At 44.1% G+C, this 57,671-nt stretch carries 50 protein-coding genes (1 of these 50 cut by a window edge); 33 read left to right on the top strand and 17 right to left on the bottom strand.

Features of this window, described 5'->3' with window-relative positions:
- Positions 1 to 82 precede the first annotated feature (82 nt).
- On the top strand, positions 83 to 1,030 hold the full coding sequence (locus R7P36_RS13375; protein WP_213899697.1) for a glutathione S-transferase family protein: 948 nt from the start codon (positions 83 to 85) through the stop codon (positions 1,028 to 1,030).
- 114 nt (positions 1,031 to 1,144) lie between these two features.
- Here R7P36_RS13375 and R7P36_RS13370 read toward each other — a convergent pair whose 3' ends face one another.
- The 3 genes from R7P36_RS13370 to R7P36_RS13360 form a co-directional block, all read right to left on the bottom strand.
- The gene (locus R7P36_RS13370) at positions 1,145 to 1,567 is read right to left on the bottom strand and encodes a hypothetical protein (RefSeq protein ID WP_213899696.1); all 423 of its coding nucleotides are present in this window, start codon (positions 1,565 to 1,567) and stop codon (positions 1,145 to 1,147) included.
- A 342-nt stretch (positions 1,568 to 1,909) separates the two neighbouring features.
- Positions 1,910 to 4,054 carry a phosphate acetyltransferase gene (pta, locus tag R7P36_RS13365; RefSeq protein WP_005380805.1) on the bottom strand — a complete coding sequence of 715 codons (2,145 nt, stop codon included), beginning with the start codon at positions 4,052 to 4,054 and terminating at the stop codon, positions 1,910 to 1,912.
- Positions 4,055 to 4,189: 135 nt separating this feature from the next.
- Positions 4,190 to 5,386 (bottom strand): acetate kinase, encoded by a 1,197-nt coding sequence (locus R7P36_RS13360; RefSeq protein WP_005380807.1) that lies wholly within the window; start codon positions 5,384 to 5,386, stop codon positions 4,190 to 4,192.
- Between the two features lie 346 nt (positions 5,387 to 5,732).
- Between R7P36_RS13360 and yfbV the strand changes: the two genes are divergently transcribed.
- The 6 genes from yfbV (at position 5,733) to R7P36_RS13330 (ending at position 12,985) form a co-directional block, all read left to right on the top strand.
- A complete protein-coding gene (yfbV, locus tag R7P36_RS13355; protein ID WP_005380809.1) occupies positions 5,733 to 6,185 on the top strand; it encodes a terminus macrodomain insulation protein YfbV in 453 nt (150 codons plus the stop codon).
- 330 nt (positions 6,186 to 6,515) lie between these two features.
- Complete coding sequence (locus tag R7P36_RS13350; RefSeq protein WP_005380811.1) at positions 6,516 to 7,481, top strand: ABC transporter substrate-binding protein; 966 nt, start codon at positions 6,516 to 6,518, stop codon at positions 7,479 to 7,481.
- A 174-nt stretch (positions 7,482 to 7,655) separates the two neighbouring features.
- Entirely contained in the window at positions 7,656 to 8,591 is a 936-nt protein-coding gene (locus R7P36_RS13345; RefSeq protein WP_005380812.1) for an ABC transporter permease, read from the top strand.
- Complete coding sequence (locus R7P36_RS13340; RefSeq protein ID WP_005380813.1) at positions 8,588 to 9,382, top strand: ABC transporter ATP-binding protein; 795 nt, start codon at positions 8,588 to 8,590, stop codon at positions 9,380 to 9,382. The genes R7P36_RS13345 and R7P36_RS13340 overlap by 4 nt, the downstream gene beginning before the upstream one ends.
- 141 nt (positions 9,383 to 9,523) lie before the next feature.
- Entirely contained in the window at positions 9,524 to 11,350 is a 1,827-nt protein-coding gene (gene malZ / locus R7P36_RS13335; protein WP_213899695.1) for a maltodextrin glucosidase, read from the top strand.
- A 174-nt stretch (positions 11,351 to 11,524) separates the two neighbouring features.
- Positions 11,525 to 12,985, top strand: coding sequence for a sensor domain-containing diguanylate cyclase (locus tag R7P36_RS13330; protein WP_213899694.1), 1,461 nt, complete (start codon positions 11,525 to 11,527; stop codon positions 12,983 to 12,985).
- Between the two features lie 50 nt (positions 12,986 to 13,035).
- Here the strand turns inward: R7P36_RS13330 and dusC are convergent, their stop codons facing one another.
- The gene (dusC, locus tag R7P36_RS13325; RefSeq protein ID WP_017633856.1) at positions 13,036 to 13,995 is read right to left on the bottom strand and encodes a tRNA dihydrouridine(16) synthase DusC; all 960 of its coding nucleotides are present in this window, start codon (positions 13,993 to 13,995) and stop codon (positions 13,036 to 13,038) included.
- Positions 13,996 to 14,165: 170 nt separating this feature from the next.
- Here dusC and R7P36_RS13320 point away from each other — a divergent pair, with 170 nt between their 5' ends.
- Positions 14,166 to 14,783 carry a YecA family protein gene (locus tag R7P36_RS13320; RefSeq protein WP_005380818.1) on the top strand — a complete coding sequence of 206 codons (618 nt, stop codon included), beginning with the start codon at positions 14,166 to 14,168 and terminating at the stop codon, positions 14,781 to 14,783.
- A 79-nt stretch (positions 14,784 to 14,862) separates the two neighbouring features.
- Here R7P36_RS13320 and dsbB read toward each other — a convergent pair whose 3' ends face one another.
- Positions 14,863 to 15,399, bottom strand: coding sequence for a disulfide bond formation protein DsbB (gene dsbB / locus R7P36_RS13315; RefSeq protein ID WP_017821379.1), 537 nt, complete (start codon positions 15,397 to 15,399; stop codon positions 14,863 to 14,865).
- A gap of 83 nt (positions 15,400 to 15,482) precedes the next feature.
- Positions 15,483 to 17,069, bottom strand: coding sequence for a Na(+)/H(+) antiporter NhaB (gene nhaB, locus R7P36_RS13310; protein WP_005380822.1), 1,587 nt, complete (start codon positions 17,067 to 17,069; stop codon positions 15,483 to 15,485).
- A gap of 639 nt (positions 17,070 to 17,708) precedes the next feature.
- On the opposite strand from nhaB, the gene fadR reads away from it, so the two are divergent.
- Positions 17,709 to 18,548 carry a fatty acid metabolism transcriptional regulator FadR gene (fadR, locus tag R7P36_RS13305; protein WP_054576221.1) on the top strand — a complete coding sequence of 280 codons (840 nt, stop codon included), beginning with the start codon at positions 17,709 to 17,711 and terminating at the stop codon, positions 18,546 to 18,548.
- A 110-nt stretch (positions 18,549 to 18,658) separates the two neighbouring features.
- On the opposite strand, the gene R7P36_RS13300 is transcribed toward fadR, so the two are convergent.
- The gene (locus R7P36_RS13300; RefSeq protein WP_017821380.1) at positions 18,659 to 19,468 is read right to left on the bottom strand and encodes a hypothetical protein; all 810 of its coding nucleotides are present in this window, start codon (positions 19,466 to 19,468) and stop codon (positions 18,659 to 18,661) included.
- A 210-nt stretch (positions 19,469 to 19,678) separates the two neighbouring features.
- Entirely contained in the window at positions 19,679 to 21,754 is a 2,076-nt protein-coding gene (gene metG / locus R7P36_RS13295) for a methionine--tRNA ligase (protein WP_062730503.1), read from the bottom strand.
- A 162-nt stretch (positions 21,755 to 21,916) separates the two neighbouring features.
- On the opposite strand from metG, the gene apbC reads away from it, so the two are divergent.
- The 3 genes from apbC to R7P36_RS13280 all read left to right on the top strand — a co-directional run bounded on the left by apbC (position 21,917) and on the right by R7P36_RS13280 (position 26,091).
- Positions 21,917 to 22,993, top strand: coding sequence for an iron-sulfur cluster carrier protein ApbC (apbC, locus tag R7P36_RS13290; RefSeq protein WP_213899693.1), 1,077 nt, complete (start codon positions 21,917 to 21,919; stop codon positions 22,991 to 22,993).
- 180 nt (positions 22,994 to 23,173) lie between these two features.
- Complete coding sequence (udk, locus tag R7P36_RS13285) at positions 23,174 to 23,815, top strand: uridine kinase (RefSeq protein WP_005380833.1); 642 nt, start codon at positions 23,174 to 23,176, stop codon at positions 23,813 to 23,815.
- 188 nt (positions 23,816 to 24,003) lie between these two features.
- Positions 24,004 to 26,091, top strand: coding sequence for an AsmA family protein (locus tag R7P36_RS13280; protein ID WP_213899692.1), 2,088 nt, complete (start codon positions 24,004 to 24,006; stop codon positions 26,089 to 26,091).
- A gap of 62 nt (positions 26,092 to 26,153) precedes the next feature.
- Here R7P36_RS13280 and cobO read toward each other — a convergent pair whose 3' ends face one another.
- A complete protein-coding gene (cobO, locus tag R7P36_RS13275) occupies positions 26,154 to 26,759 on the bottom strand; it encodes a cob(I)yrinic acid a,c-diamide adenosyltransferase (RefSeq protein WP_062730506.1) in 606 nt (201 codons plus the stop codon).
- Between the two features lie 117 nt (positions 26,760 to 26,876).
- Between cobO and R7P36_RS13270 the strand changes: the two genes are divergently transcribed.
- Positions 26,877 to 27,326 (top strand): low molecular weight protein-tyrosine-phosphatase, encoded by a 450-nt coding sequence (locus R7P36_RS13270; RefSeq protein ID WP_031781115.1) that lies wholly within the window; start codon positions 26,877 to 26,879, stop codon positions 27,324 to 27,326.
- Between the two features lie 60 nt (positions 27,327 to 27,386).
- On the opposite strand, the gene R7P36_RS13265 is transcribed toward R7P36_RS13270, so the two are convergent.
- Positions 27,387 to 28,946 (bottom strand): SulP family inorganic anion transporter, encoded by a 1,560-nt coding sequence (locus R7P36_RS13265; protein WP_005380840.1) that lies wholly within the window; start codon positions 28,944 to 28,946, stop codon positions 27,387 to 27,389.
- 332 nt (positions 28,947 to 29,278) lie between these two features.
- A complete protein-coding gene (gene rne, locus R7P36_RS13260; RefSeq protein WP_318122178.1) occupies positions 29,279 to 32,344 on the bottom strand; it encodes a ribonuclease E in 3,066 nt (1,021 codons plus the stop codon).
- A gap of 639 nt (positions 32,345 to 32,983) precedes the next feature.
- Here rne and rluC point away from each other — a divergent pair.
- Positions 32,984 to 33,928, top strand: coding sequence for a 23S rRNA pseudouridine(955/2504/2580) synthase RluC (gene rluC, locus R7P36_RS13255; protein WP_021033985.1), 945 nt, complete (start codon positions 32,984 to 32,986; stop codon positions 33,926 to 33,928).
- 58 nt (positions 33,929 to 33,986) lie between these two features.
- Here the strand turns inward: rluC and R7P36_RS13250 are convergent, their stop codons facing one another.
- Entirely contained in the window at positions 33,987 to 34,568 is a 582-nt protein-coding gene (locus tag R7P36_RS13250) for a Maf family protein (protein WP_054729223.1), read from the bottom strand.
- Between the two features lie 149 nt (positions 34,569 to 34,717).
- Here R7P36_RS13250 and yceD point away from each other — a divergent pair, with 149 nt between their 5' ends.
- From yceD to R7P36_RS13175, 15 genes are all read left to right on the top strand, one after another.
- Positions 34,718 to 35,242 carry a 23S rRNA accumulation protein YceD gene (gene yceD, locus R7P36_RS13245; RefSeq protein ID WP_005387307.1) on the top strand — a complete coding sequence of 175 codons (525 nt, stop codon included), beginning with the start codon at positions 34,718 to 34,720 and terminating at the stop codon, positions 35,240 to 35,242.
- A 59-nt stretch (positions 35,243 to 35,301) separates the two neighbouring features.
- On the top strand, positions 35,302 to 35,472 hold the full coding sequence (gene rpmF / locus R7P36_RS13240) for a 50S ribosomal protein L32 (protein WP_005396978.1): 171 nt from the start codon (positions 35,302 to 35,304) through the stop codon (positions 35,470 to 35,472).
- 10 nt (positions 35,473 to 35,482) lie between these two features.
- The gene (plsX, locus tag R7P36_RS13235) at positions 35,483 to 36,508 is read left to right on the top strand and encodes a phosphate acyltransferase PlsX (RefSeq protein ID WP_017633846.1); all 1,026 of its coding nucleotides are present in this window, start codon (positions 35,483 to 35,485) and stop codon (positions 36,506 to 36,508) included.
- Between the two features lie 5 nt (positions 36,509 to 36,513).
- Complete coding sequence (locus R7P36_RS13230; RefSeq protein ID WP_017821385.1) at positions 36,514 to 37,464, top strand: beta-ketoacyl-ACP synthase III; 951 nt, start codon at positions 36,514 to 36,516, stop codon at positions 37,462 to 37,464.
- A 75-nt stretch (positions 37,465 to 37,539) separates the two neighbouring features.
- Positions 37,540 to 38,463 carry an ACP S-malonyltransferase gene (gene fabD / locus R7P36_RS13225; RefSeq protein ID WP_005387313.1) on the top strand — a complete coding sequence of 308 codons (924 nt, stop codon included), beginning with the start codon at positions 37,540 to 37,542 and terminating at the stop codon, positions 38,461 to 38,463.
- A 45-nt stretch (positions 38,464 to 38,508) separates the two neighbouring features.
- Positions 38,509 to 39,243: a 3-oxoacyl-ACP reductase FabG gene (gene fabG, locus R7P36_RS13220; RefSeq protein WP_025767222.1), complete on the top strand. Its 735-nt coding sequence runs from the start codon at positions 38,509 to 38,511 to the stop codon at positions 39,241 to 39,243.
- Between the two features lie 246 nt (positions 39,244 to 39,489).
- Positions 39,490 to 39,723: an acyl carrier protein gene (acpP, locus tag R7P36_RS13215; protein WP_004406112.1), complete on the top strand. Its 234-nt coding sequence runs from the start codon at positions 39,490 to 39,492 to the stop codon at positions 39,721 to 39,723.
- 93 nt (positions 39,724 to 39,816) lie between these two features.
- Positions 39,817 to 41,067: a beta-ketoacyl-ACP synthase II gene (fabF, locus tag R7P36_RS13210; protein ID WP_033905745.1), complete on the top strand. Its 1,251-nt coding sequence runs from the start codon at positions 39,817 to 39,819 to the stop codon at positions 41,065 to 41,067.
- Positions 41,068 to 41,174: 107 nt separating this feature from the next.
- Positions 41,175 to 41,990 (top strand): aminodeoxychorismate lyase, encoded by an 816-nt coding sequence (gene pabC, locus R7P36_RS13205; protein WP_042523095.1) that lies wholly within the window; start codon positions 41,175 to 41,177, stop codon positions 41,988 to 41,990.
- On the top strand, positions 41,987 to 43,003 hold the full coding sequence (gene mltG, locus R7P36_RS13200; protein WP_213899690.1) for an endolytic transglycosylase MltG: 1,017 nt from the start codon (positions 41,987 to 41,989) through the stop codon (positions 43,001 to 43,003). Before pabC ends, mltG begins: the two co-directional genes overlap by 4 nt.
- Positions 43,000 to 43,632, top strand: coding sequence for a dTMP kinase (gene tmk / locus R7P36_RS13195; RefSeq protein WP_044129475.1), 633 nt, complete (start codon positions 43,000 to 43,002; stop codon positions 43,630 to 43,632). The genes mltG and tmk overlap by 4 nt, the downstream gene beginning before the upstream one ends.
- A gap of 24 nt (positions 43,633 to 43,656) precedes the next feature.
- A complete protein-coding gene (locus tag R7P36_RS13190) occupies positions 43,657 to 44,619 on the top strand; it encodes a DNA polymerase III subunit delta' (RefSeq protein ID WP_054729226.1) in 963 nt (320 codons plus the stop codon).
- On the top strand, positions 44,610 to 45,377 hold the full coding sequence (locus R7P36_RS13185; RefSeq protein ID WP_005372957.1) for a TatD family hydrolase: 768 nt from the start codon (positions 44,610 to 44,612) through the stop codon (positions 45,375 to 45,377). Before R7P36_RS13190 ends, R7P36_RS13185 begins: the two co-directional genes overlap by 10 nt.
- A 444-nt stretch (positions 45,378 to 45,821) precedes the next feature.
- Positions 45,822 to 47,252 carry a PTS glucose transporter subunit IIBC gene (ptsG, locus tag R7P36_RS13180; protein WP_005372959.1) on the top strand — a complete coding sequence of 477 codons (1,431 nt, stop codon included), beginning with the start codon at positions 45,822 to 45,824 and terminating at the stop codon, positions 47,250 to 47,252.
- 212 nt (positions 47,253 to 47,464) lie between these two features.
- Entirely contained in the window at positions 47,465 to 47,866 is a 402-nt protein-coding gene (locus tag R7P36_RS13175; protein ID WP_005372960.1) for a hypothetical protein, read from the top strand.
- Between the two features lie 68 nt (positions 47,867 to 47,934).
- Here the strand turns inward: R7P36_RS13175 and R7P36_RS13170 are convergent, their stop codons facing one another.
- From R7P36_RS13170 to R7P36_RS13160, 3 genes are all read right to left on the bottom strand, one after another.
- Entirely contained in the window at positions 47,935 to 48,030 is a 96-nt protein-coding gene (locus R7P36_RS13170) for a MetS family NSS transporter small subunit (RefSeq protein WP_005372963.1), read from the bottom strand.
- Positions 48,027 to 49,493 (bottom strand): sodium-dependent transporter, encoded by a 1,467-nt coding sequence (locus R7P36_RS13165; protein WP_005372966.1) that lies wholly within the window; start codon positions 49,491 to 49,493, stop codon positions 48,027 to 48,029. Before R7P36_RS13165 ends, R7P36_RS13170 begins: the two co-directional genes overlap by 4 nt.
- A gap of 569 nt (positions 49,494 to 50,062) precedes the next feature.
- A complete protein-coding gene (locus R7P36_RS13160) occupies positions 50,063 to 50,653 on the bottom strand; it encodes an outer membrane beta-barrel protein (RefSeq protein WP_213899689.1) in 591 nt (196 codons plus the stop codon).
- Positions 50,654 to 50,780: 127 nt separating this feature from the next.
- Here R7P36_RS13160 and R7P36_RS13155 point away from each other — a divergent pair, with 127 nt between their 5' ends.
- The gene (locus R7P36_RS13155; RefSeq protein WP_005372970.1) at positions 50,781 to 50,873 is read left to right on the top strand and encodes a YnhF family membrane protein; all 93 of its coding nucleotides are present in this window, start codon (positions 50,781 to 50,783) and stop codon (positions 50,871 to 50,873) included.
- A gap of 44 nt (positions 50,874 to 50,917) precedes the next feature.
- Positions 50,918 to 52,069, top strand: a complete 1,152-nt coding sequence (locus tag R7P36_RS13150) for a patatin family protein (RefSeq protein WP_005372971.1) — start codon at positions 50,918 to 50,920, stop codon at positions 52,067 to 52,069.
- A gap of 108 nt (positions 52,070 to 52,177) precedes the next feature.
- Here R7P36_RS13150 and pyk read toward each other — a convergent pair whose 3' ends face one another.
- Positions 52,178 to 53,620 (bottom strand): pyruvate kinase, encoded by a 1,443-nt coding sequence (gene pyk, locus R7P36_RS13145; RefSeq protein WP_025767228.1) that lies wholly within the window; start codon positions 53,618 to 53,620, stop codon positions 52,178 to 52,180.
- 410 nt (positions 53,621 to 54,030) lie between these two features.
- Between pyk and R7P36_RS13140 the strand changes: the two genes are divergently transcribed.
- The gene (locus R7P36_RS13140; protein ID WP_005372973.1) at positions 54,031 to 55,248 is read left to right on the top strand and encodes an ROK family protein; all 1,218 of its coding nucleotides are present in this window, start codon (positions 54,031 to 54,033) and stop codon (positions 55,246 to 55,248) included.
- A 363-nt stretch (positions 55,249 to 55,611) separates the two neighbouring features.
- Positions 55,612 to 56,565 carry a chemotaxis protein CheV gene (locus R7P36_RS13135; protein WP_005372976.1) on the top strand — a complete coding sequence of 318 codons (954 nt, stop codon included), beginning with the start codon at positions 55,612 to 55,614 and terminating at the stop codon, positions 56,563 to 56,565.
- 72 nt (positions 56,566 to 56,637) lie between these two features.
- Here the strand turns inward: R7P36_RS13135 and R7P36_RS13130 are convergent, their stop codons facing one another.
- Positions 56,638 to 57,671, bottom strand: the final stretch of a protein-coding gene (locus R7P36_RS13130; RefSeq protein WP_213899688.1) for an error-prone DNA polymerase. It continues 2,041 nt past the right edge of the window; only the last 1,034 of its 3,075 coding nucleotides appear in the window; its start codon lies off the right edge, out of view; it ends in the stop codon at positions 56,638 to 56,640.

Here is a 57,671-nt window from a genome sequence, read left to right as displayed (position 1 = left end):
AACATGATGTCCTAAGTTCGATGATTCTCTGTTTGATAGGAAACGCTAATATAGACACAAACAGAACGAGAGGAGAGCAATCATGGGTAAGTTGGTTGAAGGTGTTTGGCAAGATGTCTGGTATGACACAAAATCAAATGGTGGCAAATTTGTGCGCGAAGATGCCGGATTCCGTAACTGGGTTAAAAACGACCCTGATGCGGAGTTTACGCCAGAGCCCGGTCGATACCATTTGTATGTCTCTCTTGCTTGTCCTTGGGCACATCGAACCCTCATTTTCCGCAAGCTGAAAGGTTTAGAACCACATATTGATGTCACGGTCGTTTGCCCTGATATGCTCAGCCAAGGTTGGCAAATGGGGCTTCCTGAGCCATTGTTTGGTCACACGCGCATGTATCAAATTTACACGCAGGCCAAACCCGATTACACGGGCCGCGTAACCGTGCCTGTACTTTGGGATAAAAAGACCAATACTATTGTGTCAAACGAGTCGTCAGAGATCATTCGCATGTTCAATTCGGAATTCAATGCGTTAACAGGGAATCACGACGACTACTATCCAGATCATCTAAAACACGTTATTGATGAGTGGAACGATTTTGTTTATCCGAATGTCAACAACGGAGTGTATCGTTGTGGCTTCGCGACTACACAAGAGGCGTATGAAGAAGCGTTTGATTCTTTGTTTAATGCGTTAGATAAAATCGATGCTCACTTAGCGACGCATCGTTACTTAGCAGGGAACACAATTACTGAGGCTGATTGGCGTTTGTTTACGACTCTTATTCGTTTTGATGCGGTGTATGTGGGGCATTTCAAGTGTAACAAGCAGCGCATCGCAGACTACGAAAATATACAAGGCTACTTAAAAGAGTTATATCAAGTCGAAGGCGTCGAAGAAACGACGGATTTCTATCACATTAAACGCCACTACTACTTCAGCCACACTGGGATTAATCCGACGCAAGTTGTACCCAAAGGGCCTGATTTAGACCTAAATACTCCTCATGGAAGAGAAAGGATTGGCTAGTTTGCTGCTTCCATCGCAAATGAAAAAGTACTTAACGGTTAGCAATGCCGTTAAGTACTTTTGTGTCATCTAAATACCGGGAGTAGGAAGTTTACTTTTTCATTCATCGCCACCTTAGTTAGCGCGTACGATGTCCATCACTAGCTTTCCGTCCACTTTTACAGGACCGTCCTCTTTAGCGCCGAGCGTATACTCAAACACACCAGTCTTCATGCCACCTTTCTCTCCGTGGACCATTAACATCAGCATATCGCCTGATTCTACTGGTTCCATCAAAATTGCATTTACGTTTTCATTCTTTCCCATTTTTAACGGAGCGTAGCCGATAACAGGACCAGGCTTCATTGATTCGTCTGTTCGGTGGACAACCATCCACCCATTGTCATCAGCATGAGCCATTTCAGCGGTCACCGTTCCTCCGGACATATCTTGATCGACGCCTTTAATACTCGGGGCGGAAAAGCTGAATGAAGAAAAACTAATCAGAAACGCAGCTAAACCAAACTTTATCAGTGATGTATTGATGAAATCCTTCATATATATTCCTTAGCAGTCAATGAGTTTGTGCATTGCAGTAGCTTTTACGTATTTCCTAGCAAAAAAGTTTAGCTAAAACGTAAATAATGTCGATAAATTGAACAGGGACCGTGCTGCTTTGGAGCCAATGCATTTTGGGGAGTGGGTCAATCGGTGTAAGAACAAGCACGAGCAATGTCGATTAGGTATGGAGGGCGATAGGGAGAAAAGCTTTGTGCACCAGTAATTATAGGTTGTGCAGTGATTGGTATAAAAAATAAATAAGTGTTCTGGCCAGCAATAGAAAAAGCCCTCGACGAATCGAGGGCTTTGTATCTATATCCAACTAGATGTAAGAAGCTATTATTTAGCTTCTTGGTCTGCTTGGATAGCTGTTAGAGCGATGGTGTACACGATGTCGTCTACTAGCGCGCCACGAGACAAGTCGTTTACAGGCTTACGCATACCTTGCAGCATTGGACCGATAGATACTAGGTCAGCTGAACGTTGTACCGCTTTGTAAGTTGTGTTACCCGTGTTTAGGTCTGGGAATACAAATACTGTCGCTTTACCTGCAACTGGAGAGTTTGGTGCTTTAGAAGCAGCAACGTTTTCCATAATAGCAGCGTCGTACTGTAGAGGACCGTCAATGATAAGATCAGGACGTTTCTCTTGAGCCAGTTTTGTTGCTTCACGTACTTTATCAACGTCTGCACCCTTACCAGATTCACCAGTAGAGTAAGAGATCATTGCAACGCGTGGTTCGATACCGAATGCTGCTGCAGAGTCGGCAGATTGGATAGCGATTTCAGCAAGCTGTTCAGCAGTTGGATCTGGGTTGATTGCACAGTCACCGTAAACCAGTACTTGATCAGGCAGAAGCATGAAGAATACTGAAGATACGATAGACGCATTTGGTGCCGTCTTGATGATTTGGAACGGAGGAACGATAGTGTTCGCCGTAGTGTGAACAGCACCAGAAACTAGGCCGTCAACTTCGTCGTTCTCAAGCATCATTGTGCCTAGGAATACTGAATCTTGTAGCTTCTCACGAGCCACAACTTCAGTCATGCCTTTCGCACCGCGCAACTCAACTAGGCGAGCAACGTAGTTTTCACGAACAGCATCTGCATCGATGATGGTTACACCAGTACCTAGCTCAACGCCTTGTTGAGCCGCTACGCGACGGATTTCATCTGGGTTACCTAGAAGTACACAGTCTGCAATGCCGCGTTCAGCACAGATTGCCGCTGCTTTAACTGTGCGTGGTTCGTCACCTTCTGGAAGAACGATACGCTTACCTGCTTTACGAGCAAGTTCAGTTAGCTGGTAACGGAACGCTGGTGGGCTTAGACGACGAGACTTCTGAGTGCCTTCAGTCATAGACTCGATCCAGTTACCGTCGATGTGGCCAGCAACGTGTTCGTTGATGAACTCGATACGCTCTTTATCGTCTGCAGGCACTTCGATGCTGAAGCTCTGTAGGTTTAGAGACGTTTGCCAAGTGTTACCTTGTGCTTTGAAGATAGGTAGACCAGTGTCGAATGCTGGTTTACATAGGCCTTCGATTTCGCTAGGGATATCGTAACCGCCAGTTAGCAGTACTGCACCAATATCCACACCGTTCATTGCAGCAAGAGAAGCAGCAACGATAACATCAGGACGGTCTGCAGAAGTAACAAGTAGAGAGCCCGGTTTGAAGTGCTCAATCATGTTTGGCAGAGAACGTGCACAGAAAGTGATGCTCTTGATGCGACGAGTGTTGATGTCACCTTCGTTGATGATATCTGCTTTCAGGTGTTTAGCCATGTCGATTGCACGAGTCGCAATCAGATCAATGCTCCATGGCACACAACCTAGAACACGAATTGGAGAAGTGTTGAAAATTTCCATCACTTTCAATTCGTTTTGTTTCGCGCTGTCTGCATCGTCAAAGATTTCAGATAGGTCAGGGCGAGTACGGCCAGCTTCGTCAACAGGAGCGTTTAGCTTGTTGATGATAACACCAGAGATGTTTTTGTTTTTAGTGCCGCCGAAGTTAGAACATGCTACTTCGATACGCTCTTTCAGTTGCGCAGGGTTATCAGTACCTGGAGTCGCAACTAGCACGATTTCTGCACCAAGTGTTGCCGCGATTTCCGCGTTTACTTGGTTTGCAAATGGGTGCTTACGAGTAGGTACAAGACCTTCGATTAGCGTAACGTCTGCGTCTTTGTTGATTTGGTTGTAACGTTCAACAACGGTTTCTAGCAGCTCGTCCATGTTGTCGTTACCGATTAGGCTTTCAGCAACAGACATCGCCATTGGTTCACCGATCTTCATATCGCTGTTACGACCAACGATAGTTGAAGTCAGATCTGGCTGATCACCACCTGAACGTGGCTGACAGATTGGCTTATAGAAAGAAACTTTAACGCCTTTACGCTCCATAGCGCGAAGAACACCCATGCTAACGCTTGTTAGGCCAACGCCTGCGCTAGTAGGGATAAGCATAATAGTACGAGACATTCGTAGAGTACCTTTAGCTATTTGGGGGATAAAAGCTCAACTCTTATTCCATGAAGCTCGAAGAATAGGAGTTGAGCCCCTAAGAAATTCGTTTGAATGAAAACTGGCTAGCCGAGTGGCTAGCCAGGAATTCAATTAAAGACCTGTCAGGCGAGCAGTGTCTTCAGCGATGACTAGCTCTTCGTTAGTAGAGATAACCATTGCAGGGATACGGCTGTTTTCAGTCGTGATAACGCCTTCGCCGCCGAAGCGAGCTTTAAGGTTAGCTTCGCTATCTACTTCGATACCGAAGATGCCAAGACGGTTTAGAACCATTTCACGGATAGGGCCAGAGTTCTCGCCGATACCGCCAGTGAAAGTGATTGCGTCTAGACGGCCTTCCATTGAAGCAGTGTAGCCAGCAACGTATTTAGCTAGACGGTGGCAGAACACGTCCATTGCGCGTGTTGCTTCTTCTTTTTGACCGTAGTTGTCTTCAACGAAACGACAGTCAGAAGTCACTTCAGTTAGACCTTGAAGACCAGATTCTTTAGTTAGCATCGTGTTGATTTGATCAACAGAGTAACCTAGAGCGTCGTGTAGGTGGAAGACGATAGCAGGGTCGATGTCGCCACAGCGAGTACCCATTACCAGACCTTCAAGTGGAGTAAGACCCATAGAAGTGTCTACAGATTGACCGTTCTTGATCGCACATACAGATGCGCCGTTACCTAGGTGACAGTTGATGATGTTTACTTCTTCAACTGGTTTGTTTAGTAGGCCTGCAACTTCACGAGTGATGAACAAGTGAGAAGTACCGTGCATGCCGTAACGACGGATACCGTGTTCTTTGTATAGGTTGTATGGAAGAGCGTATAGGTAAGACTCTTCAGGCATAGTTTGGTGGAACGCAGTGTCAAATACAGCAACGTTTTTCAGCTCTGGGAAGTTTTTCTTAGCCGCTTCGATACCGATGATGTGAGCAGGGTTATGAAGAGGTGCAAATGTTGCAGCGTCTTGAATACCTTTTAGAACTTCATCAGTAATTAGTGCAGATTGAGTGAACTGCTCGCCGCCGTGAACGATACGGTGACCGATTGCGCCTAGGTTAGCTTTAAGCTCTGGCTTAGAAGCAAGAATAGTTTCTACCATAAACGCTAGTGCTTCTTCGTGAGCTGCACCATTGCCTAGTTGAGCTTCGTGCTTGCCATCAAGTTTCCACTTGATGCGAGCTTCAGGAAGGTGAAGACACTCAGCAAGACCTGACAAGTGCTCGTCGCCGTTCTCGGCATCAACAACGGCAAATTTAAGAGAAGAACTACCGCAGTTTAAAACTAAAACTAGCTTAGACATGTATGACTACCTGTTATTCGTCTGATAAAAAATCAGTTAAAGAATGAAAAATTAATCACAAGAATAGCCGATACCCAGAAGGCTGCGTACTAATCCTGGTCAAAAATTGTTCTAATTCCATATAAAGAAATAGTGATGAACCCTTCCATCACTATGATGCGATCCGTGCAGATAGATATCTCGGAGTTGCTTAAATTGTAAATAACAGCAACAATGAGATTGAGGGTCTGCAAAGGATAGCGATAATAAGCAATGATAACAAAAAAAATTTGAAAGAATATTAACTTTCATCAATTTTTTGTACCTTCAGTTGAAATGTTCAACTATTTTTTAGTGAGAGAGCGGTATGAGTAATAAAGTCGGATTGATCCATAGCCTGAAAGATGGCCAGAATTACATGGAGATCTGGCCAGTTCGTAAAGAGCTAAGCGCCATATTTCCGGAACAGCGTATCATTAAGGCGACTCGCTTTGGCATTAAAGTCATGCCGGCCGTTGCTGCGATCAGCGTACTCACTCAAATGGCATTCAACAATTACCACGCGTTACCTCAATCCATTGTTGTTGCCTTGTTTGCGATTAGCTTGCCACTTCAAGGCATTTGGTGGCTTGGTGCTCGATCCAACACGAAATTGCCGCCTTCTTTGGCCTCTTGGTATCGGGAGTTGCATCAAAAAATTGTGGAAACAGGTTTTGCATTAGAGCCTGTCAAAGCTCGCCCTCGTTACAAAGAGCTTGCGATAATACTGAACCGAGCGTTTCGCCAGCTCGATAAATCGTCATTAGAGCGTTGGTTCTAATTTAAATTGTTTGAAATGGAGTGTGCACTGGCCGCTCCATTTTTGATCCTGCCTCTATTACCTACTTTGACGGTCGTTGATGAAGCGAGCGAAGCTTTGTTTACCAAAGATTCTTTCCGGATGAAGAAGTCCCCCCGATCACAAATGTTGCTTTAGTGTTAAATCTTTCTTTTCTTTACTAAGACTTAGTAGTAATAATAAAAACAAGATGCGCAAGAAGTGCACAGTTATATGAACACAACAATACCGCCTTCAAACATTTGAATTCACGAGTCGATACACATATTGAAAGCTCGTGAAACAAGGACGAAGTCACATCAAGGAGTTATGATGAAAACGAAACGTTTATTAGCCACTGCCGTTCTATCAGCTACTGCTATTTTCTCTTCTACCAATGTACTGGCCGCCACTGCAACTGTCGCAGTTTCACAGATTGTCGAACACCCGGCGTTAGACGCGACGCGCCAAGGATTGCTTGATGGTTTGAAAGCGAAAGGCTACGAAGAAGGCAAAAATCTAGAATTTGATTATAAGACCGCACAGGGTAATCCAGCGATTGCGGTGCAAATTGCCCGTCAGTACGTCGGCGAAAATCCTGATGTGTTAGTTGGCATCGCGACACCTTCGGCACAAGCCTTGGTGTCGGCTACTCGCTCTATTCCTGTTGTCTTTACTGCGGTAACAGATCCGGTTGGTGCGAAATTGGTTAAGTCGATGGAACAACCAGGCAAAAACGTAACTGGCCTGTCTGATCTTTCACCCGTTGCTCAGCATGTCGATCTCATCCAAGAAATTCTTCCTCAGGTGAAAAGCATCGGGGTTGTATTTAATCCCGGTGAAGCTAATGCCGTGACTTTAGTTGAATTACTAAAAGAAAGCGCAAAAGCAAAAGGCATACAAGTGGTTGAAGCGACCGCACTAAAAAGTGCTGATGTTCAGTCTGCGACTCAAGCGATTGCAGCGAAATCAGACATTCTTTACGCCCCAACAGACAATACAGTTGCAAGTGCGATTGAAGGGATGATTGTTGCAGCGAATCAAGCGAAGAAACCTGTATTTGGTGGCGCGACGTCGTATGTCGAAAAGGGTGCAATTGCAGGCTTAGGTTTTGACTACTATCAGGTTGGTGTACAAACCGCGGATTACGTGGCGGCGATTCTTGATGGTCAAGAACCAGGCAAGCTGGATGTAAAAGTCGCGACGGGCTCTGACCTTGTAATTAATGAAAGCGCAGCATCTAAGCTCGGTATCAAGCTGCCAAGTTCTGTGATTGAACGTGCGACAAGCATGCAATAAGTAACGCTTTTTGGGGTTAAGCCTGTCACGTTGGTTGATAGAGGCTTGCCCCAAAACTGATACTCTCCAGATTTCTCGTGTAAAGCATTCTGCTAGAGAAGAAGGGGAGTATACGTTAGAAGTCTTAAGTTCAGGTTGGTATTAGCCAGCCTGAGCATGCAGAAAGGAGCAGTTATGTCTGCATTTGCTTTTTTTGGTGCACTCGAAATTGGCTTGATTTATGGCCTAGTCGCTCTGGGTGTGTATCTTACGTTCCGTGTTCTCGATTTCCCCGATTTGAGTGTGGATGGCAGCTTTCCAATGGGAGCGGCGGTGGCTGCAACGGCGATTGTCGCAGGTATTAATCCTTGGCTTGCGACAATAATGGCGATGATAGCTGGTAGTATGACGGGGTGGGTAACCGCTTTTCTGGCTGTTCGGTGTGGTATTTTACACCTGTTAGCTTCCATTCTTACCATGATCGCTGCATTTTCAATTAATATTCGTATTATGGGCAAACCTAATATGGCGTTGCTTGGAGAGGATACGATTCTCACTCCGTTTGAAGCATTGGGCGATGCGATGTTTATTCGCCCTCTGGTTGTTGGGGCCTTAGTTCTTCTGTCCGCTTTCTTTGTCATTCGCCTGCTGAACAGCGACTTTGGTCTTGGTTTACGAGCCACGGGTGTGAATGCGCGTATGGTTTCTGCGCAAGGGGCGAGCACTGGCTTTTATACCTACTTTGGCTTGGCTTTATCCAACGGGTTTGTGGGATTCGCAGGCGCGTTGTTTGCACAAACGAACAGCTTTGCGGATGTGACCTCTGGCGTGGGCACCATTGTCGTTGGTTTGGCTGCTGTGATTTTGGGGCAGACCCTTATTCCCGGGCGCAAGATTTGGGTTGCGGTGTTTGCGGTCATCATCGGTTCGGTACTTTATCGCCTTGCAGTAGCTTTCGCTTTGAGTTCTGGCATGTTTGGTTTACAAGCTTCAGACCTCAACCTTGTTACCGCAGTATTGGTGGCTGTGGCGCTTATTGCTCCAAAGCTAAAACAGAGCATGAGAGCGAAACAACGCGTTACTGATGCTAAACAAGCGGCATCAAAAAATGGTTCTGGGGAGGCATTATGATCGAACTAAATAATATTCAGGTCACGTTCAACCCTGGGACGATTTTGGAAAATCGTGCATTGAAAGGCGTCTCTTTAGAGGTTCCAGATCATCAATTTCTTACCGTGATTGGTTCTAATGGCGCAGGAAAATCGACGTTGCTTGGTGCGGTGACAGGTGAGACGCCGATGATAGGTGGTCAGGTTATCATTGACGGCAAAGACGTCACCAAGCAGACGGTTGCCCAACGTGCGACGCAATGCGCCCGAGTGTTTCAAGATCCATTGGCCGGGACTTGTGGTGAACTTACGATAGAAGAGAACATGGCTCTAGCGCACATGCGTGGTAAAAAACGCAGCTGGGGGTTGGCGCTCTCTACTAAACGTCGCAAGCTGTTCCAAGAGCGAATTAGCATCCTCGGTCTTGGTTTAGAAGACCGCTTGGGCGATAGCATTGGGTTGCTGTCTGGTGGACAACGACAAGCCGTTAGCCTTGTGATGGCGACGTTATCGGAGAGTAAGCTGTTATTGCTTGATGAACACACGGCTGCGCTTGATCCTCGTATGGCGGCGTTTGTTATCGACTTAACTAAACGTATTGTCGATGAGTTCGATTTAACAGTGATGATGGTGACGCATTCGATGAAAGACGCATTAGCATGTGGCGATAGGACCGTAATGCTTCACCAAGGTGAAATTGTGCTTGATGTGGCTGGAGAGCAGCGCGCTAACATGCAAGTACCAGACTTGTTGGATATGTTCTCCAAAGTGCGTGGTGAAGAGCTGGCAGATGACAGTCTCTTGTTGAACTAAGCGGTATCCGACAAGTCACTACGCCTACTAAGTGTGATCCTCCTTGGGAAAATTGGCTGATATGTCAACTCGCAAGGAGGATTTCTTGTCTCTAATTCTTCAATAACATAGTGGCATATCCGATGACGAGGAGTGCCCATAATGAACCTGCCATTTATTTTTCATAGTCAAACTATTGATGGTTTAGCTTTTAATGACGAGCAAGTTACAGTCAGACTGAAAACCGAGACATTGGATTTTGATTCCGTCTATGTGCGTATTGAGCCGGACAATGAAGAATATCTGGTCGATATGGCTCAAGTAGGAACAGCTGGTGAATTATTACTATGGGAGGCATCGTTTCGACCAAATCAAGATCGAGATGTCACACATTATGTGTTTAAGCTCCTCAAAGACGGACAACAATACTGGCTCGATGCACGAGGCGTACAAAAGCGTATTCCACCCAAAGAGTTCCACTTTAAGTTGAATGTAGAGCATCAACCACCAAGCTGGGTCCAAGAGCAAGTTTTCTATCAAATCTTTCCTGACCGTTTTTCTGCTAGTAAAAGTGAGTCTGATATTCGCCACGCTTATGCTCAGTATGATTCTGCATCGATCGTCAAGGCGTGGGGAGATGCGGTAGGCTCTCACCAAAATACCGGGGCACGTGAATTCTTTGGCGGCGACCTCAAAGGTGTGGAGCAAAAGTTGGACTATCTTGAACAGCTCGGCGTTACTGCGCTTTATTTTAATCCGATCTTTTCTTCACCAAGTAATCATAAATACGACACCACTGATTACTTCACTGTTGACCCTATGTTCGGCACCAACGATCAGTTTGCTGAACTGTGTGAGAAAATCCGTGGTAAGAATATGAAGATTGTCTTAGACGCGGTGTTTAACCACACGTCAGTGCATCATCCTTGGTTTGATATCCAACAAAAAGGAGAAGGAGCATATGGCAATCCGCAGTCAAAGCTCCGTGATTACTACTTTTTCGAAGGCGAAACCAATCACTACATTGGTTGGAAAGGCATTGGTAACTTACCGGTTCTGAACTTCGAAAATGAACAGGTGCGCGACTACATCTACCAAAGTGAAGATTCTGTCATCAAGTATTGGCTGAAGCCACCGTACTTGGTTGATGGCTGGCGGTTTGATGTAATCCATATGCTTGGCGAAGGGGACGGCGCGAAAAACAATGCTCATTATGTGGCAGCGTTTCGTCATGCAACTAAGTCAGTAAACCCGAATGCTTATGTGTTAGGTGAGCACTTTTTTGAAGCAACGCAGTGGTTGCAAGGTGATCAAGAGGATGGGGCGATGAACTACTACGGTTTTGCTCATCCAGTCCGAGTTTTTATCGCACGACAAGACATTATGTACGATCCAATCAACATTGATGGTTTGGAGTTTAAAGTATGGTTGGACGAAGCCAGAGCAAAAATCCCATTTTCGAATCAGCTATCGCAGCTAAATCAACTCGATAGTCACGATACTGCTCGGTTTATCACATTGGTTGATGGTGATAAGCGTAAAATGAACATCGCGCTAGCAATGCTTATGACTTACGTTGGCACGCCTTGTATTTACTATGGGAGTGAAGTCGGTCTAGAAGGAGGGCTAGACCCGGATAATCGTCGTTGTTTTCCTTGGAATGAAATTGAAAGTTCACAATGGCTATCGCTTTACCAACAATGGATCAAGATACGTAAACAATGTAAGCCTTTACAGTCGGGCTGTATTCAATGGCTGCATTGCACTAACAACCAGTTGGCGTACGCACGTGTACTGGGTCGTGAAGCAGTCGTTGTTATGATTAATCTCAGTGGTAATGAATGTTCAATCGATTTACCTATGTGGCAACTGGGCTTGGAGGTTAGCCAAGTTATATCGTTGTTAGATGACACAGAACAGGTTGATTATAAAGGTCATATCTCTGTCAATATGTCGGCACAGAGCTGCAAATTATGGCGACTAAAGTGACACCACACTCTATATTGATTAAACTCCTTTAATATATAAACGGTCTCAAACAGCGCGCACACATTTGTTTGGTCTCTTGTTATCTGGTGCTGCATTGCATGCGTCACCAGATAACGAGTATCAATTTAATAGCAGTCATAAGAGACTATTGACCTTTCATATGCATGGTACTCAATGGTAAACCAAAGGCGATTTAGCCTCTCATTTGTCATCTTTTTTCCTCTGGCGTTATTTGTAGTGGTTTTACTCGTGACAACGAAAAATTACTATGATGCGGTTAACCGCTATATCGATTCTGAGTATTCGCGTATCGAGCGTGCAATGTCTCGCGGTATTAAAGTACTCACGGCTTTAGATTACAGCTTCACCAACTATACCAATTACGCTAACCCACTGTTTGAAGAACATAATTCTTTAGTCAAAGAAGGGCTTTGTTATCTTTGGCCTATAGATGTGTTATTACTCGAAAGTGTTTATAGTGAAGGGTTACCTGCGGTTGACCTTGATTATATGATCGTAGGGGACGAAAGCTTATGTCAGCAAGGTTCAACGATTAACCAGTTAGCTGAACAAAAGGCGGGTTTTGCGCCGTCATTGTCATTTCTGCACGATATTGAATCGCACATTGTTGGAATCCATTACATTGACAAGCGCGGTTACGTTATCTCCTCACCCGATACCTACGCAAAAAATTTCACAAGAGAGCTTTTGTCAACGCTAAAAGCCCGACCTTTTTGGCAAAAAACCGCGCAAGATAAAGTGAACATTACCTTGGCTGGACCAGGGCCTGTGTTGGACTCGATGGAAGGTCAAGTCATTAGTATGACGGTACCCGTCTATGAGAAAGGAGAACATCAAGGTGTTTTGTCTATTGATTTTGACATCAATACGCTCATGGCTTCGTCGCTAGGTCTTGTTGGTCAGCTTCATTTGGTTTCCAATTTACAATCCATTCCTTCAAACAGTACACGAATCAAACCAGTCGAATTAGAGCGATTGAGTGCGAATCACAGCATGTACTACGAGTACAACCTTTGGGATGAAGCTAAGAACCTAGCGGTTTTTGAAAAATACAGCCTTATTGTCGCACTATTTATTTACGTGCTGAGTACCGTCGTCTTGTTCTATGTGAATATGCATAGCGAGCGACGTTACTTTAAAGAACTGGCAGCAAGAGACCCAATGACCAGCTTATTGAATCGTCGAGGTATGCAAACCGTGTGGCGTAATAAGATGACAAAAAAACAGGTTGCTTTGGCAGTGTTCGATATTGATAACTTCAAGAAGATCAACGACACCTATGGTCATGATGTCGGTGATTCTGCAATTCAGCTTGTTGCAAAATGTATACGTGAAAATATTCGCCATACCGATGTTGCCTCAAGGTTTGGTGGCGAAGAGTTCGTTTTAGCTATTTATGACGAAGATTCAGAAGGCATTAAACTCATTTTAGACAGAGTAAAAAAAGCCATAGATGAGCGCTCGATACGCGTAACGAAAGAAGGCTTTACGATCTCTGGCGGTGTGGTGTTTAGTAAAGAGAGCCGAGTAGAAAACTTTGATGAATTGTTTAAAGCGGCGGATGAAAAGTTATATCAAGCCAAAAGTACCGGCAAAAATAAGATCTGTTACTAGGATTTAGGTACAAAAAAGGACGAGATATTCGTCCTTTTTGTGTTCGGGAATTATGCAACCTGAGAGTTTAAGTCATCGCGGTAGCGTTGAATATGCTCAACAATTGGTGCGGCTTTGTTGAACGTTCTGATTTCTCTAAATAGGTCTTTTGCTTCAGGATAAGCTTGACGTAAGTAAGAGAACCATTGTTTTACGCGGTTTGGGTAATACAAGCCTTTATCGCCTTTCATCTCAAACTTGGAGTAATAGATGAGCAACTCAACCACCTCGGGCCATGACATTGGCTGGTGGTTATGTTTTACCATATTGCCTAAGTTAGGGATATTGAAAGCGCCTCGGCACACCATCAAAGAGTTAACGCCAGTCGTTTCAATGCAACGTTGACCGTCTTCATAATTCCAAATTTCACCATTCGCTATCAGTGGGATATCAAAACGTTCGCGAATTTGGTTGATGTAATCCCATTTTATCTCAGAAGCTTTATAACCACCTTGTTTAGTACGTGCGTGTACGGTCAATTCATTTGCGCCAGCAGACTGAATGGCATCGACAATTTCAAAGCAATCTTCAGGGTTCTCCCAGCCAAGACGAATTTTTGCAGTTACGGGAATGGCTTCTGGAACGGCTTCTCGACAAGCTTTCACAACACGGTGAATGAGCTCTGGATGTTGGAGTAGCGCTGCTCCACCTTTACTTTTGTTGACCATTTTGGCTGGGCAACCAAAGTTTATATCAATACCTCTGGCGCCAAGATTTGCCGCTTTAATTGCGTTCTCAGCCATCCAGTTTGGTTCTTGTCCCAACAATTGCACATGTACTGGCACACCAGATGCAGTCTGAGAACCTTGCAACAGCTCCGGGCATAAACGGTGAAATACATGATCGGGTAATAGCTGGTCGATTACGCGAACAAACTCCGTAACACACAGGTCATAGTCGTTTATCTCGGTCAGGATTTGGCGCATCAAATGATCTAAAACGCCTTCCATTGGGCCTAGTACAACTCGCATAGCTTGCCTAATACAGTTTGGTGGTAAAAAGGAGGGCGATTGTAGCGATGTAAGTTAAGTTTGTCATTAAAAGAGTCGAAGCGCCCAGTGCTGTCAAACACACAACGTTAGGTTACGTGCTTTTGAGCTCTGAGGTATAATGCCGCCAAATTTATGGGAAACCAGATGTCATGCAATACACATTGATTGAAAAAGGTGAAGTTCACGTCGATGAATCTTGCCTATTTATCGAAGGCGCAGTGTTAGCTGCGAATCTGACGACAAAACCACTCGCTCCTGAAAAGTGGTTAGAGCCGCTATTAGGTGAGGGATTCAAAGCGATTCAACCAGCTGTGGAAGAGCAAATTCACAAGCAGCATAACCGAATTCAACGAAACGAATATTCCGTGCTAGAGCTAACAGGCAAAGAACCTGAACAACTTGCTGATTTTGCCGAAGGCTTTATGTCTGTTTGGCCAATGATTGAAGAACAGTGGCAGGACGTTGAGCTCAATGATGGATTACAGCGTATGCTGCAAGCATTACTGACCACTTTGATGCTGGCTATTGATGAGCCAGCAACGCAGCAACAGATGCGCGACGCAGGTATTGAAACGCCACCGGCCCTGACAGATTTAGTCGACCAGCTTGATTTAATGGTCGGTGAAGTCGCGCTGGGCGCGGATGAGTTGATGGTAGGAAATAAAGCTCAAAGCCTAAACCCATTCAAAGGTATCGGGCGCAATGATCCCTGTCCTTGTGAGAGCGGAAAAAAATTCAAGCAGTGCTGTGGTCAATCACGCGGCTAAAGCGAATCGCCGCGCTATCCACTTAACAAAAAGCCGACCAGATGGTCGGCTTTTTGTTAATTTTTACGCGTCAGTAGGATTAACGAATTGGATTAACGCGTTTTGCAGGGAAGAATTGTGCAATTACAATTAATGCCAAAGCGATTAAATTGCCTGCAAAAATTACGACTAACCATTGTGGCATTGATAAATCAAGGAACTGCCATACAACCTTAGAGCAATCACCATATGCTTCAAACATCCAAGGAACCCACTGATTGAGCGGAGCCCAGCTAGGGAATGTGACGAATAAATCGCAAGTCGCGAATGGTGATGGATTAAACTGGTAGTCAACGTGCTGCATCGCAAGTAACAAACCCTTGTAAGCACTTAATCCCCAGCCTATCAAACCTAGCCAGCGGAAAATTGGGTTCTTGGGTGCCAATATACCAACCATTGCAGCGACGCCCACTCCCATCATCGCGACTCTTTCATAAATACACATGACACATGGTGCAAGCATCATGACGTGCTGAAAATAGAGGGCACATGCTTCAAAGAAAACGACGAATAGCAGAAGCAGTAGCCACGATAAACGTCCCTTTGAAAACTGGTTAAGTGAATTTAAAATAGTCACGTTTTTGTTCCTGTCTGAAATAGAAAAAGCTCTGAATACTCAGAGCTTTTTATCGTGGATAAGTTTCCTAATCAACTCAAATTTTAGTGACCACCGGATACTACGGGAGTCAGATCACCACTATGAGGTAAAATCCAACCAGCTTCGTAGAAAGAAGCTGTTGCAGGCTCTAGGAAGAACATGATTCCCATCAGACCGACAATCGCAAGAACGACGGTGTAAGGCAGCGCCATGATAACCATTCGACCGTAAGACAGACGAATTAATGGAGCGAGAGCCGATGTGAGTAAGAATAGGAATGCCGCTTGACCGTTTGGCGTTGCAACAGAAGGCAGGTTAGTACCAGTATTGATTGCCACCGCCAGTAAGTCGAACTGATCACGAGTAATGAGGCCCTCAATGAGTGCAGTTTTTACTTCATTGATGTAAACCGTACCAACGAACACGTTATCCGACACCATAGATAATAAGCCATTCGCCACATAGAACAGAGCTAGCTGAGTACCTTTATCTTCAACGGCAAGCACCGCATCGATGACTGGTTTAAACAGCTCTTGGTCAATGATTACAGCAACGATCGAGAAAAATACTGCAAGCAGTGCAGTGAAGGGCAGGGCCTCTTCAAACGCTTTCCCCATGGAGTGCTCTTCAATGACACCAGTAAATGCGGTCGCTAAAATGATCACAGAAAGGCCAATTAAGCCGACAGCAGCTAAGTGCAAAGCGAGTGCAACGATCAACCAAACCGCAATAAGACCTTGAACCCAGAGTTTTGCGACATCTTGATTTGTTCGCGTTTTACGCTCTTCACGGTCAAAATCGACGAGGATCTGACGAACGTTATTAGGAAGCTTCGCGCCGTAGCCAAACACTTTAAGCTTTTCAACTAAAGCACAAGTGATGAGACCACAGAAAAATACAGGTAGTGTCACTGGAGACATACGGATTAGGAATTCACCAAATAACCAACCCGCTTGGTCTGCAATAATTAAGTTTTGAGGTTCACCAACCATCGTGGTTACGCCACCTAAGGCAGTACCTACACCAGCATGCATCAACAAAGAGCGCAAAAAGGCACGATAGTTTTCTAAGTCATCACGCGTTAGTTCAGTGATCGTGTCATCTTGTGTATGGTCATGGTCACCGATAGGGTTACCAGACGCTACTTTGTGATAGATAGAGTAAAAGCCGATCGCCACGCTGATAACAACGGCGATAACCGTCAAGGCATCCAAAAATGCAGACAAAAATGCCGCAGCAAAGCAGAACGCGAGTGATAGTAGGGTTTTAGAGCGAATGCCAAGTAAAATTTTGGTAAAAATGAACAGCAATAGCTGCTTCATGAAGTAGATGCCCGCAACCATAAATACCAGAAGTAGCAGTACTTCGATATTTGCTACTAATTCGTGCTTAACTTGCGCAGGGCTAGTCATGCCGATAGCAATGGCTTCAATAGCAAGTAAACCGCCAGGTTGTAATGGGTAGCATTTTAATGCCATTGCTAGCGTGAAAATAAATTCAGCGACCAACAACCATCCAGCTACAAATGGGTTTATTAGGAAGAATACAATCGGGTTAATTATTAAGAAGGCTATAATGGCAACTTTGTACCAATCAGGCGCTTTACCAAGGAAGTTCTTGATAAAAGCGTTTCCGAGCGATATCGGCATGATAATTCTCTTTATAACAAAATTATGAATAGACACTACAATAGTGCTTAAGTATCTGTTTGTTAGACTTATTAACTAGTCTTTAAAAACAATAACTTAGTAAAACAACAATCCTTTGTTTATTGTAGTCTTGCCAAGTTACTTCCCCTGAACTCAAGCACCGCTCACTTTCGACCGCAAACTCTACACTCAGGCATTTATTAGTCAATAACAAAACGTGATGCTACCGACTAAAATGACTTTTTAAATGTAATAACGCGATCAAAACGGCGTTACTATACCATGAAAGTCTTAAAAAAATCCTCTTGGATTTTAAATGACGGTCAGTGACGAGAAAAGGCAAATTAAGAAAGAATATTAACTGTGATATACAAAGTAATTTTTCATATTTTGAATATAAAAATGTGACACGGTTGTCTTTATTTCTCCGAGATTTGTGAGCTGTTTAATTAAATGAAAATTCATATTTTACTGCTTTCGCTCGCATGTTAGAGCCTCTTAAATTGACACAACATATAGAGTATTAACTCTATGTTATGGAGTCATTTCCACTATTGATCGTAAATTTTCTCAAACCGCTAAGTAGTGGTATGATGAGTAGTATCGACCCTCAGAAATCAATATTGGATAAAAAGTAGAATGGTCATAAAGGCGAAAAGCCCTGCGGGATTCGCAGAAAAATATATTATCGAGAGCATTTGGAACGGCCGTTTTCCTCCAGGCTCAATTTTACCTGCTGAGCGCGAGCTGTCCGAACTGATTGGTGTTACTCGAACGACTTTAAGAGAGGTTCTTCAACGACTAGCCCGTGATGGATGGCTGACTATCCAGCACGGCAAACCTACGAAAGTTAACCAATTTATGGAGACCTCTGGCCTGCATATTTTGGATACTTTAATGACGCTAGACGTTGATAATGCGACAAACATTGTAGAAGATCTGCTTGCGGCACGTACCAACATCAGTCCTATCTTTATGCGCTATGCATTTAAAGCGAACAAAGAGGGCTCTGAGCGTACAATTAAGAACGTAATCGAATCTTGTGAAGCTTTAATGAATGCGGCTTCCTGGGACGAATTCATCGCTTCTTCGCCGTATGCTGAAAAAGTTCTGCAGAATGTGAAAGAAGATAACGAGAAAGATGAAGCGAAGCGTCAAGAAATCTTGATTGCTAAAACGTTCAACTTTTACGATTATATGCTTTTCCAGCGCCTAGCATTCCATTCAGGAAATCAAATTTACGGTTTGATCTTTAATGGTTTGAAGAAGCTCTACGATCGTGTCGGTAGCTACTACTTCTCAAATCCAGCTTCTCGTGAGCTAGCTCTGAAGTTTTACCATCAATTGCTCGAAACTTGTGAAAGTGGCCAGCGTGAGCAACTACCAGTAGTGATTCGTCATTATGGTATGGAAAGTGCGTTGATCTGGAACGAAATGAAAAAGCAATTACCAACGAACTTCACGGAAGACGACAGCTAAGCGCTGACAAGTTGAATAAACGAAAACCGCAGTGCCTTAGGCCTGCGGTTTTTTTGTTTTTATTTATAAGTCGGCGACGAACCAAGCACCAATAATAAGGTATGGAACGTTTATCCTGCTAGTGAGAGTCTGGGTAACGGTAGATATAATGACTCTACGACATCTGAAAGGACATGGTCGTAAGTATTGAAGATGGTCAATGACAAGTCCGATGTGACGCCATAAAGCTCTGCTTCTGTTAAGTCGACATGACTCCCTGTCACGTATTCATTTAGCGTCTGTATTGAGCGCGTGGAAGCAGGAGAGGTAATGCTAAGTGGAGCGATAACCGCTAGTTGGTTTAGCTTACGCATCATGACCGATGCATAATTTTTGAAACGCTCATTTCCGCCTTGCTCTCCTAAATCTTGAATGCTGATTCGTAACTGAGTCAGGGTCTCCAAGCTATCCATAATGTTTTGCCAGTTCATGTGATACTCATTATGCAAGTCATCTCTTTGCTCAACCGCTAGCCATGCGATGGTTACTTCATCCATCAAAAACAAGCAATGACGAATTAACTTACCATGCTCCATCTGGTTTCTTGCAACACTATGGTCATTCCATTGTTCAAGTAGTTTCCCTACTTTAATCTGTAATACGCGATACATGGGTTTGTTTTCAAACCGTGATGTTTCGACTAAAAGATGCAGCTTGTTAGTCAGAGCATCATGAAGAGCGTCCAATTTTTGTTGATCGTTTTGTTGGAATTGAAGCGAGTAGTGAGTAGCAGCTCGGTGGTGTCTCAGAAGGTGAACAACATCTCGCAACAATGTTAACAGCTGATATTTGCGCGCATGTTGCTGCTCTCGTTTAGAAGATAAGTGATATATTCCAGCTAAAATAGCGATGGACAATAGTGTGGAAATCAAAACAAACATAACCAACTCCTTGTTAGTGTTTGGACCTAACAAGGAAGATTGCAGTTTTGATGCCACTAATTAAATTCTATTAAAACAGTAATTTAGGATTGTGATGGGAGAGGTGCTGTACAAGTTTGGTGCACAAATTCCCCAAAAGTGTGAATTCAGTCAAAAAAAGTCCCCGCTGAACTGGCGAGGACTTTTTAAATTTGATTGTAAAGCTACAACTTACATTACGCGCATACCAGGTTGAGCGCCTTCGTGTGGCTCAAGGATCCACAGGTCACTACCACCAGGGCCTGCCGCTAGGATCATACCTTCAGACATACCAAACTTCATCTTACGAGGTTTTAGGTTTGCTACCATTACCGTTAGTTTGCCTTCTAGCTCTTCAGGTTTGTACGCTGACTTGATGCCAGAGAACACTTGACGAGTTTCACCACCGATGTCCAGTTGGAACTTAAGCAGTTTGTTGGCTTTTGGTACTTCTTCACAAGAGATGATACGAGCGATACGCATATCTACTGCAGCAAAAGCATCGAACTCAATCTCTTCAGCGATTGGTTCTTTGTCTAGCTCGGTTTGGCTAGCCTTGTTCTTTTCCGCTTCAGCTTTCTCTTTCGCCGCCATTTCTGCCGCCGCATCTTCTTTAGACGCTTCGATCATCGCTTCAACATTCTTCGGATCGATACGGTTGAACAGTGCTTTGAACTTAGTGATCTCGTGGCCTGTTAGTGGAGCAGCGATGTTTTCCCAAGTTAGCTCTTGGTTTAGAAACGCTTCAGTACGCGCAGCTAGCGATGGCATTACTGGTTTCAGGTAAGTCATCAGTACGCGGAATAGGTTGATACCGACAGAACAGATGTCTTGTAGTTCCTGATCTTTGCCTTCTTCTTTTGCTACAACCCACGGTGCTTTTTCATCAACGTATTGGTTAGCTTTGTCTGCCAATGCCGTGATTTCACGGATTGCACGGCCAAACTCACGCGTTTCGTAAAGCTCAGCGATACGGTCAGCAGCAGAAACAAATTCGTTGTAAAGTTCAGGCTCTGCAAAGTTGTCAGACAGTTTGCCTTCAAAACGTTTCGCGATGAAACCTGCGTTACGAGATGCCAGGTTAACGATCTTGTTAACAACGTCAGCGTTTACGCGCTGAGTGAAGTCTTCAAGGTTAAGATCTAGATCGTCGATACGGCTGTTTAGCTTCGCAGCGTAGTAGTAACGTAGACACTCAGGGTCTAGGTGCTCTAGGTAAGTGCTTGCTTTTACGAACGTACCTTTAGACTTCGACATTTTCGCGCCGTTTACGGTTACGTAACCGTGTACGAATACGTTGTTAGGCTTGCGGAAGCCAGAACCCTCTAGCATTGCTGGCCAAAATAGGCTGTGGAAGTAAACGATGTCTTTACCGATGAAGTGGTACAGCTCTGCTGAGCTGTCTTTTTTCCAATACTCGTCGAAATCTAGGTCGTCGCGCTTGTCACATAGATTTTTGAAAGAGCCCATGTAGCCGATAGGCGCGTCTAGCCACACGTAGAAGAATTTGTTCTTCTCACCAGGGATCTCGAAGCCAAAGTATGGTGCGTCACGTGAGATATCCCATTGCTGCAAACCAGATTCGAACCATTCTTGCATTTTGTTCGCTGTTTCAGCTTGCAGCGAGCCAGAGCGAGTCCACTCTTTTAGCATGCTTTCAAACTGAGGCAGGTCGAAGAAGAAGTGCTCTGAATCTTTCATTACTGGCGTCGCACCAGAAACCGCAGATTTAGGATTGATCAGTTCTGTTGGGCTGTAAGTCTCACCACAGTTGTCACAGTTGTCACCGTACTGGTCTTCAGACTTACATTTTGGACAGGTACCTTTTACGAAACGGTCCGGTAAGAACATCTCTTTTTCTGGATCGAACAGCTGAGAGATAGTGCGGCTAGAGATAAAGCCATTTTTCTTCAACTCAAGGTAAATGTGTGACGCTAGCTCACGGTTCTCATCTGAGTGTGTGCTGTGGTAGTTATCAAAGCTGATATCAAATCCAGCGAAGTCTTTTTGGTGCTCTTCGCTAACTGCGGCAATCATTTCTTCAGGAGTAATACCCATCTGTTGCGCTTTAAGCATGATTGGCGTGCCGTGAGCATCGTCAGCACAGATGAAGTTTACAGTGTTGCCGCGTAGGCGTTGGTAACGAACCCAAATGTCCGCTTGGATATGCTCAAGCATATGACCAAGGTGGATCGAACCGTTAGCGTACGGAAGGGCACAAGTTACCAGCATTTTCCTTGACGGAAAGTTTTTTGGATCGTTTGCCATACTTAATATTCGCTTTTCTTGATAGGTATAAATAAATTTTGATGGATAATACTACCCCATGAACTGACTAACTCCAAGGTGTCAAACTGCGGAATGCCTTAGTTTTTTTGGGGTTCTGGTTGAGCCTGGACGGTGGTAGCATGACATCTAAAAGGAGGGCTTATGCATCAGTTCACTTCAAAACAAGATTTTTGTCACTGGTTTAACCAATTCCAACATCTACATTTGGTGGAAAACTGGGCAGATATTCATGGCGCAATTTCGATTACGACACAGGGTTCTATTGATATAACGTTGCCATTCGCAAGTAATGAGCTTCAAACCGTACTGCATGACTGGATCAAACAGCAGCAAGCCTCGGGTAAAGTGGCTGAGTTCCCATTTAATATTCGCCTTGGAGTTAAAGCTTTAGAAACTCAAGTGGCTAACTCGGTTAAGGGTGTTAAGAACATCATTGCCGTCAGTTCTGCGAAAGGTGGCGTTGGTAAATCTACTACCGCAGTTAACTTAGCGTTGGCAATTGCTCAATCTGGGGCGAAAGTGGGATTGTTGGATGCAGATATCTATGGTCCGTCTGTACCTATGATGTTGGGGCAAGAAGATGCTAAACCAGAAGTTCGTGATGGCAAGTGGATGGAACCCATTTTTGCTCACGGCATCTATACTCATTCTATCGGTTATTTGGTGGATAAATCAGAAGCGGCGATATGGCGCGGTCCAATGGCTTCAAAAGCGTTGTCGCAGTTATTAACTGAAACAGATTGGCCAGATTTGGATTATTTGGTGATTGATATGCCGCCAGGTACAGGGGATATTCAATTGACTCTGTCACAACAAATTCCGGTAACAGGTAGCGTGCTAGTCACAACACCGCAAGATTTAGCTCTTGCCGATGCAAGGAAGGGTGCGGCAATGTTTAACAAAGTCCATGTCCCAGTCATTGGTGTTGTGGAAAACATGAGTTATCACATTTGTAGTCAATGTGGCGCGAAAGAGCATATTTTTGGTATGGGCGGAGCTGAAAAAATGTCGCAAGAATTTGGCTTAGCATTGTTAGGACAAATTCCGCTTCATATCTCTATGCGAGAAGATATTGACGCTGGCGTGCCAACGGTAGCAAGACGCCCAGAAAGTGAGCATGCAGGGTATTATAAGCAACTTGCCGATCGCGTATGTAGCACGATGTTTTGGCAAGGCAAAGCAAAACCTAATGCGATTAGCTTTACAATGGTGAACTAAGTTTACTATGCCTGTTGGTTGATAATTGCACATTTTAACGTTTGCTCGGAGGTTAATCCTCTGAGCAGGCAGAAACTTATGACTAAACCCTAATTCCAACTAGTAACTATGGGGTGAACTCCCTATAATCAGGCAGTTTATCTTTTTATGTGACTAGAAATCATCATCGGGTGCAAACTAATGTCTGATAATAATCAATGCGTCATCGTAGGTATTGCTGGCGCTTCTGCTTCTGGAAAAAGTCTGATCGCGAGCACTATTTATAATGAGCTTCGCGCGAAAGTAGGCGATCATCAAATCGGTGTCATCACGGAAGATTGCTACTACAACGACCAAAGCCACCTAAGCATGGAAGAGCGAGTAAAGACGAACTACGATCACCCGAGTGCGTTGGACCACGACCTACTGTGTGAGCACCTAGAAAAATTGGTACGTGGTGAAGCAGTAGAAGTGCCTGAGTACAGCTACACTGAGCACACAAGAACAATTAACACCACCACAATGACACCTAAAAAGGTGATCATTCTAGAAGGTATCCTTCTTCTTACAGACCCTCGTCTTCGTGATTTGATGCATGCGACAGTATTTATGGACACACCGTTAGATATTTGCTTGCTTCGCCGTGTTAAGCGTGATGTGGAAGAACGAGGCCGAACTATGGAGTCTGTTCTTAAGCAATACCAACAAACAGTACGTCCGATGTTCATGCAGTTTATCGAACCTTCTAAGCAATATGCGGACATTATTGTTCCTCGCGGTGGTAAAAACCGTATCGCAATTGATGTATTAAAAGCTCACATTGCAAGACTTTTGAAAGCTTAAGCCTATAGACGGCTATATCGCTTTATTTTTAAGAGAAGAAGTGGCACCTTAAGTGCCACTTCTTTTTTTGTTTTTAAATTAGTCAGTTGCAGGTTAAAACCAGACACTTTTCACGCTTTTGTGGAACTGTCAGCGGTAAATGGAGTCTGCGCTTATAATTGTAAAAACACTCGAGCAAGGAAAAACAAATGAAGAAACTGCTCTTAATTCTAGCAATACCGATTGTGGTCATTTTGGTCGCAATTTTAGCGTTAACCATCTTCGTCAATCCGAATCAGTTTAAACCCCTTATTGTTGAGCAAGCGCAAAAGCAAACGGGATTAGAGTTGGTGATTGAAGGGGATATCAGTTGGCAATTTTTCCCATCGATTGGCTTTGAGTTGGGACATACAGAATTGCGAAACCCACAAGGCTTTAGTAAACCCAATTTATTCAAAGTTGATACCGTTGGTGTAGACATCTCTGTTATGCCACTTTTTAGTCAACAGCTTGAAATTGGAAACGTCACGCTTGATGGTGCTGAGTTCTACATTGAAACCAAGAAAGATGGCAGCAAGAATATTGATGCATTGACGAAAGCCCAAACACAACAAGCAGAACAAGAGAGCAATGCTGCGCCTACGCAAAATGGTGAAACGAAAACTTCTGGTTCTGATTGGAGTATTAATCTTGCTGGCGTTACGGTTTCTAACGGTTCATTAGAAATGCAGGATAAGCAAGCCGGTAGTTACACCAAACTTTATGATATTTCATTAAACCTTTCCGAATTCGCTTTTGACAACTGGACAACGGCTGATTTTGGCGTGAAGGGCGAAATGAACGACCAAAAGTTCACCGCGAAAGGTCAGGCAGACTTTAAGCTAGAAAAAGGTTTGGCAAACTACGCGCTAAAGAACATCAACTTTGATGCGACATACTCTGACCCTGCCAATAAAATTGAATCGGCAACGATCGGTTTAGACACGTTTGAATTCGATAAAGTAAATAACCTGACTTATGCCATTAAGGGTGACGCTGGTGGTATGAAGTTAGATATGCAGGGTGCTGGTCAACTTAGCGTGGACAAGGCTATCAGCAAAGTACAGTTGGATAAGTTAACTCTTAAATCGACTTTTGAGGGTGATGCTTTACCTCAGTCCCCGATGAAAGTCGACATGGTGTCTGATCTGTCTTTCGACCTAACGAAAAACCATCTGAGTTTTGTTCTAGAGAAGTTAACAGCGAATGCTATCGCCCTAGATGGTAAGGCAGATGTGACACTCGGTGATATTCCTAAAGTACGCTTTGCTCTCCATAGCCCCAATATCGATCTTGATGAGTTCTTAGGGTTAGATAAGCAAGCTGCCGAAGGTAATAAGCCTGCTTCTGGTGGCGAGAGTGCTCCTGCCGGACCTGAGGTTGAGCCTGATTTGTCTGCGTTGAAAGCGTTAGATGTAAAGGGTGACATTACCATCGACAAATTCAAAGCGGCAAATGCGAAGATGGAAGCGGTAAAAACGAGCTTCACTGTAAATCGTGGCGTGTTTGAGCTTACATCTTTTAGTTCGAAGTTGTACCAAGGCTCAATCTCAGCGACAGCGAAGTTAGATGCACGCCAATCACCAGCGACTTACAGTGTTAAAAAGTCAATCAAAGGCGTGAAAGTTCAACCGCTACTTATAGACGTTGCTGAAAACGACAAACTTGAAGGGACAGGTAACATTGATGTGAATGTTACAGGTAAGAGTCTCACGCCTACCGGTATCAAGAAGAATCTATCTGGTACGGTTGTTATCAATTTTGCTGACGGTGCGGTGAATGGCATCAACGTTGCTCAGTTGATTCGTGAAAACTATGCGAAATTTAAAGGGCAAAAAGTTGAAGGCACCAATGTAGCTAAGAAAACAGACTTCAGTGCGATGACGGCGACATTGAAACTCAACAAAGGTGTTGTATCAACGGATAATATGCAAGCTCAGTCTCCATTGTTACGTGTTCGTGGTAAAGGTACCGCAAACTACATCAATGAAACAGTCGACTTTACTATCAGCACGTCAGTTGTAGGCAGCCTAGAAGGCCAGGGCGGTAAAGATATAGATGAGCTGAAAGACATCACGATTCCAATCAATGTGTCTGGTAAGTGGGCAGATCCTAAATTCAAGCTCGTATTCGATGATGTTCTGAAGCAGAAAGCTCAAAAAGAAATCGATCGTGGCGTGGAGAAGCTAACGGACAAAATCAAAGACGAGAAAACCAAAGATGCGGTCGATGGTTTATTGAAGAATCTTTTCAACTAACCGTGCGTGAAAACCAAGAGGGTTGGCATTTTGCCAACCCTTTTTAAATTACTCTGCGAGTGTTACCAATCGACGCCTTTGAGGGCTTTTACTCCAGATTCAAATGCGTGCTTTACATTTTTCACTTCAGAAACGGTATCGGCCATTTCAATCAGGGTTCGATGTGCGCCACGCCCAGTAATAATAACCGACTGCATTTTAGGTCGGTTGCTCAGCGCTTCGACCACTTCGTCTAAGTCGATGTAGCCGTAGCTCACCATATAAGTTAGCTCGTCAAACAAGATGACATCGATAGAGTCGTCTTGCAGCATGCGTTTACATTCTTGCCATACGCCTTGCGCTGCTTCGGTATCAGCGGCTTTGTTTTGAGTTTCCCATGTAAAGCCGGTCGCCATTACTTGGAATTCAACGCCGAGTTTCTCAAGTAGGTTGCGCTCACCGTTGTCCCAAGTACCTTTAATAAACTGCGCGACAGCACAACTCAAACCATGACCCACTGCGCGTGCGATCGTACCGAATCCTGATGTCGATTTACCTTTACCATTTCCGGTAATGATCAGTAGCAGACCTTTTTCCTCCTGAGCAGCAGCGATTTTTGCGTCTACCTGTTCTTTGACTTTTTGTTGGCGAGCTTTATGGCGTGCTTCTTTATTTTCTTCGATAGACATAATACTTCCTCAATTCCTTTTCGTGCTGTGCCCAAGCTAATTTGGGTTCATTGATTTATCTCGCTATGATAGACCAACATATCGTGAAGAAAAACCACCGATAATTCAGGGAATAAAATGAAGAAAATACTTGTTGTTTGTATGGGAAACATTTGTCGGTCACCAACTGGAGAGGCAGTGTTAAGAGCGAAAGCTCAAAAGCTAGGCGTTGAAGTAGAGGTTGAGTCGGCAGGTACAATAGGCTACCACGCAGGAAACCGACCGGATTCAAGAGCGATGGCAGCAGGAAAGCAGCGAGGTTATTCTTTTAAAGGAATGCAAGCGCGCCAAGTCACCATTGATGACTTTGAAAAGTTTGACCTTATATTAGCCGCAGATAAAGCAAATTTGGCCGATTTATTGGATATTTGTCCGTTGAAGTATCGACACAAAGTATCGTTATTTTTAAGTCATTCTGAGTCAGTTTACGACGAAGTCCCGGACCCATATTATGGTGGGGAAGATGGCTTTGAACTGGTGCTTGATTTAATCGAAGAGGCATCAGACGCAATTTTGAAGAAGCTATAATCACCGTGCTTGAAGACAATAGAAAAAGGGATGAGCTCAGCTCATCCCTTTTTATTCGTGTTAACCCGCTAGTATGTCGGTTGCGACTTTGTAGCTTGGGTCTTCCTTCACGTTAATTTCAACCAAGCTGCCAGCTTTGTCCAAAAGTTTACGACAATCTGGGCTTAGGTGACGAAGGTGTAGCGTTTTACCTTGAGCATTGTAACGCTCAGCCAGTGTTTCAATGGCTTCAATTGCAGAGTGATCAGTCACGCGAGAGTCTGCAAAATCGACAATCACATCTTTTGGATCTTCAGGCGCGTTAAACAACTCCAGGAAGTTAGCCGCAGAGCCAAAGAAAATAGGGCCGTGAATCTTGTACTCTTTTGAACCTTCCTCGTTTAAGCACGTGTCGGCATAGATGTGCTTAGCGTGTTGCCATGCAAACATTAATGCAGAAACGATAACACCAACCGCTACGGCAACAGCAAGGTCAGTAAGAACAGTAACAACGGTCACAAGAACAATAACGAAGAAGTCTTGCTTCGGTACGCGGCGTGCTAGCTTAAATGTTGCCCATTCGAATGTACCAATGACAACCATGAACATCACACCAACCAGAGCAGCGAGTGGGATCATTTCAATTAGCGAAGAAGCGAATAAGATAAACATCAATAGAGCGATAGCCGCAACGATACCAGATAGACGGCCGCGACCACCTGAGTTTACGTTGATCATCGACTGACCAATCATCGCACAACCACCCATTGCGCCAAACACAGAACACGTCATGTTTGCCATACCTTGACCGATACATTCGCGGTTAGATTGACCACGAGTGTTCGTCATCTCATCTAAAACTGTCAGCGTTAGCAGAGATTCAATTAGACCAATGGCCGCGAGAATGATCGCGTATGGAAGAATGATTTGTAGAGTTTCTAGCGTAAATGGCACCGCCGGAATAGAGAAGGTCGGCAGTGAACCTGCGAGTGTTGCCGCTTCATCACCAGACATTGTACGCAGGAAGTCAACAACAGTGCGAGTTTCCAGATCCAAACCAACCACTAAAGCCGTCACCGTTACGATTGCAACAAGTGAAGAGGGTACAGCCGTTGTGATTTTTGGTAGAAAGTGAATGATTGCCATAGTTAGCGCAACCAAACCAAGCATTAGTAGCATTTGGTCTTGTGGTAGCCAAGTAAGCATGCCGTTGATATCTGGCGCTTTAAACTGACCCAACTGAGCTAGGAAGATAACAATAGCCAGACCGTTCACAAAACCAATCATCACAGGGTGAGGTACGATACGGATGAACTTACCCAATTTAAACATACCAGCGGCAATTTGAAGAATACCAGCGAGCATGATGGCTGCGAATAGGTACTGGACACCGTGAGTCGCGACAAGCGAAACCATTACGACTGCCATGGCACCTGTTGCACCAGAGATCATGCCGGGACGACCACCGAAAATGGAAGTAATAAGACCAACGATGAATGCAGCGTAAAGACCGACCATCGGATCTACGCCTGCGACGAACGCAAATGCGACAGCTTCAGGAACCAATGCTAGCGCAACGGTTAAGCCTGATAGCACATCATTTTTTACGGAGTGCTTAGAAAATTGGGGAAATTCGAACATGTTTGTTTTTAAGTTCTCTTTGCAATGAGTTAAACCCGACACATATTCGTATTTGCACAAGCCACTGAGTGGTTGATTTCTAATCAAACATTGCAGTGTAAACCGTAGTATTAAAAGAGCAGCATCAGAATGGTGTCGAAAACTTGAGTCGGCGCATGCTACCGAAAAGTGTGATTAAGTTCAAGAATGATACGAATAATGGCGTACAAATGTGATCACGAATTGGTATTTATATGAACAATTTATTGGGCAAATATGAAGATAAAAAAGGCTACCAGATGGTAGCCTTTAATTTATTTATGCCGTTAAGCAGTTGAACGTAATGATTTAGCCTAGTTAAAGTTAGGCTTTGTCATCTCTGCTGATGCGCGGTTTTTAGCCACTTGGCTACCCGCACCTTTAGCTTGGTAACGTTCGGTTTTGAACGGTGCTGCTGCAACCGTGATTTCGCGTAGCTCTTGAGGGCCAGGTGCTTTCGTCATCGGTGCGCTAGCGTTTAGCTTAGCCGCAACTTTAATGGCTTCGACTTTAGGCTCTGATTTAGCTACTGGCGCTTCGGCTGCAATCTCTTTTGCTGCTTCAACCACAGGCTCTTCAGCAGGTGCCGTTTCTACAATGGCATCAACTGGTTCAGTCGCAGGAGTTTCAACGATAGGCTCTATCGAAGCTGTTTCTACTACTGCCGATTCAGTTTTTTCTGCGATTACTGCTTCCACAACAGGTGCTTCTACTACTGGAGCTTCCACTTTCGCTTCAACTGTTTCTTGAATCTTTGATTCAACAACTGGCGCTTCTGTTACAACAGGTTGCTCGCGGCGAATAATCACTTTACCCATAGCCATCTCTGGACAAGCAAAACCACCTTGCATTGTAGGTACTGCTGCTACTGTTTCTTCCTTAACTTGCTCTTCTTTCTTAGGTGCTGGTTTCGGAATGTAGCGTGGCATTACTTTACCCATAGCCATCTCAGGAGAAGCTACACCACCTTTACGCAGGCGGAACGGGTTAGGACGGCGATCGCGGCCACGGCGACGGCGTTGGCCGCTTGCACGCAGGTGACGTGGCGAACGACGGTTACGACGTTGCTTAGACTCTGCTTGCTTGTTGTCTTGTTGTGCTTCTACCGCTGCTTCTGTTGGCTTCTCAACTTTGGTTTCAACCGTTTCTTGAGTCTTAACCGCCGTTTCTTCTGCTTTCTTCTCAACCGCTTCTTGGTCTTTAACGCGTACAGACTTGTTCAGTTTGCGACGTTGGCGACGCTCCTTCACTTTTTCTGCTTTCGCGTTTTGTTGCTTTGGTTTGCTCTCTTCTGGTTTTGTTTCAGTTCGAGCTTCCGCCGCTAGCTGCAGGCCTTTTTCCGCTACTTTTGCATTTGCTTTTTGCTCTTGGGCTTTGTCTGCTTGTTGAGCTTTAGGCTTACGCTTTTGGTTGCGGTTTTGCTGTTTATTGGTTTGTTGTTGAGCTTCGTTTTGCTCATTCGCTTGCTCATCACGAGGCTTACGACGACGTCGGTTATCGCGATTGTCGCGGTTATCACGATTATCGCTCTGGTTGTTATTGCGACGACGATCGTTGCGATCACGTTTGTTACGTCGATTATCGCGATTTGGTTTTTTCTCTTCCTGAGGTTTCTGTTCTTCTTTTGTTTCTTCAGAACCACCGAATAGGAAGCTACCAAGTGCTTTAAACAGACGGCTGAACAATCCAGGTTTCTCTTCTTGTTCAACGTTTTGTTCTTTCTTCTTCGCCTCAGGAGCTGGTTTAGCTGCTGGTGCAGGTGCGGTTTGAGACGGAGCAGCAAAGCCTTTAAGAACTGGCTCTTCAATTCGTTTTGGTTTTACGTCAACTTCCGCTGGCTCTTTACCTTCTGCTTCTTTCATTGCTTCCAGTTTCTTAGGAAGTAAGTAAGAAATCAGATCGAACTCTTCGCCTTCACGAACACGGATAACTTCAAAGTGCGGTGTTTCCATATCAGAGTTAGGAACAACCGTAATTTTCACTTCTTGAATGCGTTCGATATGGTTTACTGAACGACGTTTTTCGTTCAATAAGTAAGAGGCGATTGGCACAGGTACGACTGCAAGTACTTGTGCTGTGTTGTCTTTTAGCGCTTCCTCTTCAATTAAACGAAGTACAGAAAGTGCTAGAGATTCGTTGTCGCGAACGACACCAGTTCCGCTACAGCGAGGACAGATGTGATGGCTTGCTTCTGCAAGAGAAGGGCTCAAGCGCTGGCGTGACATCTCCAACAAACCAAAGCGAGAAATACGACCGATTTGTACACGAGCGCGGTCAAGGCGAACGGCTTCACGTAGACGGTTTTCTACTTCTCGTTGGTGACGAACTGGGGTCATATCGATAAAGTCGATAACCACTAAGCCACCTAAGTCACGTAGACGCAATTGGCGAGCAATTTCGTCGGCTGCTTCTAGGTTCGTGTTTAGAGCTGTTTCTTCAATATCGCCGCCCTTGGTTGCACGAGCAGAGTTGATATCGATAGACGTTAGTGCTTCAGTCGGGTCAATAACAATAGAACCACCAGATGGCAGACGCACTTCACGTTGGAAAGCCGATTCAATTTGGCTTTCGATTTGGTAGTGGCTGAATAGTGGAACTTCGCCTTCATATTTCTTAACGCGGTTAAGGAAATCAGGGCGCACCAATTGAATGTGCTCTTTTGCACGTTCGTAGATGGTGTTGCTATCAATTAAGATTTCGCCAATATCACGACGCAAATAGTCACGGATTGCACGAACGATAACGTTACTTTCTTGGTGGATTAAGAATGGAGCAGGGTTAGAGTCCGCTGCACCTTTGATTGCACCCCAGTGGTTAAGTAGTACATTCAAATCCCACTCAAGCTCTTCAGCACTCTTGCCAACGCCAGCAGTACGTACGATTAGGCCCATGCCCTGAGGCAGTTCCAAAGTACTTAATGCGGCTTTTAGTTGAGTACGCTCGTCACCTTCGATTCGACGAGAAATACCGCCAGCACGAGGGTTGTTAGGCATCAGAACAAGGTAACTACCAGCAAGAGAAATGAAAGTAGTAAGAGCTGCGCCCTTGCTTCCACGTTCTTCTTTTTCCACTTGAACGATAACTTCTTGGCCTTCCGTTAGCACTTCTTTGATGCTTGGACGACCTTGGTAGGTGTAACCTTCAGGGAAATATTCGCGGGCAATTTCTTTGAGAGGGAGGAAACCGTGACGCTCGGCGCCGTAATCAACAAATGCGGCTTCTAAGCTTGGTTCGATACGTGTGATACGTCCTTTGTAGATATTCGCTTTTTTAGATTCATGACCTGGACTCTCGATATCAAGATCGAAAAGTCGCTGGCCATCAACCAGAGCGACACGCAACTCTTCTTTTTGAGTTGCGTTAATTAACATTCTTTTCATTGAAAATTCTCGTTGTCTTTTCTTTTATATCTTTCTTGTCGACTTGCCACTGTTTTTTCGCTCTTTCACGGTGCCTGATCCCATGGCTTGTATTTTGCAGCCTCCCGGCTGGAAGGGGATGCTCTCGGGCACTTCAGTCATCACAAGCCTCTTGTGGTTTCTGTTGGAAACGTAGACTTGTGACCCGCTATTTGGGCGGTAGGTACTCAACGTGAATATGCGAGGAGTAGGGTGGCAAGAGTGTTGAATTCGATGTGTCTCACGCCAATGCTGCACTCGACCTTCAACGATCTACTCACATTGCTTGAGGATAAATGATTGGTAATGAATAAAATGTAACCAAACCTTCCTTAGCAGCTGTGAACTATAGCAGTGCGCGTGGCTATCAGCAATCTGCTTTCACGCAAACGATAGAAAATTTGCCGCTAAACTCAAAATTTCTATTTTATAACTGGCTGTTTCATAAGCAATTGAGATGTGCAAACTGTTCAAGACAGAAAACAAATTGAGAACTTGATTGAGAGTTTTAATAATTTAAACAAAAGCTTGGCGAAATTTAGACCAGTATGTGCCACCGAGTGTTTCTTTTACGACAAGAATAATGTGAAGTCGCACGAAATTGAGTTTACAATACGGCTTATGAACGAAATAAGAACAAAAGTCCAGTTCGTCGACATTGACGAAGATATGGCGGGTCAGCGCATTGATAATTTTTTGCGCAACCAATTAAAAGACATTCCTAAAAGCATGATTTACCGAATTGTGCGTAAGGGCGAAGTGCGCGTAAATAAAAAGCGTATAAAAGCAGAGTACAAGTTAAAAGCAGGCGATCTTGTTCGTATTCCACCGGTGACCGTCGAGAAAAAAGATGACGATGTCGCACCAAGTACGAAACTTAACAAAGTCGCTGAGTTGGAAAATATGATTATCTTCGAAGATGACCATATGTTGATTCTAAACAAACCATCTGGCACCGCTGTGCATGGTGGCAGTGGTTTAAAGTTTGGTGCGATTGAAGCGCTTAGGGCTCTGCGTCCTCAAGCTCGCTTTCTTGAACTTGTGCATCGTATTGACCGTGATACTTCAGGGATTTTGCTGGTTGCTAAGAAGCGTTCTGCACTTCGTCACTTGCAAGCCCAGTTTCGTGAAAAGACAGTAAAGAAGTTTTACTTAGCTCTTGTCATGGGGCAATGGAAAAGCAGTTGTAAGGTTGTGAACGCGCCACTGCTCAAAAACGAAGTGAACAGTATTGTTCGTGTTAACCCTAATGGTAAGCCGTCAGAAACGCGTTTTAAGATTTTGGAAAAGTTCGAACAAGCTACATTGATTCAGGCGAGTCCGATTACTGGTCGAACTCACCAAATACGAGTTCATACGCAATACACTGGTCACCCAATCGCTTGGGATGATCGCTACGGTGATCGTCGCTTTGATGCTTACACAGGTCAAGTTGGTTTAGATCGTTTGTTCCTACACGCGGCAAACATCAAGTTCCAACACCCATCAAATGATGAGTGGATGGAAATCAACGCACCGATGGAACCGAAACTAGAAAAAGTGTTGGCGGGTTTAAGAAACGCGTAACCATGTTTTCCTCGCGGATGCAAAAGGGAGCCTGTGGCTCCCTTTTATCGTATTTGGGTTAAAGGACATCGAGTCCTTGAACATGCAACATATCAATCAAATCAATCAATGGTAGTCCGACAAGTGTGTTCGGGTCTTTACCGACTAATTTCGTAAACAAACAAATTCCCATGCCTTCGCTTTTAAAGCTGCCTGCGCAGTAAAAAGGTTCTTCCCTGTCGACGTAGCGTTCGATTTGTTCAAGCGTTAAATCTCTAAAGTGCACCTCGAAAGAATCAAAGCCGACTTCTGTATGGTTTGTGACGGTGTTATGTACCGCAAGACCAGTATAGAAAGTGATGACTTTTCCACTTTGAGCCAAAAGTTGATTTATCGCGTTATCTCTATTTAAAGGCTTGCCAACGATTTCACCATTAATGACACAAACTTGGTCACTGCCGATAACTAAACTTGCTTTATCCGTCTGGCAAGATATTGCTTTCTCTTGGGCCAGTCTCTGCACAAGTTCAGTTGGCGTTTCTTGGTCAAAAGGTGTTTCATCGCAATCAGGTGGTAAACAAACGAATGGTAATGAGAGCTTTTCAAGCAGTTGTTTACGAAAAGGGGAAGTTGAGGCTAAAACCAGTTGGTAATTTTTCATTTTGAATTACAATTCGTGGGAGCATTTCCAATAGGATAATCGATCAAAAATGATTCTGGCTAATGCTCTGTATGTTAAGCGTAAAAAAGTACAACTTTTTTGCCTTTTTCTTTGACTAATTTTGATTTGGAAGATAATATTCGCGCCCTATGCAAAAGGTAAAAATACCGCGAACGGTTGACCCAGCTAAAGCTGCACAGAAACGATTGGATTACGATGGCATCATCCAAGCTAGTCTTTTCAAGCGCTTAGTGGAAACAACTGAAGGCGTAAAACGCGACGCAGAAGTCTCATTGTCATTTGGGATGGATGAACAGCGACTCGTTGTTATCTCTGGTAAAGCTAACATCGAAGTCGATTTAGAGTGTCAGCGTTGTAATGAGGTATTCGCACATGAGTGCGAAGTTGAATTCCTTTCTACTCCTTACTACGGTGAGAAAACAGAACAGGAAGCACCAGAAATTTATGATTTGGTAGATCTAAATGAATATGGTGAATTAGACCTCATACAACTTGTTGAAGACGAGTTCATCTTAGCATTACCTCAAATTGCGATGCACGATGAAGCAGATTGTAGCGTTGATTCAAATAACATGGTTTTTGGTGAGATTCCTGAAGAAATTGAGGAAGAAAAACCGAATCCATTCGACGTTTTGAAAAGTCTGAAAAAGTAATAGGTGTGGTAGCCGATTCTTCTTCAGGTTTTTAACCCAATAGTATAGGAGTAGGGTCAATGGCCGTACAGAAAAACCGTAAAACTCGTTCTAAGCGCGGTATGCGTCGTTCACACGATGCGCTAACTACAGCTGCTCTATCTGTAGACGCGACTTCTGGTGAAACTCACCTACGCCACAACGTAACTGCTGAAGGTTACTACCGTGGTCAAAAGGTTATCAACAAGTAAGGTTGAACCTTTGCAAAGTATTACCGTTGCACTTGATGCAATGGGCGGGGATTTCGGTCCACGCGTAACAGTGCCTGCCGCCGTGCAGGCACTGTCTCATTTCCCAGAGCTAAAAGTGATTCTTATTGGTGATCAATCTCTGATCACGTCTCAATTATCTCAACTCGGTACCTCGACCAGTTCCCGCTTGACTATTCTTCACAGCGAGAAAGTTATCTCGAACTCAGAAAAACCTTCATTGGCGTTACGTAATAGCCAAAATAGTTCTATGCGTATGGCTATCGATTTGGTTTCTGAGCAGAAAGCGGATGCTTGTGTTAGTGGTGGCAACACCGGTGCATTAATGGCACTATCGCGTTTCATTCTTAAGTTACTTCCTGGCATTGAACGTCCTGCTTTAGTTTCCGCTTTACCGACGATTACCGGAAAGCGCACTTGGATGCTAGATCTGGGGGCGAATGTATCGTGCGATGCTGATAGCTTGTTCCAATTTGCTGTAATGGGCAGTGCATTAGCTGAAGAACACTTGGGTCGTCCTCCTCGCGTTGCTGTACTCAATATTGGCGCAGAAGAGATTAAAGGTAACGATTTAGTCAAACGTTGCGCAGAAATGCTTTCTCAGACCGATGCGATTAACTTTGTCGGTTATATTGAAGGTAATCAAATTTTGCATGATGTTGCGGACGTCATTGTTTGTGATGGATTTGTCGGCAACGTATGCTTAAAAGCCAGTGAGGGAACAGCTCAACTTTTTATCGAAAAAATTAAAACCAGCATAATGGCATCAACGATAAAGGGTTGGATAGCTAGAAAGTTGTTTTCTAGGCTGTTTAATGAACTAAAAACACTGAACCCCGACCAGTATAACGGCGCAAGTTTGCTAGGATTGCGCGGCATTGTCATAAAAAGCCATGGAAGTGCGGATGTATCTGCGATTGTCAATGCACTTGGCGAGGCAGTACACGAGGTCAAACGACAAGTACCAAGCCGTATTAGCGATCGTTTGGAAGCGGTTTTACTCGAGAGGCATTATTAGTCTTCATGTATAGCAAAATTTTAGGTACTGGCAGCTACCTGCCATCTCAGGTGCGTACAAACGCAGATCTAGAGAAAATGGTAGATACAAGTGATGAGTGGATCGTTGCTCGCACGGGTATTAAAGAGCGTCGAATTGCTGCAGAAAACGAAACTGTAGCAGACATGGCATTCTACGCAGCTGAAAACGCTATCGATATGGCGGGTATTGATAAAAACGATATCGACCTGATTATCGTAGCCACAACGAGCAGTAGCCATACTTTCCCTTCATCTGCGTGTCAGGTGCAGGCAAAGCTTGGCATTAAAGGTTGTCCAGCTTTTGACTTAGCCGCTGCTTGTTCTGGTTTTGTGTACGCATTATCTGTTGCAGACCAACATATCAAATCTGGTATGTGCAAAAACGTACTTGTGATTGGTTCAGATGCTTTGTCTAAAACGTGTGATCCGACAGACCGTTCAACCATTATCCTATTTGGTGATGGTGCCGGAGCCGTTGTCGTAGGCGCTAGCCAAGAGCCTGGCATTATCTCTACCCACATATACTCGGATGGTCAATTCGGAGAGCTTCTAAGCCTACCTGTACCTGTGCGGGGGCAAGATGCGGATAAATGGCTTCATATGGCTGGGAACGAAGTATTCAAAGTCGCTGTAACTCAGCTATCGAAACTAGTAAAAGATACGCTTGAAGCCAACAACATGCATAAGTCTGAACTAGACTGGCTAGTGCCGCACCAAGCGAACTACCGCATTATTTCAGCGACAGCGAAGAAACTTTCGATGTCACTAGACCAAGTCGTGATTACACTTGATAAACACGGCAACACATCAGCTGCGACGGTGCCAACAGCACTAGATGAAGCGGTACGTGATGGTCGTATTAAACGCGGTCAAACTCTGCTTCTTGAAGCGTTTGGCGGCGGATTCACTTGGGGCTCGGCCCTTGTGAAGTTCTAAGTTTCACAAGAATTCAAAATTTAAGGTGCACTTGGTGCATCTTATTTCTTTTTACTTTGCTTAAAGGAAAACAACATGAGCAAGTTTGCTATCGTATTTCCAGGTCAAGGTTCTCAAGCTGTAGGTATGCTTGCAGAACTAGGCGAACAATATGACGTAGTAAAACAAACATTTGCAGAAGCATCTGACGCACTAGGTTACGATCTATGGGCGCTTGTTCAAAATGGACCTGCAGAAGATTTAAACGAGACTTTCCGTACTCAACCAGCTTTGCTAGCTTCATCTGTTGCAATCTGGCGTGTATGGCAGGAACTTGGCTTAGAGCAACCAGCAAACCTAGCCGGTCACAGCCTAGGTGAGTACTCAGCACTTGTATGTGCGGGTGTTATCGACTTTAAAGAAGCCATCAAGCTGGTTGAATTACGTGGTCAACTTATGCAAGAAGCAGTACCAGCTGGTACTGGCGCAATGTACGCGATTATCGGTTTGGCTGATGATGCGATTGCAAAAGCGTGTGAAGACGCAGCGCAAGGCGAAGTGGTCTCTCCAGTAAACTTTAACTCGCCTGGTCAAGTCGTTATCGCTGGTAGCAAAGACGCAGTAGAGCGAGCTGGTGCGCTATGTAAAGAAGCTGGTGCGAAGCGTGCGCTTCCTCTTCCTGTTTCAGTACCTTCACACTGTGCACTTATGAAGCCAGCAGCGGAAAAACTTGCTGTAGCTCTTGAGTCTATCGAATTTAACTCACCACAGCTGCCAGTTATCAACAACGTTGATGTGGTTGCTGAGACAGATCCTGCAAAAATCAAAGATGCGCTTGTTCGTCAGCTACATAGCCCAGTTCGTTGGACTGAAACAGTTGAACTGATGCACGAACAAGGCGTAGAAAATCTTCTTGAGCTTGGTCCTGGTAAAGTTTTAACAGGTCTAACAAAACGTATCGTGAAAACGCTAACTGCAGCAGCAGTGAATGATATCGCATCGCTAGACGCTGCGAAGTAATCCATCAAGCGATAAATTTGCGATAAGAAAAGGAAACACAACATGATGAATCTAGAAGGTAAGATCGCGCTAGTTACCGGCGCAAGCCGTGGTATTGGCCGCGCGATCGCGGAACTTCTTGTCGAGCGAGGTGCTACGGTTATCGGTACTGCTACTTCTGAAAGTGGTGCGGCTGCTATCAGCGAGTATCTTGGTGATAACGGTAAAGGCTTAGCGCTTAACGTGACTGATGTCGAGTCTATCGAAGCGACATTAAAAACGATCAACGAAGAATTTGGTGTGATCGATATTCTGGTGAATAACGCTGGTATTACTCGTGACAACCTATTGATGCGCATGAAAGATGATGAGTGGAACGACATCATCGATACCAACCTAACGCCTATCTACCGCATGTCTAAAGCGGTTTTACGCGGTATGATGAAAAAACGTGCGGGTCGTATCATCAACGTAGGCTCTGTTGTTGGTACCATGGGTAATGCTGGTCAAACTAACTACGCAGCAGCGAAAGCGGGCGTGATTGGTTTTACTAAATCAATGGCTCGTGAAGTTGCGTCTCGTGGTGTAACAGTGAACACTGTTGCTCCTGGTTTCATCGAAACTGACATGACTAAGGCGCTAAGTGATGACCAACGTGCGGCAACTTTGTCGAACGTGCCAGCAGGTCGTTTAGGTGACCCACGTGAAATTGCATCAGCAGTAGTTTTCCTTGCTTCTCCTGAAGCAGCGTACATTACTGGTGAAACTTTGCATGTAAATGGTGGCATGTACATGGTTTAATGCGACAGTTTATGCAAAATAAGCTATTTTACATTGTGAAAAATAGCCTATAGTTGCAGTTAACTGTCATGAACTTGTCATGCTTATGCGCAAGATTTGTGCATGATTTAAGTCAAAAATGTATTGAAATTCGGTTAAATTCGCTAATTTTGTGGTTTGACCAGCAAGGACCCCCTTGCAACTTTCAATAGTTCGAATAAACTACGGAATCATCGCATTAGGCGAAATCTGTAAAGGAAAAGAAAAATGAGCAACATCGAAGAACGCGTAAAGAAAATCATTGTTGAACAGCTAGGTGTAGACGAAGCAGAAGTTAAAAACGAAGCTTCTTTCGTTGATGATCTAGGTGCTGATTCTCTAGACACTGTAGAACTAGTTATGGCTCTAGAAGAGGAATTCGACACTGAGATTCCTGACGAAGAAGCTGAGAAGATCACTACTGTTCAAGCTGCAATCGACTACGTAAACAGCGCTCAGTAATTAGCTCTCCCAGGCGGTCTCCTAGACCGCCTGTGTTCTTTCTAACTTCTTCTATCCTCTCATAGAAATATTCAATTCCCGGAGAATTATATCGTGTCCAAGCGTCGTGTAGTTGTCACTGGCATGGGTATGTTGTCACCGGTAGGCAACACAGTAGAATCATCTTGGAAAGCCCTGCTAGAAGGTCAAAGTGGTATCGTAAATATCGAGCACTTTGATACTACGAACTTCTCAACTCGTTTTGCAGGTCTTGTTAAAGATTTCGATTGCACAGAGTACATGTCTAAAAAAGATGCTCGTAAGATGGACCTTTTCATCCAGTACGGCATTGCAGCGGGTATTCAAGCTCTTGATAACTCTGGCTTACAAATTACCGAAGAAAATGCGGCTCGAGTTGGTGTTGCTATCGGCTCAGGCATTGGCGGTCTTGACCTTATCGAAACTGGCCATACTGCATTAGTAGACAAAGGCCCTCGCAAAGTTAGCCCATTTTTTGTTCCTTCGACCATTGTAAACATGGTTGCAGGTAACCTATCTATCATGCGTGGTCTTCGTGGTCCAAATATCGCGATTTCTACCGCATGTACTACTGGCCTGCATAATATCGGTCATGCAGCACGTATGATTGCCTACGGCGATGCAGATGCGATGGTTGCTGGTGGTGCAGAAAAAGCTTCTACGCCTCTTGGCATGGCTGGCTTCGGTGCAGCTAAAGCGCTATCTACTCGTAATGACGAGCCTCAAAAAGCGTCTCGCCCATGGGATAAAGGCCGTGATGGTTTTGTTCTAGGTGATGGTGCTGGCATGATGGTGCTTGAAGAGTACGAACACGCAAAAGCACGTGGCGCGAAGATTTACGCAGAACTGGTTGGTTTTGGTATGTCTGGTGATGCTTACCACATGACTTCTCCAAGCGAAGATGGCTCTGGTGGTGCACTTGCGATGGAAGCGGCAATGCGTGACGCGAACATCACAGGTACCCAAGTAGGTTATGTGAATGCTCACGGTACATCTACTCCTGCTGGCGACGTTGCAGAAATCAAGGGCGTGAAACGTGCTCTTGGTGAAGAAGGTGCGAAGCAAGTACTTGTATCATCAACTAAGTCTATGACTGGTCACCTATTAGGTGCAGCAGGCTCTGTTGAAGCAATTATCACGGTTATGTCTTTGGTTGACCAAATCGTTCCACCAACGATTAACCTTGATGATCCAGAAGAAGGTCTAGACATCGACCTTGTGCCGCACACTGCGCGCAAAGTTGAAGGTATGGAATACGCTATCTGTAACTCGTTTGGCTTTGGTGGTACAAACGGTTCTTTGATCTTCAAAAAGTTCGCTGAGTAACACTATCTAACCTTATTTAGATAAGCGAAACTTGTATTCTAACGGCTCGATGCTTAGCATTGAGCCGTTTTGTTTTATTTGTTGTCTGCTAATTTGAAGGTACGTGAATGTTTTGGGTAAATGGAGTTCCGCAAACGCATGTAGAGCTAGGTGATCGCTCATTCCAATACGGTGATGGAGGCTTTACCACCATCCTGACCCAAAATGGAGAGTTGGTTTACTGGCAGGAGCATACTGAGCGCATGAGTGCTTGCCTTGACGCTTTGAAGATCTCTTCACCTGACTGGAAAGTTGTGCATGGTTGGGCAAGCAAAGCGGTTTTATCTGACGCACGAGCGGGGGTGAAGATTCACGTTAGCCGCGGTATTGGCGGGCGAGGGTATAGCCCTAATGGGATTAAAGGCCCTATCGTGACGATTTCCAATTTTGCATTTCCTTCTCATTATTCATCTTGGCAAGAACAAGGTGTGGACTTGGGCGTTTGTAATACTCGTCTAGGGATTCAACCTTTACTTGCGGGACATAAGCACAACAACCGTTTAGAGCAGATTCTCGCCAAGGCTGAAATCGACAATACAGAGTTTGCAGATGCAATAACGTTAAATGTGCAAAACCATGTCATTGAAACTACAATGGCCAACCTTTTTTGGGTTAAAGGTAATAAAGTATTTACGCCGGAGCTGACCTTATCAGGCGTTACGGGCGTAATGCGTCGTAAGGTGCTTGAGTTACTTAAAGTAAGTCATATTGAAGTCATCGAGGGGCGTTTTATACTTCCAGACTTGCTGAGTGCTGACGAGGCTTTCATGTGTAACTCAATATTAGGTGTCGCACCTATTCGAAGCATAGTGACATCGAACTCTAAGACTATATTTCCGATAGGAAAATTGACTCAACGACTGCAAGGGAATTTAACTACGTGATTAAAAAACTGTTGGCTTTTGTTGTGCTGATCGCAGTGATAGGCGCAGCAGCTGTTTTTTATATAATTTCACAGGCTAAACAATACGTTGAAAAGCCTATTCTATTGGAACAACCTCAGCTGTTTACTGTAGAAAGTGGTACAAGCTTTCATCATGTCATGCGCGCCTTAGTTGAAGGTGAGGTGATTGAAACATCGGAGTACATCCGTTTAATTCCTCACTTATATCCAGAATTGTTGCAAGTGCGAGCGGGTACTTACCAACTTGAGCCTGGTATGTCACTTTCGCAAACATTGGAGCATCTGAATACTGGAAAAGAATACCAGTTTGCGATCACTTTTGTTGAAGGCAGCCGCTTTTCTGAATGGGTAGATCAACTAAAAAGTGCTCCTTATTTAAAGCATGATTTAACCGATCTTTCAGAAAAAGAAATGGCTGCGAAGCTCGGAATTGAGGGAGAAAAGCTAGAAGGGTTGTTTTTAGCAGAAACCTACCATTACACAGCGGGTGCGAGTGAAAGCCAGTTATTAAAACGAGCGCATCGAAAACTCAATAAAATACTGGATGCTAACTGGGAAGCGCGTCAAGAAAAGCTGCCATTACAGGACAAATATGAAGCCTTGATTCTCGCGTCTATCATCGAGAAAGAGACGGCTATTGATTCTGAGCGTGAGCGCGTCGCTTCTGTGTTTATCAACCGATTGAACAAACGCATGCGGTTACAAACTGATCCGACAGTTATTTATGGTATGGGTGACGCCTACGATGGCAACATTCGTAAGAAAGATTTGCGTACGCCGACACCATATAACACCTATACCATCAATGGTTTGCCACCAACACCGATTGCGATGGCTGGTGAAGCTTCCATTGAAGCGGCTTTGAATCCAGAAAGCAGCAACTATTTATATTTTGTAGCAAGTGGAAAGGGCGGACATGTATTCTCGAAATCCCTTGCTGAGCACAACCGTGCTGTTCGTGCCTATTTAAGAGAACTAAGAAAGAACAAATGATGAAAGCAAACTTTATTGTCGTTGAAGGCCTAGAAGGCGCGGGTAAAAGCACTGCGATTAAAACCGTTTTAGATACGCTAAAAGCGGCCGGTATTGAGGATATCGTAAATACCCGTGAGCCAGGAGGCACACCGCTAGCAGAAAAAATGCGCGCTCTGGTGAAAGAAGAGCACGAAGGTGAAGAACTTAAGGACATGACGGAGTTGCTTCTTCTGTACGCTGCACGTGTTCAGTTGGTTGAGAACGTGATCAAACCAGCTTTGGAAAACGGTCAGTGGGTGGTTGGTGACCGACACGATATGTCGTCGCAAGCTTATCAAGGTGGTGGCCGTCAGATTGACGCATCGTTAATGAAAAATCTCCGGGATACAACGCTTGGTGATTTTAAACCTGCTCTCACTCTCTATATGGATATTGACCCTCGTGTTGGGCTTGAGCGTGCACGTGGGCGTGGTGAGTTAGATCGTATAGAGAAGATGGATATTAGTTTCTTCGAGCGTACACGTGAGCGTTATTTGGAGATTGCTCATGCCGATCCTTCCATCGTTATCATTAACGCAGAACAGGCGATTGAAGGCGTGTCGCGTGATATTCGGGACGCTCTAAACGAGTGGCTAGCTCGTCAATAAGTGAAACGTAAATTTAGGTGACTCATGTTAAATGATTATCCATGGCTACAGCCAATATGGGATAACCTCAAAGTAGGGTTAGAGTCGGACAGAATACCAGGTGCGCTTTTATTACAAAGCGAGCAGGGCTTGGGCATCGAAAAACTTATCGAGTTTTTTAGCCAAGCACTTCTTTGCCAAAATTACGCGAGTGAAGCATGCGGTTTTTGTCATAGCTGCCAGCTAAATCAATCTCAAAACCACCCTGATTTACACTGGATCAAGCCAGAGAAAGAAGGAAAGGCGATAACGGTGGACCAAATTCGCGCTTGTAACCGTCTAGCTCAGGAATCATCTCAGCTTAATGGTTACCGCCTATTTGTAATAGAACCGGCGGACTCTATGAACGAGTCGGCATCGAATGCGCTGTTAAAGACGCTAGAAGAGCCTGGGGCAAAGTGCTTGTTTTTGCTCGTTACCCACAATCAGGAGCGTCTGCTCCCAACGATTCGTAGCCGTTGCCAACACTGGGTTGTTGCGCCTCCGTCAGCGGAACAAGCGATGCAATGGATGCACGAACAAGGGGCGAAGCAAGTTCCTGCTTATGCCTTAAAACTGAATATGGGCTCTCCAATAAAAACATTGGATGCGTTAAATAATGGTGAGCTCGAAGCTTACTTGGCTTTTGAACGCAGTTTTATTAAGGCAATGTCTTCGCCTGTTTCAGACGTTTCTGAGTGTGCTTCTTTAATCGCTAAACACTCAGAGCAATCACTAGACTGGGCATGGTATTTACTGACAGATGCTCAGAAAGCGCAGTTTGGTGTATCAGAAGCTCAAATGCTTCCGGGCGCGACAAAGTTCCAACCGGACAACTATAACGGTTTGTACTCATCAGCGAAGGCGCTGATGAACCTGAAAGCTCAGGTGCAAGCCTTTCCTGGCCTGAACCTTGAGCTACTATCAATGAATTGGTTAATTGAATCACGAGAGGCATTATGTTCGTAGATTCTCATTGTCATTTAGACAAATTGAATTACGACGATCTCCACATCAATGTGGAAGACGTTATTAACAAAGCTAAACAAGCAAACGTAACTGAGCTACTTTCTGTTGGAGTAACGCTGGATTCTTTCCCGAAAATGATGGAAATGATCGAGCCTTATGACAATGTTTATGCTTCGTGCGGTGTGCACCCACTTGATGTTGAAAGCGACTTTTCGATGGACGTATTGCGCCACCATGCGTCGAATGCAAAAGTCGTCGCTATTGGCGAAACGGGTTTAGATTATCATTACAAGCCCGAAACGGCCGCGTTACAGAAAGAGCGCTTTGAGCAACACGTTGATCTTGCAGTGGAGCTCAACAAACCTTTAATTATCCATACCAGAAACGCACGTGCGGATACTCTAGATATTTTGCGTAAGGGTGGGGCAGAGAAATGTGGTGGTGTTATCCATTGTTTTACAGAAGATCTTCCATTTGCTGAAGCTGCACTGGAGCTGGGGTTTTATATTTCTATCTCGGGGATTGTTACTTTCCGTCAAGCTACAGAGTTAAAAGAAGTGGTGAAGACTCTACCTTTAGAGAAGCTTCTTATTGAGACAGATTCTCCTTACTTGGCTCCTGTCCCTCATCGTGGCAAAGAGAATCAACCCGCTTATGTTGTCGAAGTCGCTTCTTATATTGCGCAACTCAAATCGTGCTCTCTTTCTGAAGTGGCACAAAAAACCACCGAAAACTTCCGAAATCTTTTTTTGCGATGAAAAAATAATAAGAGCATAAAAAAGGAGCTTAGGCTCCTTTTTTGTTGATAAAAACAACAGATACGCTCACGAGTTTAATGTTTACTAAAAATGTTGATTTAATAACATTCAAAAATCACAAATGTAATTTTGTTACTAAAAATAACATTGAGGCGTATTTTATTTACGCCTTAAAATTAATTATATAAATAATTAATTCTTTATAAAACAGTAATATAAGTGCAATGCAAACCTTTTCATCGGCTGTTTTTGGGTGTGATCCAAGACTTGTTTTGAAACTAAATTTCGTAACTGTGTGGAAAGTTTGAGGGTCATCAATATATATTTAGAGCCGGAAAATATAATGCAGTTGTGGTTACATTTTCATTGGGTGCTAACCTTTAGGCTACGGGGGTGTGCCGTTAGTGCCCAAATAATACTTATAAATTTATCAGGAGCATAAACATGTTTAAGAACCTTTTTGCTAACCTGCAAAAAGTTGGTAAGGCTCTGATGCTTCCAGTATCAGTTTTACCAGTTGCAGGTATTTTATTAGGTGTGGGTGCTGCCCATCTAAGCTTTATTCCAGAGATCGTTTCTAATCTTATGGAACAAGCTGGTGGTTCAGTATTCGGCCAAATGGCACTTCTATTTGCAGTAGGTGTAGCTCTAGGCTTCACTAACAACGACGGTGTTGCAGGTCTTGCAGCTATCGTTGGTTACGGCATCATGACGGCAACGCTAGGTGTAATGGCGGGCGTTATGGGTGTTGAGAAAATCGATACAGGTGTACTAGGTGGTATCCTTGTCGGTGGTGTGGCTGCTTGGGCATTCAACCGTTTCTTCAAAATCCAACTTCCAGAGTACCTTGGCTTCTTCGCTGGTAAGCGCGCAGTGCCAATCATCACTGGTTTTGCTGCGATCATCCTAGGTGTTATCCTTTCTGTTATCTGGCCACCAATTGGCGGTGCAATTTCTGCATTCTCTGATTGGGCTGCACACCAAAACCCACAGCTAGCATTCGGTATCTACGGTGTTGTTGAGCGTTCTCTAATCCCATTCGGTCTACACCACGTATGGAACGTACCGTTCTTCTTCGAAGCAGGTTCTTGTGTTAACGCTGCCGGTGAAGCTCAAAATGGTGTACTAACTTGTTACCTAGTTGCTGATGAAGCATCTCGTGCTGCTGGTAATGGCTTCGGTCAGCTAGCGGGTGGTTACATGTTCAAGATGTTCGGTCTACCAGCTGCAGCAATCGCAATTGCTCATTGTGCTAAACCAGAAAACCGTGCAAAAGTAATGGGTATCATGGCGTCAGCTGCACTGACTTCATTCCTAACTGGTATTACTGAGCCAATCGAATTCTCATTCCTATTCGTTGCTCCACTACTATACGGTATCCACGCTCTACTAGCTGGTTCTGCATACATCGTTTCGAACACTCTAGGCTTTGTACACGGTACTTCTTTCTCTCACGGTCTGATCGACTTCCTAGTTCTATCTGGTAACGCTCAGAAGATGGTGCTAATGATTGCCGTTGGTCTAGTTTACGCAGTAATTTACTACGTAGTGTTCCGTGGTGTAATCACAGCGCTTGACCTAAAAACACCTGGCCGTGAAGATGAAACGGAAAGTGCAGCTGTAACTTCTGGCTCTGATATGGGCGGTGAACTGGTTGCAGCGTTTGGCGGTAAAGCTAACATTACTGGTCTAGATGCATGTATCACACGTCTACGTGTAGCAGTTGCAGATACAGCAGCTGTTGACCAAGACAAGCTAAAACAACTAGGCGCTGCTGGTGTTGTAGTTGTAGCTGGTGGTGTACAGGCTATCTTCGGTACTAAGTCTGATAACCTAAAAACTGAAATGGATGAGTGGATTCGTAACCACGGTTAATCGCAGTCATTCATAGTAATGCATAAAAGGAGGCTTCGGCCTCCTTTTTTAGTTCCTATTTTATTAACTGACAGTTCCTTTTTAGTGTGATCCTAAACTCATCTTTACTTTTGTCAGCTTTTTCATACATCGAGCTTACCCATCGTTGACATATTGATATGCCATTATGTTTGAATAGCGAATAATGTTTTTTTGAATAATTGATAACGTGTATGAAGAACAAATTCATTTTAGTTTTGGGACTAGTTTCTAGTACGGCAATGGCGGCAAGCGAACCAACGGATCTATCAGTTGGTATGGCTGTCGATCAACAATTAAGTGTTGTTGTAGAGTTAGATAACAAATATCGTGGCATTATCGGAAACGATGGTATGGCGTTTGATTACATCGCTAAGCGTGGAACATTCGATCAAAACATGCCTGTGACTTGGTATGTCGGCGTTGGTGGCTGGTATGAATGGGATGACGAGTTTGGTGTGAGAGTACCACTTGGTGTGAACTGGGATTTATCACGCGGCTGGGACCTTTATGGTCAAATACACCCAGAGCTAGATCTTTACAAAGGTGCTGACTTGCAACTTGGCGGCGCCGTTGGCATCAAGTACAGTTTCTAGAATTGAACTAATGTATGTACAAAAAACGCCGGTAACTACCGGCGTTTTTTTATATGGAACTTAACGTTCTATTGTTTATCCATGGCTCGCTTGATGCAAACGGCAGCGCCGCCCCAAGTGATACCTAAACCAATAACCATCATAATAATTGCGCTGATTGTCATTTTGCTGTCTCCTTGCGGTTCACTGCGTTGATCACTAGACCAAAGATAAAGAGTGCGGCGATAAGTGCCCAGCCTAAAGTTAGATCATAGCCACCGTAGCCTTCAGTAATTAGGGCGTATAGCTTGGTCGCTAAGATAATGGCGAGCATGATTGGTGTAACGAAGCGTAAGCAGATCTCGAACCATTGACCAACAGAGAAATCAGAGCGCTCGTTAACGTAATTACGTACTTCTGGCACGCGCTTCAATAGCCACGCCATCAAGACAATCTCAACCAGACCACCAACCATGATGCCAACGTTGTTTGCAAAGTGGTCTACTAGATCGAGTAGCAGCAGACCGCCATTGGTAGCAAACGCCATAGAGACAACGAAGCCAATACCAATCACAACATTTGCAGCTTTTTTACGGCTCCACTTCAGCTTGTCGATAATGGCTGAAGTTACGGCTTCCATAATTGAAATATGCGAACTTAGACCAGCAACCACCAGTGCAAAGAAGAACAGTGGACCAAGAATATATGGGGCAGGTAGTAGGTTAATTGCCGCAGGTAAAGTAACAAAAGCCAAGCCAACGCCTGCAGATACCACCTCTGTTAACGGCTTACCTTGCTCTTGAGCCATGTAACCCAATACTGAGAAGATCATGATGCCGGCTAGGATCGAGAAGCCACAGTTGATCAACACGGTCATAAACGCGTTATTCGTTATGTCCGACTTTTCTGGTAGGTAGCTAGAGTAAGCTAGCATGATGGCGAAGCCGATACTTAACGTAAAGAAGATCTGACCATATGCCGCTGCCCATACTTTCACATCCCAAATTTTGCTGAAATCGGGTTCGAACATGTAGTTCACGCCATCTAGAGCTCCTGGCAAGAAAATCATACGTCCGATTAAGAAAATCACCATCAAGAATAGGATTGGCATCATAATTTTAGATGCTCGTTCAATTCCTGATTTCACGCCTTTGGCAATAGCGGTGTAAGTAATTGCCCAAGCAATTACCATGGATAAAGCAATCTTCCATTGAATACTGCCTAAGTCTGTTGGTGAGTTGTCACCTAGCTTTAGGTATTCACTAAAGAAAAATGCGTTGGTATCGGTTCCCCAACCTTGAGTGAACGACAACCCAAAGTAAGAAATCGACCAACCGATAACAGCCACATAGTAAACGGCAATAACTGCAGCCACACCAACTTGGAACCAGCCAAGCCATTCAAATTTAGAATGAATTTTCGCTAGTGTTTTTGGTGCCGAGCCTCGGTATTTTTGTCCCATACTGAACTCAAGGATCATAAATGGAATACCGGCAGTGATCATGGCAAAAATGTAAGGAATAAAAAATGCGCCGCCACCGTTTTCATAGGCCATGTATGGGAAACGCCAAATGTTTCCCAAACCGATAGCAGACCCAACTGCTGCTAAGATGAATCCCGCCCGGGATCCCCATTGTTCTCGCTTCATATTTGACTCCTATAAGACTCCCTGAGGAATGAAGCTCTCTACGTAACACAGTAATAATTGCGCAAACAGTTGGAAGAAAGGACCGCTGTTATCCATCAGCTTTTCTATCCTTAATTCTAACTTTTTATAATTTTATAGAGCTATATTCTGGCTACTGTAAGAGAAAGTAGATTATTAATCTTAAAATTTTGATGTGTGTTTGATAAAACTGAAATATTTATCTGTTTTCACTGATCAGACTAACTTCTAATAATACTTAGCGCAATAGAATCTAAATGTTAATTCAGATGCGTTGTCTGGTTTTAATCTTGTTAAATTTGAGTTTGATTGTGGTTTTGTGTGGGTGGTTGGTTGTTTGTCTGGAATAAATGACTGGGATCTAATAATTGCTTTGGTGTTTAAGACTATTTTGATGAATTAGGGCGTACGGCTATCTTTTGTGCACCTATCTAGATGATGCTTCGTTACTTTGCCAAACAATGGTGTTTAGACGATGTCCTTTATCGGCTCTGTGCAGGACTCGTTCAGCGTTCTTTGTGACGAGCCCTACAGAGGAACATGCATAAAAATTAGAAGCGGAAACTAAAACCAACATTTGATTGGAATTGGTTCATCCAATCAGTATCGAACTTAATGATACAGTTTGAGCCGTCATTAGGTAGAGTACAGGCGCCAGATGTATCGTTATCAACGACCGTTCCTAACCATCTCAGTTGGGCTGTTAACGCAAAGTTCTTTGAAAATTCATATTCCAGCCCTGCAAAAGCGCTAGCCGAAAATCCGTATTTTTTGTCTACCCAATCCACATCGGCGTAAGAAGCCCCCAAGCCTACACCGATATGGGTTTGCCAATTTGCTGCGACAGGATAGTACATGCTGCTTTGGAAGTGCAGATAATGGATATCTGCCGAGTTGGACAGCTTTTCAAGTTCCGTCGATTGATTGGAGTAAAACAATCCGATCCTTCCTTTTTCTAAGGGAGTCTCGACTGAAAGAGCGTAATTCACTGCGGGGTCGAGATCGTATGTATTACCACTTTCATCCTCTACTTGGCCGCCTCCTGTATAGCCTATGTATGGCGTAACGATGATATTCGCTTGTGCATTGATAGCAGTACTCATCATCATGATTCCTACTAGCCAGCTGAGTTTTTGGTTCATGCCCTATCTCCTTATTATGACTAAGCTAATTGTGATGGGTTAGTCAAAATTGCGCGACTAAATTAAGCAAATCTTGAACATATTTCACACTGGTGTTATTAATTTGTTACATATTAAGGAGGTGTTTATGGAACACGATCTAAAATCCGCATTAATCATTGTGGTGACTGTTTTTGCAGTGCTTTTGTCATTTGGCATCATTGCTATTACAACAGCTTAAGATAACCACTTTTACCAAACGTTTTAACAAAATGGCGTGAGCCTATGATACGTAACAGCGGTATAATCACAGAAAGCCATGCAGAGCTTGATGTAAAAGTTTATGAGCACTTTAGGCATGGTAAAACTGCTTTAGTCACGCAAGGTGGAGGGCAGAGAGGGATTTTTACCGCTGGCGTTTTAGACGCCTTTTTACTTTCCAACTTCGATCCTTTCGATGAATTCTATGGCACCTCTGCCGGAGCACTTAACTTATGTTCTTACTTGTGTCGTCAACATGGCATGGGCAAAGCTTTTATTACCGAGCTGACAACGTCTCCTGAATTTTTTAATCTGTTTCGCTATATCCGAAAGCAGCAGTACTTAGGTTTAGAGTGGGCATTAGAACGGATTCAAGATTTCCCATACAAGCTTGACCTTGATTTAGGTCGCAGCGCATTGGGAAAACGAGGAGCGTTTGCTGCGGTAACGAATATAGAGACGCTATCAGATCAATATCTACCAATCTTGGATGACTCGTGGTTTAACACTATGCTAGCGACATGTGCGATTCCCAAGTTGTACCACGGACCTGTCGACGTAAATGGCAATAAATTTGTTGATGGCGGCGTGTCTGCCTCTATCCCTGTACAAGAAGCGTGGCGTCAGAATGCTCGCAACATTATTGTCATTCGCACAGAGCCGTTTTCAGAGATTGAAGCGAGAGCCCAAAGTGAAGTGGGGGATGTGCCTGTCGAATGGTATCGAGAGTCTATCAACTCAGTACAGCAATCATGGCAGCAAAAAGTGAATCAGTGGAAGCTGGATTGGGCGTCGTTCTTCCAACAAAAAATTAATGCAGCACATCAATCGAAGCTTGCAGGGAAAATGCTGTTAAATGGAGGCCGTTGGTTGTTCGGTGCCGATAACTTGTATCGTTTAAGTCATTTGATTGGTGAGAATTTTGATTCAGGTTTAGCCGACATGCTGATGATTCATTATCAAACATTTGAGCTCACTCAGGCCTTTATATCTGCTCCACCTGACGACACTTTTATTTTACAAGTTGCGCCTAAAGAGGGACTTCGTTCTTCTTCTTTGTTAAGTGACCAAGAGTCACTAGAGCATGACTATCAACTTGGGCTTCAAGCTGGGTTTAACCTAGTTCAACTCTATGACCAGCTGGATGTTGAAATTGATGGTAGAGAGAGTGCATAAACCTTCTTACGTTCACGATGTGCGCAATATACAAAGCATATAAATAAGGCTCCATTTTCGGAGCCTTATTTGCGGGTTCTTGTGGTTAACTCCGGTTAGGTATAACTACTACGCTTGTAGAATGCGCATGCAGTTGGTTGAGCCAACAACATCCATTACATCGCCTTGAGTAATAATGACTAAATCACCTTTGTGCAAGAACCCTTGCTCTTTAAGGCTAGTAATAGCTGCTTGAGCCGTTGGTAAACCCGCATCACTTTTTGACTCGAAATATACAGGTGTCACGCCTCGGTATAATGCTGCTCGATTTAGTGTCGATTCATTCCGTGATAAGGCAAATATTGGCAAGCCAGAGCTTAAGCGAGACATCATCAACGCAGTCCTGCCGGACTCAGTTAACGAGATCATCGCTTTAATTCCTTCCATGTGATTCGCAGAGTACATGGTTGCCATTGCGATGGTTTCTTCAGCGGTTTCGAAGGTTCTATCTAAGCGATAGGTTGATAGACTTGCCTCCGACATTTTTTCTGCCCCCACACATACTTCGGCCATGGATTTGACCGTTTCTACAGGATATTTACCTGCAGCAGTCTCTCCAGACAGCATCACCGCGTCAGTGCCGTCTAGAACCGCATTGGCTACATCCATCACTTCAGCACGCGTTGGCATTGGGCTAGTAATCATGGATTCCATCATTTGTGTCGCAGTAATCACGATACGGTTTAAACTGCGTGCGCGGCGAATCAGTTTTTTCTGGACACCAATGAGCTCAGGGTCACCGATTTCTACACCAAGGTCACCACGTGCAACCATCACTACATCGGATGCGAGAATAATGTCGTCAATAGACTCATTGGTCGCGACGGTTTCTGCTCGTTCGACTTTAGCCACTAACATGGCTTCAAGGCCTGCATCTCTGGCTAAGCGTCGAGCGTAATGCATGTCTTCGCCGTTACGCGGGAATGAAATAGCAAGGTAGTCTACTTGAATTGCTGCGGCGGTAAGAATGTCGGCTTTATCTTTCTCTGTGAGCGCATCCGCTGACAATCCGCCGCCTTTTTTGTTGATCCCTTTATTGTTGGACAGTGGGCCACCGACAATCACACGGGTATGAACTTTATTACCCTCTACTGTAGTAACTTGCAGCTGAACGCGTCCATCATCGAGTAATAAAATGTCATTTGGTGAAACATCTTGCGGTAGTTCTTTATAATCTAACCCTACAGATTCTTGATTGCCTTCACCTTTTGGTAAATCACTATCTAATGTGAATTTATCGCCCACATTCAAAATGACTTGGCCGTCTTTAAACGTTGATACACGGATTTTAGGGCCTTGTAAGTCACCAAGAATTGCAACCTGACGCCCAAGTCTTGCTGCAATGGTACGGACTTTGTTCGCACGTTGAATGTGGTCTTCACTGGTTCCATGTGAAAAATTCATACGGACAACGTTTGCACCGGCTTTGATGATCTCCTCAAGTATATTGTCCTTATCCGTTGAAGGACCCAGCGTAGTGACAATTTTTGTTCGTCTTAATTTGGAAGTCATAGATTCTCCGATGAATGTGTGTGTAAAGGTAACTTGAACTCTATCCTTACTTTACGCAATCGCTCTCAAGGTTAGCCTCGTTGCTGAGCCCACACCTTAAAGCTACTTGAATATAAGTATATGCACAGAATGTTTACATTAAGAGTAACCCCGGTAAAACAGACAGATATTCGACAGGCAATGGCCTTATTGATAAAAATGCGCTGCTTTAAAGGCACTACTTCATAATTTAGTGAATAAAAATAAGTTATTTTTCAAACAATTTAACAGGAGTAGATTCTTCGTTATTTGATTGAATACACAAACAAACAGGTTTATACGTGATGCTTGTCACGGGGATTTATTAATTCACTTCACAATTAGTTCGCAAAGTAAAAAAATTGTCCCGTTATAGAATTTCGGAGTGCAAGATGTACATGGCTCAACCGGGCCATATTGATCATATCAAACAGGTCAATGCTGGTCGTGTATATAAACTAATTGACCTAAAAGGTCCTATTTCTCGAATTGATTTGTCCAAGCAGAGTGAGCTTGCTCCTGCTAGTATCACCAAAATCACTCGAGAATTAATTGAAGCGCACTTGATTCATGAAACGACAGTACAAGAAGCGACGAGTCGTGGTCGACCTGCTGTCGGTTTGCAGGTCAATAATGAAGGCTGGCAATTTTTGTCAATGCGTTTGGGGCGGGGTTATTTAACCATTGCTTTGCATGAGTTAGGCGGTGATGTACTGATCGATACTAAAATCGAGATACACGAGCTTGACCAAGACGATGTGCTTGAGCGCCTGCTTTACGAAATTGATGAATTTTTTCAGACTTACGCGGATCAACTGGATCGGGTTACCAGTATTGCCCTTACACTGCCTGGTCTCGTGAACTCAGAGCAAGGTGTCGTTTTGCAGATGCCTCATTACAATGTCGAAAATCTTGCTCTTGGACCAGAGATATACAAAGCAACAGGCTTGCCAGTTTTCATTGCCAATGACACGCGAGCTTGGGCATTAGCAGAAAAGCTTTTTGGTCATTCTCAAGATAATGACAACTCCGTTCTTATCTCTATCCACCACGGTTTAGGTGCGGGCATCATTCTGGATGGGCGCGTTTTGCAAGGCCGTCACGGTAACATTGGTGAACTCGGGCATATTCAAATTGACCCAAATGGAAAACGTTGTCATTGCGGCAATATTGGCTGTTTGGAAACCGTTGCCAGTTCTCAAGCAATTCGTGAAGAAGTCGTAAGACGAATCGCTGATGGCGAAGACTCTATTCTTGCTAAACAAGAAGAAATGAGTATTGAGAGCATTTGTGAAGCCGCTGCAAACGGTGATCCTTTGGCCGTCGATGTGATTGAAAAACTTGGAGGCTACTTAGGCTCTGCAATTGCTATTGTGATCAACTTATTTAACCCTGAGAAAATCTTGATCGGTGGTGTGATTAACCAAGCAAAAGATGTGCTTTATCCTGCGGTTCGTCGCTGTATCGAAGAGCAGAGTTTACCTGTTTATCACCAAGATCTTGAGCTGGTGGAGTCTCGTTTCTATAAGCAAGCCACAATGCCTGGTGCCGCGTTGATTAAGCAAGCGTTGTACGATGGTCAACTATTGATGAAGGTTGTGGAAGGTTAAGTACTTTTTAACATGATGATGTGCCTGGCTGTTGAGACTGCATTTGTAGGTGATTTAGGGTGAGACTTAACGGCTCACCCTTTTTGATCGCCTATTACTAGAAAGGGAATTTGAGTTATGTTGCATTGCTATATCTGCGCCATTCATGTAATTTCCTAAAAAGCTCAAGTAAATAAACAAAATGGCTTTCAATGTGCTGCGTGACTTTGCGTCTGATGCAAAGAGAAGTAATACGCTAAAACTGTTGTACTTTAAAGCTGTGCTCGAAAAGCCAAATATTTTAAGGTTATTTGGTTATATAACCTTGCTGTGTCTGTACTGATTTCGAGTAAAATAAGAATTATCCATAATTTAGGTAGTAGTATGTCCGGAGTGTTAAATACGGTTGACCAGCGTACAAACTTGGTTGGTGAAAATCGACTAGAGCTTCTGCTGTTCACTTTAAATAGTCGCCAGTTATTTGCGATTAATGTATTCAAAGTGAAAGAGGTCATCAAGCTTCCACCGTTAACCAAGCTCCCTGGATCGCACTACAATATTCGTGGGGTTGCTTCTCTACGAGGTGAAGCGGTACCAGTGATTGATTTACGAGGCGCAATTGGTTTTCCTGCTTTACGTGGTGAAGCGGAAGAAGAAAATTTGATCGTGACAGAGTACAACCGCACGGTGCAGGGCTTCTTAGTCGGCCCGGTTAAAAACATTATTAATACGGCATGGACTGAAATTCAGCCGCCTCCTTCCACGTCTGGTCGCTCGAATTACCTCACGGCTATCACGCAAATCAAAGAGGGGGATGCCTCTCAAATTGTCGAAATTATTGACGTTGAAAAAGTTTTAGCAGAGATCGTACATTACGACGTGACTATCTCGGAGGACATTCTCGATCAAGAATTGGCCCAAGCAATGGTCGGGCGTAATGTTCTGATTGTGGATGATTCCTCTACAGCTCGTAATCAAGTTCGCGATACGCTTTCTCAATTGGGTATGAATATCATCGAGTGCCGTGACGGGCTAGAAGCGTTAACGGTTTTAAAACGTTGGTGTGATGAAGGTAAAGATGTAGAAAAAGAGCTGTTGATGATGATTACGGATGCTGAAATGCCTGAAATGGACGGTTATAAACTGACCCATGAAGTGCGCCAAGATCCACGTATGTCTAAGTTGTTTATCACATTGAACACTTCTCTGAGCGGTAGTTTTAATGAAGCCATGGTGCAAAAAGTAGGCTGTGATCGCTTTATATCTAAATTCCAACCGGATCTGCTGGTTGAAGTTGCTCAAGACCGATTACGCCAGATGCTTTCTAAAAGTGCATGATTAGATCTAGTGAAATCAGAGGGAGCGCACCTCTCTCTGATTTTTAACATCTCTCTCCTTAATTCCTCTGTACTAATGGAAATCCCGAGATTTACTTTGTAGATTGTTCAAGTAGTGCGTGCAATCAATCAACTTACCAGCAATGACGTGCGTGACTTCTCCCTCTCTTTCAAGAATGCCTTTCACCATTAATACTTTAGCGCCTAAATACGCTTGCTTTTGGGCTCGTGCTGTCGCTTGCCAAACGACCACATTAATGTTGCCCGTGTCATCTTCTAACGTAAAAAATGTCACGCCAGCGGCGGTGCCTGGAGATTGTCTTCCTGTTACCACACCTACCACTGTGACCAGTGACTTATGCGGTTTCTCTGTCAGTTGCCTCATGCGGGTAAAGTGAGGGAGTTTGCCCGTTTCTTCTAATAATTTAATTGGATGGCGGCTAAGAGATAGTCCCGTGCTTGCGTAATCCTCAATTAAATTTTCATATTCAGAAGGTTGAGTCTGGTAGCTAACATTGGGTTCTTCGACCTTGTGAAACAATGGTAGGTCAGATAAGGAATCCATTGCTGCCCAGCGAGCGTTATAACGATTTCCCGATAAGGCCTGAAATGCATTGGCTGAAGCCAATAATTCAATGTCACTTCGGCTTCTTAATATCTGCTTTACTTCTTGAATCGATCGGTAACCATTAAGTGGTTTGCGCTCAATAAGTCTTTGTGCGCTTTCTGCGTTAAAGCCTTTCACCAAGCGAAAACCAAGTTGCACGCCGAGCCTGCCATTCGGACGTGAGACGAGATGATGTTGATATTTTGAATGATTGACGCACACCGGCAATACTTCGACGCCATGTCGGCGAGCATCTTGTACTAATTGCGATGGGCTATAAAATCCCATTGGTTGGCTGTTCAACAATGCAGTGTAAAATTCGGCTGGGTAATAATATTTTAACCATGCAGAACAATATGCCAGCACTGCGAAAGACGCTGAATGACTTTCAGGGAAGCCGTACTCACCAAAGCCGCAAATCTGATCGAAAATGCGCTCAGCAAACGCTAAGTCATAGCCTCTCTCTTGCATACCATTGATCAGTTTTGGTCTGAATTTAG

Source organism: Vibrio sp. 397, from assembly GCF_033339395.1.
Lineage (GTDB): Bacteria > Pseudomonadota > Gammaproteobacteria > Enterobacterales > Vibrionaceae > Vibrio > Vibrio alginolyticus.
Note: the sequence above shows the minus strand (reverse complement) of the source record. Positions and strands in the feature narration are given on the sequence as shown.

What these genes read in the sequence shown, in the direction of transcription:
- R7P36_RS13375 (WP_213899697.1), top strand. Translation starts at nt 83, where the DNA reads ATGGGTAAGTTGGTTGAAGGTGTTTGGCAAGATGTCTGGTATGACACA.
- R7P36_RS13370 (WP_213899696.1), bottom strand. Translation starts at nt 1,567, where the DNA reads ATGAAGGATTTCATCAATACATCACTGATAAAGTTTGGTTTAGCTGCG.
- pta (WP_005380805.1), bottom strand. Translation starts at nt 4,054, where the DNA reads ATGTCTCGTACTATTATGCTTATCCCTACTAGCGCAGGCGTTGGCCTA.
- R7P36_RS13360 (WP_005380807.1), bottom strand. Translation starts at nt 5,386, where the DNA reads ATGTCTAAGCTAGTTTTAGTTTTAAACTGCGGTAGTTCTTCTCTTAAA.
- yfbV (WP_005380809.1), top strand. Translation starts at nt 5,733, where the DNA reads ATGAGTAATAAAGTCGGATTGATCCATAGCCTGAAAGATGGCCAGAAT.
- R7P36_RS13350 (WP_005380811.1), top strand. Translation starts at nt 6,516, where the DNA reads ATGAAAACGAAACGTTTATTAGCCACTGCCGTTCTATCAGCTACTGCT.
- R7P36_RS13345 (WP_005380812.1), top strand. Translation starts at nt 7,656, where the DNA reads ATGTCTGCATTTGCTTTTTTTGGTGCACTCGAAATTGGCTTGATTTAT.
- R7P36_RS13340 (WP_005380813.1), top strand. Translation starts at nt 8,588, where the DNA reads ATGATCGAACTAAATAATATTCAGGTCACGTTCAACCCTGGGACGATT.
- malZ (WP_213899695.1), top strand. Translation starts at nt 9,524, where the DNA reads ATGAACCTGCCATTTATTTTTCATAGTCAAACTATTGATGGTTTAGCT.
- R7P36_RS13330 (WP_213899694.1), top strand. Translation starts at nt 11,525, where the DNA reads ATGGTAAACCAAAGGCGATTTAGCCTCTCATTTGTCATCTTTTTTCCT.
- dusC (WP_017633856.1), bottom strand. Translation starts at nt 13,995, where the DNA reads ATGCGAGTTGTACTAGGCCCAATGGAAGGCGTTTTAGATCATTTGATG.
- R7P36_RS13320 (WP_005380818.1), top strand. Translation starts at nt 14,166, where the DNA reads ATGCAATACACATTGATTGAAAAAGGTGAAGTTCACGTCGATGAATCT.
- nhaB (WP_005380822.1), bottom strand. Translation starts at nt 17,069, where the DNA reads ATGCCGATATCGCTCGGAAACGCTTTTATCAAGAACTTCCTTGGTAAA.
- fadR (WP_054576221.1), top strand. Translation starts at nt 17,709, where the DNA reads ATGGTCATAAAGGCGAAAAGCCCTGCGGGATTCGCAGAAAAATATATT.
- R7P36_RS13300 (WP_017821380.1), bottom strand. Translation starts at nt 19,468, where the DNA reads ATGTTTGTTTTGATTTCCACACTATTGTCCATCGCTATTTTAGCTGGA.
- metG (WP_062730503.1), bottom strand. Translation starts at nt 21,754, where the DNA reads ATGGCAAACGATCCAAAAAACTTTCCGTCAAGGAAAATGCTGGTAACT.
- apbC (WP_213899693.1), top strand. Translation starts at nt 21,917, where the DNA reads ATGCATCAGTTCACTTCAAAACAAGATTTTTGTCACTGGTTTAACCAA.
- udk (WP_005380833.1), top strand. Translation starts at nt 23,174, where the DNA reads ATGTCTGATAATAATCAATGCGTCATCGTAGGTATTGCTGGCGCTTCT.
- R7P36_RS13280 (WP_213899692.1), top strand. Translation starts at nt 24,004, where the DNA reads ATGAAGAAACTGCTCTTAATTCTAGCAATACCGATTGTGGTCATTTTG.
- cobO (WP_062730506.1), bottom strand. Translation starts at nt 26,759, where the DNA reads ATGTCTATCGAAGAAAATAAAGAAGCACGCCATAAAGCTCGCCAACAA.
- R7P36_RS13270 (WP_031781115.1), top strand. Translation starts at nt 26,877, where the DNA reads ATGAAGAAAATACTTGTTGTTTGTATGGGAAACATTTGTCGGTCACCA.
- R7P36_RS13265 (WP_005380840.1), bottom strand. Translation starts at nt 28,946, where the DNA reads ATGTTCGAATTTCCCCAATTTTCTAAGCACTCCGTAAAAAATGATGTG.
- rne (WP_318122178.1), bottom strand. Translation starts at nt 32,344, where the DNA reads ATGAAAAGAATGTTAATTAACGCAACTCAAAAAGAAGAGTTGCGTGTC.
- rluC (WP_021033985.1), top strand. Translation starts at nt 32,984, where the DNA reads ATGAACGAAATAAGAACAAAAGTCCAGTTCGTCGACATTGACGAAGAT.
- R7P36_RS13250 (WP_054729223.1), bottom strand. Translation starts at nt 34,568, where the DNA reads ATGAAAAATTACCAACTGGTTTTAGCCTCAACTTCCCCTTTTCGTAAA.
- yceD (WP_005387307.1), top strand. Translation starts at nt 34,718, where the DNA reads ATGCAAAAGGTAAAAATACCGCGAACGGTTGACCCAGCTAAAGCTGCA.
- rpmF (WP_005396978.1), top strand. Translation starts at nt 35,302, where the DNA reads ATGGCCGTACAGAAAAACCGTAAAACTCGTTCTAAGCGCGGTATGCGT.
- R7P36_RS13230 (WP_017821385.1), top strand. Translation starts at nt 36,514, where the DNA reads ATGTATAGCAAAATTTTAGGTACTGGCAGCTACCTGCCATCTCAGGTG.
- fabD (WP_005387313.1), top strand. Translation starts at nt 37,540, where the DNA reads ATGAGCAAGTTTGCTATCGTATTTCCAGGTCAAGGTTCTCAAGCTGTA.
- fabG (WP_025767222.1), top strand. Translation starts at nt 38,509, where the DNA reads ATGAATCTAGAAGGTAAGATCGCGCTAGTTACCGGCGCAAGCCGTGGT.
- acpP (WP_004406112.1), top strand. Translation starts at nt 39,490, where the DNA reads ATGAGCAACATCGAAGAACGCGTAAAGAAAATCATTGTTGAACAGCTA.
- pabC (WP_042523095.1), top strand. Translation starts at nt 41,175, where the DNA reads ATGTTTTGGGTAAATGGAGTTCCGCAAACGCATGTAGAGCTAGGTGAT.
- tmk (WP_044129475.1), top strand. Translation starts at nt 43,000, where the DNA reads ATGATGAAAGCAAACTTTATTGTCGTTGAAGGCCTAGAAGGCGCGGGT.
- R7P36_RS13190 (WP_054729226.1), top strand. Translation starts at nt 43,657, where the DNA reads ATGTTAAATGATTATCCATGGCTACAGCCAATATGGGATAACCTCAAA.
- R7P36_RS13185 (WP_005372957.1), top strand. Translation starts at nt 44,610, where the DNA reads ATGTTCGTAGATTCTCATTGTCATTTAGACAAATTGAATTACGACGAT.
- ptsG (WP_005372959.1), top strand. Translation starts at nt 45,822, where the DNA reads ATGTTTAAGAACCTTTTTGCTAACCTGCAAAAAGTTGGTAAGGCTCTG.
- R7P36_RS13175 (WP_005372960.1), top strand. Translation starts at nt 47,465, where the DNA reads ATGAAGAACAAATTCATTTTAGTTTTGGGACTAGTTTCTAGTACGGCA.
- R7P36_RS13170 (WP_005372963.1), bottom strand. Translation starts at nt 48,030, where the DNA reads ATGACAATCAGCGCAATTATTATGATGGTTATTGGTTTAGGTATCACT.
- R7P36_RS13165 (WP_005372966.1), bottom strand. Translation starts at nt 49,493, where the DNA reads ATGAAGCGAGAACAATGGGGATCCCGGGCGGGATTCATCTTAGCAGCA.
- R7P36_RS13160 (WP_213899689.1), bottom strand. Translation starts at nt 50,653, where the DNA reads ATGAACCAAAAACTCAGCTGGCTAGTAGGAATCATGATGATGAGTACT.
- R7P36_RS13155 (WP_005372970.1), top strand. Translation starts at nt 50,781, where the DNA reads ATGGAACACGATCTAAAATCCGCATTAATCATTGTGGTGACTGTTTTT.
- R7P36_RS13150 (WP_005372971.1), top strand. Translation starts at nt 50,918, where the DNA reads ATGATACGTAACAGCGGTATAATCACAGAAAGCCATGCAGAGCTTGAT.
- pyk (WP_025767228.1), bottom strand. Translation starts at nt 53,620, where the DNA reads ATGACTTCCAAATTAAGACGAACAAAAATTGTCACTACGCTGGGTCCT.
- R7P36_RS13140 (WP_005372973.1), top strand. Translation starts at nt 54,031, where the DNA reads ATGTACATGGCTCAACCGGGCCATATTGATCATATCAAACAGGTCAAT.
- R7P36_RS13135 (WP_005372976.1), top strand. Translation starts at nt 55,612, where the DNA reads ATGTCCGGAGTGTTAAATACGGTTGACCAGCGTACAAACTTGGTTGGT.